Annotated in this window: 49 protein-coding genes and 2 pseudogenes (1 of these 51 cut by a window edge); 19 read left to right on the top strand and 32 right to left on the bottom strand. The window is 71.0% G+C overall.

Annotated elements, in window-relative coordinates:
* Positions 1-26 precede the first annotated feature (26 nt).
* Positions 27-824 (top strand): hypothetical protein, encoded by a 798-nt coding sequence (locus AC1DE0_RS02110; protein WP_478096613.1) that lies wholly within the window; start codon positions 27-29, stop codon positions 822-824.
* Between the two features lie 13 nt (positions 825-837).
* Here the strand turns inward: AC1DE0_RS02110 and AC1DE0_RS02105 are convergent, their stop codons facing one another.
* The 5 genes from AC1DE0_RS02105 to AC1DE0_RS02085 all read right to left on the bottom strand — a co-directional run bounded on the left by AC1DE0_RS02105 (position 838) and on the right by AC1DE0_RS02085 (position 6,524).
* Positions 838-1,653, bottom strand: coding sequence for a DinB family protein (locus AC1DE0_RS02105; RefSeq protein WP_478096611.1), 816 nt, complete (start codon positions 1,651-1,653; stop codon positions 838-840).
* 61 nt (positions 1,654-1,714) lie between these two features.
* The gene (locus AC1DE0_RS02100) at positions 1,715-3,943 is read right to left on the bottom strand and encodes an acyltransferase family protein (protein WP_478096609.1); all 2,229 of its coding nucleotides are present in this window, start codon (positions 3,941-3,943) and stop codon (positions 1,715-1,717) included.
* A gap of 151 nt (positions 3,944-4,094) precedes the next feature.
* The gene (ychF, locus tag AC1DE0_RS02095; protein WP_478096607.1) at positions 4,095-5,180 is read right to left on the bottom strand and encodes a redox-regulated ATPase YchF; all 1,086 of its coding nucleotides are present in this window, start codon (positions 5,178-5,180) and stop codon (positions 4,095-4,097) included.
* Positions 5,181-5,247: 67 nt separating this feature from the next.
* Entirely contained in the window at positions 5,248-5,655 is a 408-nt protein-coding gene (locus tag AC1DE0_RS02090; RefSeq protein WP_478096605.1) for a histidine phosphatase family protein, read from the bottom strand.
* A gap of 29 nt (positions 5,656-5,684) precedes the next feature.
* Positions 5,685-6,524 (bottom strand): thioesterase family protein, encoded by an 840-nt coding sequence (locus AC1DE0_RS02085; RefSeq protein ID WP_478096603.1) that lies wholly within the window; start codon positions 6,522-6,524, stop codon positions 5,685-5,687.
* 84 nt (positions 6,525-6,608) lie between these two features.
* Between AC1DE0_RS02085 and AC1DE0_RS02080 the strand changes: the two genes are divergently transcribed.
* Both AC1DE0_RS02080 and AC1DE0_RS02075 read left to right on the top strand, forming a co-directional pair.
* Positions 6,609-7,841 (top strand): DNA recombination protein RmuC, encoded by a 1,233-nt coding sequence (locus AC1DE0_RS02080; protein WP_478096601.1) that lies wholly within the window; start codon positions 6,609-6,611, stop codon positions 7,839-7,841.
* 90 nt (positions 7,842-7,931) lie between these two features.
* Complete coding sequence (locus tag AC1DE0_RS02075; RefSeq protein ID WP_478096599.1) at positions 7,932-9,620, top strand: substrate-binding and VWA domain-containing protein; 1,689 nt, start codon at positions 7,932-7,934, stop codon at positions 9,618-9,620.
* A 26-nt stretch (positions 9,621-9,646) separates the two neighbouring features.
* Here the strand turns inward: AC1DE0_RS02075 and AC1DE0_RS02070 are convergent, their stop codons facing one another.
* Positions 9,647-10,681, bottom strand: a complete 1,035-nt coding sequence (locus AC1DE0_RS02070; RefSeq protein WP_478097746.1) for a 4-hydroxy-3-methylbut-2-enyl diphosphate reductase — start codon at positions 10,679-10,681, stop codon at positions 9,647-9,649.
* A gap of 66 nt (positions 10,682-10,747) precedes the next feature.
* A pseudogene (locus tag AC1DE0_RS02065) lies at positions 10,748-11,410 on the bottom strand (phosphotransferase); the annotation flags it as partial.
* 154 nt (positions 11,411-11,564) lie between these two features.
* On the opposite strand from AC1DE0_RS02065, the gene xseA reads away from it, so the two are divergent.
* Both xseA and AC1DE0_RS02055 read left to right on the top strand, forming a co-directional pair.
* Positions 11,565-13,139: an exodeoxyribonuclease VII large subunit gene (xseA, locus tag AC1DE0_RS02060; protein ID WP_478097744.1), complete on the top strand. Its 1,575-nt coding sequence runs from the start codon at positions 11,565-11,567 to the stop codon at positions 13,137-13,139.
* 10 nt (positions 13,140-13,149) lie between these two features.
* Positions 13,150-13,440: an exodeoxyribonuclease VII small subunit gene (locus AC1DE0_RS02055; protein WP_478096597.1), complete on the top strand. Its 291-nt coding sequence runs from the start codon at positions 13,150-13,152 to the stop codon at positions 13,438-13,440.
* Positions 13,441-13,449: 9 nt separating this feature from the next.
* Here the strand turns inward: AC1DE0_RS02055 and AC1DE0_RS02050 are convergent, their stop codons facing one another.
* Entirely contained in the window at positions 13,450-14,196 is a 747-nt protein-coding gene (locus AC1DE0_RS02050) for a DUF4245 domain-containing protein (RefSeq protein WP_478096595.1), read from the bottom strand.
* Between the two features lie 95 nt (positions 14,197-14,291).
* On the opposite strand from AC1DE0_RS02050, the gene glpX reads away from it, so the two are divergent.
* From glpX to AC1DE0_RS02025, 5 genes and pseudogenes are all read left to right on the top strand, one after another.
* Positions 14,292-15,284, top strand: a complete 993-nt coding sequence (gene glpX / locus AC1DE0_RS02045; RefSeq protein ID WP_478096593.1) for a class II fructose-bisphosphatase — start codon at positions 14,292-14,294, stop codon at positions 15,282-15,284.
* An 8-nt stretch (positions 15,285-15,292) separates the two neighbouring features.
* A complete protein-coding gene (locus tag AC1DE0_RS02040) occupies positions 15,293-16,228 on the top strand; it encodes a carbohydrate kinase family protein (RefSeq protein ID WP_478096591.1) in 936 nt (311 codons plus the stop codon).
* A gap of 162 nt (positions 16,229-16,390) precedes the next feature.
* A complete protein-coding gene (locus tag AC1DE0_RS02035; protein WP_478096589.1) occupies positions 16,391-18,118 on the top strand; it encodes a substrate-binding and VWA domain-containing protein in 1,728 nt (575 codons plus the stop codon).
* A pseudogene (locus AC1DE0_RS02030) lies at positions 18,094-18,465 on the top strand (alpha-amylase family glycosyl hydrolase); the annotation flags it as partial. The gene AC1DE0_RS02035 and the pseudogene AC1DE0_RS02030, both read left to right, overlap by 25 nt.
* A 59-nt stretch (positions 18,466-18,524) precedes the next feature.
* Entirely contained in the window at positions 18,525-18,707 is a 183-nt protein-coding gene (locus AC1DE0_RS02025; protein WP_478097776.1) for a hypothetical protein, read from the top strand.
* 84 nt (positions 18,708-18,791) lie between these two features.
* Here the strand turns inward: AC1DE0_RS02025 and AC1DE0_RS02020 are convergent, their stop codons facing one another.
* The 3 genes from AC1DE0_RS02020 to AC1DE0_RS02010 form a co-directional block, all read right to left on the bottom strand.
* Positions 18,792-19,721, bottom strand: a complete 930-nt coding sequence (locus AC1DE0_RS02020) for a carbohydrate ABC transporter permease (protein ID WP_478096587.1) — start codon at positions 19,719-19,721, stop codon at positions 18,792-18,794.
* Entirely contained in the window at positions 19,718-20,701 is a 984-nt protein-coding gene (locus AC1DE0_RS02015; protein WP_478096584.1) for a carbohydrate ABC transporter permease, read from the bottom strand. The genes AC1DE0_RS02020 and AC1DE0_RS02015 overlap by 4 nt, the downstream gene beginning before the upstream one ends.
* A gap of 78 nt (positions 20,702-20,779) precedes the next feature.
* Entirely contained in the window at positions 20,780-22,105 is a 1,326-nt protein-coding gene (locus AC1DE0_RS02010; protein ID WP_478096582.1) for an ABC transporter substrate-binding protein, read from the bottom strand.
* A 418-nt stretch (positions 22,106-22,523) separates the two neighbouring features.
* Here AC1DE0_RS02010 and AC1DE0_RS02005 point away from each other — a divergent pair, with 418 nt between their 5' ends.
* Entirely contained in the window at positions 22,524-24,236 is a 1,713-nt protein-coding gene (locus AC1DE0_RS02005) for a fumarate hydratase (RefSeq protein WP_478096580.1), read from the top strand.
* A gap of 4 nt (positions 24,237-24,240) precedes the next feature.
* Positions 24,241-24,756, top strand: coding sequence for a beta-class carbonic anhydrase (locus AC1DE0_RS02000; protein WP_478096578.1), 516 nt, complete (start codon positions 24,241-24,243; stop codon positions 24,754-24,756).
* Between the two features lie 92 nt (positions 24,757-24,848).
* Here the strand turns inward: AC1DE0_RS02000 and AC1DE0_RS01995 are convergent, their stop codons facing one another.
* The 6 genes from AC1DE0_RS01995 to rplM form a co-directional block, all read right to left on the bottom strand.
* Positions 24,849-26,033 (bottom strand): low temperature requirement protein A, encoded by a 1,185-nt coding sequence (locus tag AC1DE0_RS01995; RefSeq protein WP_478096576.1) that lies wholly within the window; start codon positions 26,031-26,033, stop codon positions 24,849-24,851.
* Between the two features lie 36 nt (positions 26,034-26,069).
* The gene (locus AC1DE0_RS01990) at positions 26,070-28,142 is read right to left on the bottom strand and encodes a M3 family metallopeptidase (RefSeq protein WP_478096574.1); all 2,073 of its coding nucleotides are present in this window, start codon (positions 28,140-28,142) and stop codon (positions 26,070-26,072) included.
* A gap of 235 nt (positions 28,143-28,377) precedes the next feature.
* The gene (gene glmM / locus AC1DE0_RS01985) at positions 28,378-29,724 is read right to left on the bottom strand and encodes a phosphoglucosamine mutase (protein WP_478096572.1); all 1,347 of its coding nucleotides are present in this window, start codon (positions 29,722-29,724) and stop codon (positions 28,378-28,380) included.
* A gap of 175 nt (positions 29,725-29,899) precedes the next feature.
* Positions 29,900-32,338: a hypothetical protein gene (locus AC1DE0_RS01980; protein ID WP_478096570.1), complete on the bottom strand. Its 2,439-nt coding sequence runs from the start codon at positions 32,336-32,338 to the stop codon at positions 29,900-29,902.
* 272 nt (positions 32,339-32,610) lie between these two features.
* On the bottom strand, positions 32,611-33,120 hold the full coding sequence (gene rpsI, locus AC1DE0_RS01975; protein WP_442290177.1) for a 30S ribosomal protein S9: 510 nt from the start codon (positions 33,118-33,120) through the stop codon (positions 32,611-32,613).
* 33 nt (positions 33,121-33,153) lie between these two features.
* Positions 33,154-33,597: a 50S ribosomal protein L13 gene (gene rplM, locus AC1DE0_RS01970; RefSeq protein ID WP_442290176.1), complete on the bottom strand. Its 444-nt coding sequence runs from the start codon at positions 33,595-33,597 to the stop codon at positions 33,154-33,156.
* 266 nt (positions 33,598-33,863) lie between these two features.
* Here rplM and AC1DE0_RS01965 point away from each other — a divergent pair, with 266 nt between their 5' ends.
* Together AC1DE0_RS01965 and AC1DE0_RS01960 are read left to right on the top strand one after the other, a co-directional pair.
* Complete coding sequence (locus AC1DE0_RS01965; protein WP_478096566.1) at positions 33,864-34,511, top strand: winged helix-turn-helix domain-containing protein; 648 nt, start codon at positions 33,864-33,866, stop codon at positions 34,509-34,511.
* Positions 34,508-35,845, top strand: coding sequence for an MFS transporter (locus tag AC1DE0_RS01960; RefSeq protein ID WP_478096564.1), 1,338 nt, complete (start codon positions 34,508-34,510; stop codon positions 35,843-35,845). The genes AC1DE0_RS01965 and AC1DE0_RS01960 overlap by 4 nt, the downstream gene beginning before the upstream one ends.
* On the opposite strand, the gene AC1DE0_RS01955 is transcribed toward AC1DE0_RS01960, so the two are convergent.
* From AC1DE0_RS01955 to truA, 8 genes are all read right to left on the bottom strand, one after another.
* Positions 35,826-36,767, bottom strand: coding sequence for an aldo/keto reductase (locus AC1DE0_RS01955; protein WP_478097742.1), 942 nt, complete (start codon positions 36,765-36,767; stop codon positions 35,826-35,828). The genes AC1DE0_RS01960 and AC1DE0_RS01955 overlap by 20 nt on opposite strands.
* Before the next feature lie 118 nt (positions 36,768-36,885).
* The gene (pulA, locus tag AC1DE0_RS01950; protein ID WP_478096562.1) at positions 36,886-42,705 is read right to left on the bottom strand and encodes a pullulanase-type alpha-1,6-glucosidase; all 5,820 of its coding nucleotides are present in this window, start codon (positions 42,703-42,705) and stop codon (positions 36,886-36,888) included.
* Positions 42,706-42,888: 183 nt separating this feature from the next.
* Positions 42,889-43,425, bottom strand: a complete 537-nt coding sequence (locus AC1DE0_RS01945; protein WP_478096559.1) for a YbaK/EbsC family protein — start codon at positions 43,423-43,425, stop codon at positions 42,889-42,891.
* 58 nt (positions 43,426-43,483) lie between these two features.
* Entirely contained in the window at positions 43,484-44,536 is a 1,053-nt protein-coding gene (locus AC1DE0_RS01940; protein WP_478096556.1) for an NAD(P)H-dependent flavin oxidoreductase, read from the bottom strand.
* Positions 44,537-44,555: 19 nt separating this feature from the next.
* The gene (locus AC1DE0_RS01935; RefSeq protein ID WP_478096554.1) at positions 44,556-46,238 is read right to left on the bottom strand and encodes an ABC-F family ATP-binding cassette domain-containing protein; all 1,683 of its coding nucleotides are present in this window, start codon (positions 46,236-46,238) and stop codon (positions 44,556-44,558) included.
* A 76-nt stretch (positions 46,239-46,314) separates the two neighbouring features.
* Positions 46,315-46,950: a hypothetical protein gene (locus tag AC1DE0_RS01930; protein ID WP_478096552.1), complete on the bottom strand. Its 636-nt coding sequence runs from the start codon at positions 46,948-46,950 to the stop codon at positions 46,315-46,317.
* 4 nt (positions 46,951-46,954) lie between these two features.
* Complete coding sequence (locus AC1DE0_RS01925) at positions 46,955-47,614, bottom strand: hypothetical protein (RefSeq protein WP_478096550.1); 660 nt, start codon at positions 47,612-47,614, stop codon at positions 46,955-46,957.
* Between the two features lie 62 nt (positions 47,615-47,676).
* The gene (gene truA, locus AC1DE0_RS01920; protein WP_478096548.1) at positions 47,677-48,552 is read right to left on the bottom strand and encodes a tRNA pseudouridine(38-40) synthase TruA; all 876 of its coding nucleotides are present in this window, start codon (positions 48,550-48,552) and stop codon (positions 47,677-47,679) included.
* A gap of 127 nt (positions 48,553-48,679) precedes the next feature.
* Here truA and AC1DE0_RS01915 point away from each other — a divergent pair, with 127 nt between their 5' ends.
* Positions 48,680-49,216 (top strand): AMIN-like domain-containing (lipo)protein, encoded by a 537-nt coding sequence (locus AC1DE0_RS01915; RefSeq protein ID WP_478096546.1) that lies wholly within the window; start codon positions 48,680-48,682, stop codon positions 49,214-49,216.
* Positions 49,217-49,362: 146 nt separating this feature from the next.
* Here the strand turns inward: AC1DE0_RS01915 and rplQ are convergent, their stop codons facing one another.
* From rplQ to infA, 7 genes are all read right to left on the bottom strand, one after another.
* Positions 49,363-50,076 (bottom strand): 50S ribosomal protein L17, sunset domain variant, encoded by a 714-nt coding sequence (gene rplQ / locus AC1DE0_RS01910; RefSeq protein ID WP_478096544.1) that lies wholly within the window; start codon positions 50,074-50,076, stop codon positions 49,363-49,365.
* Positions 50,077-50,148: 72 nt separating this feature from the next.
* Entirely contained in the window at positions 50,149-51,180 is a 1,032-nt protein-coding gene (locus AC1DE0_RS01905) for a DNA-directed RNA polymerase subunit alpha (protein WP_442290164.1), read from the bottom strand.
* A gap of 154 nt (positions 51,181-51,334) precedes the next feature.
* The gene (gene rpsD / locus AC1DE0_RS01900; RefSeq protein ID WP_478096541.1) at positions 51,335-51,943 is read right to left on the bottom strand and encodes a 30S ribosomal protein S4; all 609 of its coding nucleotides are present in this window, start codon (positions 51,941-51,943) and stop codon (positions 51,335-51,337) included.
* Between the two features lie 32 nt (positions 51,944-51,975).
* Positions 51,976-52,371 carry a 30S ribosomal protein S11 gene (rpsK, locus tag AC1DE0_RS01895; RefSeq protein WP_478096539.1) on the bottom strand — a complete coding sequence of 132 codons (396 nt, stop codon included), beginning with the start codon at positions 52,369-52,371 and terminating at the stop codon, positions 51,976-51,978.
* Positions 52,372-52,433: 62 nt separating this feature from the next.
* Complete coding sequence (gene rpsM, locus AC1DE0_RS01890) at positions 52,434-52,808, bottom strand: 30S ribosomal protein S13 (RefSeq protein ID WP_020143209.1); 375 nt, start codon at positions 52,806-52,808, stop codon at positions 52,434-52,436.
* 224 nt (positions 52,809-53,032) lie between these two features.
* Positions 53,033-53,146, bottom strand: coding sequence for a 50S ribosomal protein L36 (rpmJ, locus tag AC1DE0_RS01885; protein ID WP_006592630.1), 114 nt, complete (start codon positions 53,144-53,146; stop codon positions 53,033-53,035).
* Positions 53,147-53,299: 153 nt separating this feature from the next.
* Positions 53,300-53,521, bottom strand: a complete 222-nt coding sequence (gene infA / locus AC1DE0_RS01880) for a translation initiation factor IF-1 (protein ID WP_013493543.1) — start codon at positions 53,519-53,521, stop codon at positions 53,300-53,302.
* A 268-nt stretch (positions 53,522-53,789) separates the two neighbouring features.
* On the opposite strand from infA, the gene AC1DE0_RS01875 reads away from it, so the two are divergent.
* From AC1DE0_RS01875 to AC1DE0_RS01860, 4 genes are all read left to right on the top strand, one after another.
* On the top strand, positions 53,790-55,115 hold the full coding sequence (locus tag AC1DE0_RS01875; RefSeq protein ID WP_478096537.1) for a sensor histidine kinase: 1,326 nt from the start codon (positions 53,790-53,792) through the stop codon (positions 55,113-55,115).
* Positions 55,116-55,123: 8 nt separating this feature from the next.
* Entirely contained in the window at positions 55,124-55,765 is a 642-nt protein-coding gene (locus AC1DE0_RS01870) for a response regulator transcription factor (protein ID WP_478097740.1), read from the top strand.
* A gap of 155 nt (positions 55,766-55,920) precedes the next feature.
* Positions 55,921-57,084 (top strand): alanine racemase, encoded by a 1,164-nt coding sequence (gene alr, locus AC1DE0_RS01865; RefSeq protein WP_478096535.1) that lies wholly within the window; start codon positions 55,921-55,923, stop codon positions 57,082-57,084.
* Positions 57,081-57,671, top strand: the 5' portion of a protein-coding gene (locus AC1DE0_RS01860) for a D-alanine--D-alanine ligase family protein (RefSeq protein WP_478096533.1). Its footprint extends 441 nt past the window's final position; the window shows 591 of its 1,032 coding nt (coding positions 1-591); its start codon is at positions 57,081-57,083; the stop codon falls past the right edge of the window. The genes alr and AC1DE0_RS01860 overlap by 4 nt, the downstream gene beginning before the upstream one ends.

The raw sequence follows: 57,671 nt of genomic DNA, 5'->3' as shown, positions 1-57,671 counted from the left end.
CCCGCATGATCTGGGCAGGAGGCGACGTGGCCAGCAGAGCGATCGTCGGGCTGGTGATGGGGGTCGTCGTGGCGCTGAGCGCCTGCACCGGGGCGTCGGGCGCAGGTGCGGACTCGACGGCCACGCGGACCGGCGCCTCGGTCTCCACCGGGGCCGTCGGGCAGACGACGGATGCCCGGCCCACTCCCCCGTCGGCGGCGGTTCCGGAGGCGCCGCACCTCGTCGACCGCGACGCGTACGCCTTCCGCACCGCGAGCGCCCTCCGCACCGGGGCGACCTACCGCCTGCGCATGCCCGGCAACCTCTTCCCGACGTTCCCTCGCTCCGCCCTCGCCGTGCAGATCACACCGTCCGGCGAGCCGTGGTGGCTCTTCCAGCAGGGGGTCGTGGTGCAGACACCGACCTTCGTGAGGGAGGACGCAGGCATCCGCGTGATGGAGCTGGACGGGCTGCCGTTCGGGCCCTGTCGGGCGCAGACCAGCGTGCCGGCGGAACCAGGGCCCTCCCCCGCTGACCTGGCACACGAGGTGCTGTCGCGGTATCCCTTCAGGGTGATCCAGCCGATCACGCCGACGGTGCGGTTCGGCGGATCCGGCGTGCACCTGACCGCGCAGCTCGACGACCCGGAAGCGAGCCTCTGCGACAACGGCGGCGTGATGACCTACCGCCCCATGGCAGCCCAGCACCAGCTCGTCGAGCTGTGGGTCGTCGTCGTGCATGGCGAACGGGTCGTCGTCGAGCGGTCCTGGTTCCCCGACACGAGCGGGAAGGTGCTGGCAGCGCAGCAGGCCACCCTGGACTCGTTGCGCCTCGTGCCGCTCTGACCCTGGCAGCAGCTCAGCGGCCGCCTTCTGCGAGGAGGTCGAGGTCGCGCACGGCATACCGGTGGTGCTCCCACTCCTCCTCGAGAATGGTGCGCAGGCACGACAGGACGGTCTCGTGGACCTTTGGGGCGTGCGGGTTGCTCCGGCTCTCCTCGAGCTCTCCCGCGGAGACCCGGGCAGGGTAGTCACGCACCATCGCCTGGCGACCGGCCCGAGCCTCGAGCACCTGCTCGAAGGGCGGCGCGTCAACGGCGAAGGCGGACTCGTCGTAGGCCTCGGTGTCGTGCTCGTCGTGGGGCAGCCCCAGGGGGTGGTAGGGCTGCTCCACCCTGAGAACCGCCCTGCCCAGCCACACGTCGGTCGCCATGACGAGGTGCCGCAGCGTCTGGGCCAGCGACCACTCGCCGCCCACCGACGCGTCGACCGTGTCGGCGGGCATGCTCATGGCGCGCTCGAGGGTGGCTGCCCACGCCTGCTCCACCGCGGCCCAGGCCTGGCGCAGACCCGAAGGACTCGACGCCGAACGCAGCTGGCGTCCGGGGAAGCGGCGGTTCAGCTCCGCGTCGACGAGGGGCACCACGTCCACGCCGTTGACCAGCAGGCGGCCGCCACCCTCCATCAGCCAGGGTGAGTCGACCTCCATGCCGGCGACGTCGCTGCCGCGCACCACCACATCGCTCAGGTCGCATCCGATGAACCGCGTGCCACGAAGGCGCCGCCCTCGAACCAGCGGCGCCCCGTCAGCCCGATCAGCCGCGTCGTCGTGGGCGGCCCCGCCACCCACCAGCGCGTCCGGCCCACCGTGGTCCTCGAGCCGCCCCTCGTCCATGCTCAGACGATGGCACAGCCCGCCGACACCGTCGACCGGCGCCGCCCACGGCGTCGGACGGTCAGAGGCCGAGCTCCTTGCCGAAGACGGGCTTGAGTCTCTGGGCGTACGTGCTCGTGATGTGGTTGCTGTCGCGGTAGACGATGGTGTTGCCGACCACGATCGGGCAGGTCTCGGCGCAGAAGTAGGGCAACAGGTCGAGGTAGCGCGCTCCCGTGGCGGCGGTCGCAGACTTCCAGCCGTCGTTGCGCGAGGCGACGGCGGCGGACATCGGCTTGACGCACGTGCTCATGGTGGCGCGCTTCGAGCCGAGGCACTTGCCGGCGTCCTGTTCGAGGATCGACACGTCGCTGAGCACGGTCACCTTGGTGGCGGGAAGGCGGGAGTGCACCTTGGAGAGCATCCGTTGCGCGCCCGCGGTGAACCGCTCGGTGTCCTGCCCGACCGTCAGCGGGCCGGTGCCTGCGTCGTTGACGAGGGGTGTGCCGAGGAAGCCGCTGATGAGGATGTGGTCGGGCTTGAGGCGGGTGATCTGGTCGAGAGCCCACTGGCCGAACTTCCGGCACTCGGGATAGGCCTTCCCCCGATACCACTCCACCTCGTCGAGCGGCACGCAGCTGGCCTTGGTGAAGGGGACGATCTTGTAGCCGCGCTCCTTGGCGAGCTGCTCGAGGGGGCGCATCCACATACCGATGTGGGAGTCGCCCCACAGCACGATCGTCCGCGAGGCCTTGGTGTCACCGCTGGGGCAGATGTCGATCGTCAGCGCCTCGCGTGATGCCGAGCAGGTGCCCATCGGGTGGGTGATGTCGCCGAAGAGGTCGGGCAGGGCCGGCACGAGCGGGGTGGCCAGAGGAGCGTTCTGGCGGGCGAGGGCCGAAGACTTGGCCACGTCGGCGATCAGTTGCTGGGGCGTCTCGGGTGCGCTGTTCGCCTGGGCGAGTGCGGCGGCGGACCCGCCGCTGCGGCTCGCGTCGTAGACCCAGACCCCGGCCACGCCGGTCAGGACCATGGCCACGGCCGCCGGCCACAGCAGCAACGAGCGGTTGACGGAGCGGCGGTGGGCGCGGGCGGTGCCACGAACGTCCGCTCGCGACGCGGCGGCGCCTTCGGGCTGTCCCGCGGTGCCGGTCGCCTTCGTCGGGTGGTGGAACGGCGTCTCGACCCACCGGTAGCTGGCCCAGGCGAGCACGACGGACGCGGCGAGCGCGAGCAGGCGCTCGAGGAGTCCGAGGTCACGCACGAGGTAGGCGCCGGGGAGGATCAGCAGCGGCCAGTGCCAGAGGTAGAGGGAGTAGGAGATGTTGCCGACGAAGCGCATCGGACGCGTGTCGAGCAGCAGGCGGGCTCCGGCACGGGGGCCGCCGATGCCGCCGCCGAGCACGAGGGCCGCGCCGACGACGGGCAGTGCGGCGTGCCACCCCGGGAACGGCGTCGCCGAGCTGAAGGTGAGCACGGCGACGGCGATGGCGAGCAGGCCGGCCCAGGAGGCGACCCCCTTCACCGCGGCCGGGAGCCGAGCGATGCTGCCGGCCGAGAGGGCCAGCAGCGCGCCCACGCTGAGCTCCCACGTGCGCGTGAACGTCGAGTAGTACGCCATCTGCGGGTTGGTTCCCGTGCGGTGCACCGACCACCAGAAGGAGAGCAGTGCGAGCAGCAGCACCAGGGCCGCCGAGCGCCGGAGGGCGACGGCGCGGGTGGCGGGCCGTGACGAGCCCGATGCCCCCCGGGCACGCGCCCCGAGGTACATGATGAGGCCGATGACCGCGGGCCACACGAGGTAGAACTGCTCCTCCACGGCAAGCGACCAGAAGTGCTGCACCGGCGAGACGAACGCGCTCGTCGAGAAGTAGTCGGTGCCGGCGAGGGCGAAGTCGATGTTGGCCGAGAAGAGTGCGGCCGCCCCGATGTCCTGGAGCACGAGGTGCAGGTTGTTCGTCGTGTAGACGAGCAAGGAGACGAGGCACACGACGAGCAGCGCCACCGTGGCGGCCGGAAGGATGCGCATGGCACGCCGGGCGTAGAACCCGGCGATCGAGACCCGGCCGCTCTTGGTGACCTCCCGGGCGAGGATCCCGGTGATGAGGAAGCCGGAGATGACGAAGAAGACGTCGACGCCGACGTAGCCGCCGGCGAAGCCGACGATCTCGGCGTGGCTGAGCATGACCGAGAGAACGGCCACGGCACGCATACCTTGGATGTCGCCGCGTCGCTGCGCTCGCGGGGCGCCCTGGGACGCCTCCGTGGACTCCTGCCGCTGACGGGGCGGCATGCGGACCTGCTGGGACACGGTGCTCCTTGTCGGTCGGCGGTGGATGTCGGCTGATGGGGCTGGTGCCGGCTCGTTGGGCCGGTCCGGAGTGTGTCGGCGGCGCTCAGATTACCGTCTTGCGGCACCCGGCCTCGGGACGTGCGCCGTGGGCGAGACGGCCCGACGGCGGCTACACGTTGAAGCGGAACTCCACCACGTCTCCGTCGGCCATGACGTAGTCCTTGCCCTCGATGCGGACCTTGCCGGCCGACTTGGCCGCACTCATCGAGCCGGCCGCGACGAGGTCGTCGAAGCCGACGACCTCGGCCTTGATGAAGCCGCGCTGGAAGTCCGTGTGGATGACGCCGGCGGCCTGCGGGGCGGTCCAGCCCTTGCCGATCGTCCAGGCGCGCGACTCCTTGGGGCCGGCCGTGAGGTAGGTCTGCAGGCCGAGCGTGTGGAAGCCCGTGCGCGCCAGCTGGTCGAGGCCGGACTCCTCGGCCCCGAAGCTCTGCAACAGCTCGAGGGCCTCGTCGGGCTCCATCTCCATGAGGTCCATCTCGAGCTTCGCGTTGAGGAAGACGGCGTCGGCGGGCGCCGCGAGCTCACGCAGCGACTCCTGGAGGGAGGCGTCGGCGAGCTGGTCCTCGTCGAGGTTGAACACGTAGATGAAGGGCTTGGTGGTCAGCAGGCCCAGCTGCTTCGCCTCGGTCAGGTCGACCCCTGCAGCGGGGCCAGCGGCATACAGCGTGTGGCCCTCCTCGAGGACCTTCTGGGCTGCCTGCGCGAGCTCGAGCGCGGCCTTCTTGTCCTTGTTGATCCGCGCCTCCTTCTCGAGGCGGGGCACGGCCTTCTCGAGCGTCTGGAGGTCGGCGAGGATGAGCTCGGTGTGGATGGTCTCGATGTCGCTGGCGGGGCTGACCTTGCCGTCGACGTGGACGACGTCGCCGTCCTCGAACGCGCGCACGACCTGGCAGATCGCGTCCGCCTCGCGGATGTTGGCGAGGAACTTGTTGCCGAGACCCTCACCCTCGCTCGCGCCGCGGACGATGCCGGCGATGTCGACGAAGCTCACGGTCGCCGGGAGGATCTTCTCCGAGCTGAAGATCTCGGCGAGCGCGCCGAGCCGCGGGTCGGGCAGCGGCACGACGCCGACGTTGGGCTCGATCGTCGCGAACGGATAGTTCGCGGCGAGCACGTTGTTCTTGGTCAGCGCGTTGAAGAGCGTCGACTTGCCGACGTTGGGGAGACCGACGATTCCGATGGTGAGTGCCACGGGGTCAAGAGTCTAACGGCGCTCGCGCCGGCTCCCGACCACGAGGACGTATGCCGTCACGCCGGGCTCACGCGAGCGTCCACTCCCAGCCGGGCTGCCACGCGAACGGCGCGGTGACGACCTGCCCGAGAGGCGTGCCGTCGAGCAGGTGCTGCAGAGCCCAGCGGTTGGCCGAGTGTGCGATCAGGAGGACCCTCTGGCCGCCGTTGAGCGTGCCGTAGTCGCACTCGCGCAGGCGCGCGTCGGTCACCAGCGGCACGCCGGTGCCGTAGTACGCGAGCTGGGCGGTCTCGACGGCCCGAGCGAGATCTGAGGACCAGACGGCCGCGAACCCCCTCGCGGGGCGGCGCTGCCCGAGCTCAGCGGCCAGGGCACGCCCCTGCGCGGAGAGACGTCCGGGCAGCCATCCGGTCGCGACGCCGGCCTCGTTGTCCTCGGTGATCGAGTGGGTCTCGTAGACGAGCTCGACGCTCACGTCACGACCCGGCCGTCACGACTCGGCCGTCACCGCGGCATCCGCACGCCGCAGAGCTGGCGTGACTGGGCCACGAGGTCGCCGGCGGAGTCCCAGATCATGGCGTCCTCCTCCATCATCCCGCCACCGAGGGTCTCGCTCGACAGCGAGACCCGCAGCCAGCCCGGTGCCGGCCGGCGGCGGACGTGGCCGGTGAACTCGAGCGTCGGCGTCCAGCCGAGGAGGCCGAGGTCGAACGCGACCGGCGGCAGCGCGTCGAGCGCCATCATGAGCATCGTCGTGTCGGGCTCGCGGCCGTCGCGCAGTCGCAGCCATCCCCGCATGACCCCGCGCATCGACGGCTTGCCGAGGGCCCAACCGGCCGTCGAGGGGTCGAGGCGCAGGTCGAGCCGCTCGAGGAACTTGGCGTTGGCGAGGAAGTCGGGGGGCGCCTGCTCGGCCGAGAGGCACTCGTCGGGGGGCGGCAGGTCGGGCGGCCCGGCCTGCCGCTGCACCTCGAGGTCGGTGAGGTTGCCGAAGGAGCCGATGGCGCGCATGCGCTCGACCGGCTGCCCGTCGTCGCCGACCTGGTGGATCGCCATCTGCCCGGTCGAGAGCGTGCGGCCGCAGCGCATCACCTCGGTGGTCACCGTGAACGGGCCGGGCTGTGAGGCGGTCATGAAGTACGCGGACAGCACCACCGGGTCGACGTGCTGGGTCGTCTCGGTCGGGTCGGCCACGAGGTGCTCACCCAGCGCGCGCAGCGCCGTCGCCATGACCAGGCCCCCGTTGACGGCGTTGCCGATCATCCACTCCTCGTGGAAGGTTCCGTGCCTGCGCTTCGGGTCGTCGCCGGCCTCGAGCCGGGTCGCGTCGTCGTACTCGCTCACGGTCAAGGTCTAACAGAAGCCCCCGACGGGGTATGCCGGGGTGTCGCCTCCGTCACTGTCGGCGCCCTCTGCGACGGTGTGGCCATGGACACCACCGCGCTGCTCGTCGGGCTCATCGTCGGAGGGCTGGTCGGCGCTCTCCTCGCCTGGCTCTCGGCGCGGTCGGCCCTGCTCGCCCGGTCCGCCGCGGCCGAGGCCGAGCGCGACGTGCTGCGCGAGCGGGTCGGCGACCTCGAGGCGGCTCGGGAGGTCGACGACGCGACCGCCGCCCTGCTCGCCCCGCTGCGCGACACCATCGGCCGGGTGGAGCGCCAGGTCGGTGCCCTCGAGCGCGACCGTTCCCTCCAGTTCGGGCAGCTGGGCGAGCGACTCACCGAGGTGAGCCGCTCCACCGAGTCGCTGCGCACCGAGACGGCCACGCTCGCCAGCGCCCTCAACGCCTCGACGGTGCGCGGCGCGTGGGGCGAGGTGCAGCTGCGCCGGGTGCTCGAGCTGTCGGGCCTCATCGCCCGCTGCGACTTCGACGAGCAGGTCACGCGCATCAGCCGGCACGGCGCCACCGTGCGGCCCGACGCCGTCATCAACCTCCCGGGGTCGCGCCACGTCGTGGTCGACTCCAAGGCGCCGATGGCGCACTTCCTCCAAGCGCACGGCGACACCGTGTCCGAGATCGAGCGGGCCGAGCTGCTGGCCGCCCACGCCACCTCCCTGCGCCGTCACGTCGAGAGCCTGGCCGCCAAGGCCTACTGGACCGCCTTCACCCGCTCCCCCGAGGTCGTCGTGTGCTTCGTGCCCGGCGAGGCCATCCTCGCGACGGCGCTGGCCGACGACCCCGGCCTCTACGAGCACGCCCTCACGCGCAAGGTCGTGCTCGCCTCTCCCGGCACCCTCTTCGCGGTGCTGCGCACGATCGGGGCCATCTGGCAGCAGGACTCCCTCGAGCAGAACGCCCGCGAGCTGCTCGCCATCGGGCAGGACCTCTACTCGCGCCTGTCCACCCTCGGCGGGCACGTGACGACGATGGGCCAGGCCCTCTCGCGCTCGGTCGAGCAATACAACAAGTTCGTCGGCACTCTCGAGTCCCGCGTGCTCGTCACGGCCCGACGCATGCACGAGCTGCACCTGACGAGCGAGCAGCCGCCCGCCCTCGAGCCCCTCGAGGTCGCGCCCCGGTCGCTCAGCGCGGCCGAGCTCACCGACGACCTCGGCCGCGACGCTCGCGACGACGCCTTCCTGGAGCGCGCGACCGCCGACCCCGCTCACCGCGACGCAAGGGGATCCGCACCCGACTCCCCCGCCGGCGAACGGTCTGCCTGAGGGCCAGAGCCGACGCGGTGTCCGATTTGTCCAGAAAATGGACACCCGTAGGGCTGCACCGGAAAATACGCGCGTGGGAACAGGCAGAGCATGACCGGGGTGGGGGGCCCGGGACCTAGAGAATCCGGCAGTTCGGGTCGACGCATCGGCCCCTACGAGCAGAGCCTGCGTGAGTCGCGCGAGAGGGTCGAGGCTGCTGCCCTTGAACGAGCCCGGCGACGCCGACGCACGCGGGTGGCCGGCGCCTTGGCGGTCGTCGTCGTCGTCGCCGGCCTGGGCGTGGGCGCCTACCGCTACCTCGGAGCGACGGACGTCCCGACCGCCCTGCCGACGACAGCCGCCCAGCCCACGTCGTGCACCAACCCCGTGAAGGTCAGGGTCTCCGCAGCGCCCGCCGTTGCTCCAGCGGTCGCGGCCGCAGCCGAGGACCTCGCCAAGCAGGCCGATGGCCCCTGCGCCGCCTACACGATCAACTCCGAGGAGCCCTACGCCGTCTCCGGCTCGCTCGTCGCCGCCGCACGCCCGGACGCCTGGGTCACCGACTCCCCCTCCTGGACGGACCGTGCGGGCACCGTCTCGGGCACGACGGTCGACGCCGGTGAGCCCTTCGCCTCGAGCGCGGTCGTCATCGCGATGAAGGACTCACGGGCGTCCGCCCTCGGCACCCGCCTGGGCTGGGCCGACCTCCTGGGCGGGCCGGTCGCGGTGCGGATCCCCGACCCGCGCCGCTCCGCCGTCGGCGAGGCCGCCGTCTCGGTGGCGACCCCGCTCGTGCTGGAGGCACGGCTGCGCACCATCGCGGCCGCCGGCGACGTCTCGCTCGCCGAGGTGGCGGCGTCGGACGGCCGCACGGGCGCCGTGGTCACCCAGGCCCAGCTCGTCGCCTGGAACACCGAGCACCCGGACACGTCGCTCGCTGCCGTGGCACCCGCCGAGGGCGCTCCCGCCGTGGACTACTCCGTCGTCTCGCTGACCACTGATGCGGCCAAGAAGCCGCTCGTGGCCGCGCTCGAGAAGCACCTCACCTCCGAAGCCACGCGAAAGCTGCTGCAGGACAGCGGTTTCCGCACATCAGGTGGCGAGCCCGCAGATCCATCGCCCCTCTACGGCACGATCTCGGTCGCGGGCAAGGCTGGCGGTGCTCCCCTCGCAAAGGCGACGGGCCTCTGGGCCGCCGCGTCGAAGCGCACGCAGGCGCTGCTGGCCGTCGACGTCTCGGGGTCGATGCTCGAGCGCGACAAGGAGGGCAAGCGGCTCGACGTCCTCCAGCGAGCCACCGTGCGGGCCGTCAGCGGCGCGAACCCCGCGACCGTCGCGTCCCTGTGGATCTACTCGCAGCACATCGGGTCCCACGGTGACGACTTCCGCCAGCTCATCGACGTCGCGCCCCTCGGGGATGCCAAGCGGGTGGCCGAGTTCGACAAGGCCGTGGCCGGTCTCGACTCGTTCGTCGGCGGCGGCAGCGGCCTGTACGACAGCATCGCCGCGACCTACGACCGCGCCAAGAGCACCTGGCGAGCCGGCTGCACCAACACCGTGGTCATCGTCGCCGACGGCCCCAACGAGGACGACTACGGACTGACGCTCGACCTGCTCAAGCAGCGTCTCGCCTCGGCCAAGGACGCCGCGCGGCCCGTTCAGGTCGTGGTGCTCGGCCTGGGCGACCGGGTCGACGCAGCGGCGATGCGCCAGGTCGTGGCGATCACGGGCGGGCAGTACGTCGCCGGCCCGTCGCTCGACCGGTTGCAGCCCGCCCTCGTCGCCGCCCTGGGCGGCTGACGGGCGCGGTCCGCGAGGCGCGCGCCTCAGTGCAGCGAGCCGGCGTCCTCGAAGGCGGCGTCGTGGCGCAGCGTGCCGGACTCCTCGCCCTTGCGGGCCTTGAGGTCGCGACGCAGCTCGTTGGGCAGCGAGAAGAGCAGGGACTCCTCGGCAGCGATGACCGCCTCGACCTCGCCGTAGCCGCGCTCGGCGAGCCAGCTCAGCACGTCGCGAACGAGCACCTCCGGCACGCTGGCCCCAGACGTCACGCCGACGGTTGTCACGCCGTCGAGCCACGCCTCCTGGATCTCGTCGGCGAAGTCGACGAGGTGGCCGTCGCGCGCGCCGTGCTCGAGCGCGACCTCGACCAGCCGGACCGAGTTCGACGAGTTGCGCGACCCCACGACGATCATGAGGTCGGTGTCCTTGGCCATCTGCTTGACGGCGAGCTGACGGTTCTGGGTGGCGTAGCAGATGTCGTCGGACGGCGGGCTCTGCAGCGCTGGGAACTTCTCCTTGAGGCGCGCGACCGTCTGCATCGTCTCGTCGACCGACAGGGTCGTCTGCGAGAGCCACACGACCTTCTCGGGGTCGCGGACCGTGACGTTGTCGACGTCGTCGGGACCGTCGACGAGCGTGATGTGCTCGGGGGCCTCACCGGCCGTGCCGACGACCTCTTCGTGGCCCTCGTGGCCGATGAGCAGGATGTCGAAGTCGGCATCGGCGAAGCGCACCGCCTCGCGGTGCACCTTCGTCACGAGCGGGCAGGTGGCGTCGATCGTCTTGAGGCTGCGTGCCTTCGCCTCCTCGTGGACGACGGGCGCGACGCCGTGCGCCGAGAAGATGACAGTCGCACCTTCCGGCACCTCGTCGGTCTCGTCGACGAAGATCGCACCGCGCTTCTCGAGCGTGTTGACGACGTGCTTGTTGTGCACGATCTGCTTGCGCACGTAGACGGGAGGGCCGTAGAGCTCCAGGGCCTTCTCGACGGTCACGACGGCCCGGTCGACACCGGCGCAGTAGCCGCGCGGCGCCGCGAGGAGAACCTTCTTGGCGGACGTCTGGTCGGCGGGCTGGCTCATGGCCCCATCGTAAGGGGCCGACCCCTGCGCACCCGATTCGCCGCCTGTGCTGCCACCTGCCCCGTATGCCGCCGCGAGCGTCACGAGCGCCGCCTCGTCGGGCACGTGGTGGAGCAGGACCGTCCCGACCTCGCGCGCTGGGTCGTGCGCACCGATGTCGTCCCAGTCGAGCAGCCACCTGGCGCCGCTCGGCTCGAGCAACGTGTTGTTCGCCTTGAGGTCGCGGTGACACAGCACGACCTCGTGGAGGGGCACGTTCGTGGCCCACTCCCCCAGGTCTGCGAACTCCGCGGCCCGTGAACGCAGCCCGGCTGAACACGCAGCCCCGGCGTCGTCGACACGTTCAGCCAGACCCGACCAGTCCACGGCTGACACGCGGTAGAACTCCTGGACCGTGTCGCCAGGCATCGGCTCGAGCGCGAGCCCGTGGATGAGAGCGCCTTGTTCGACCACCCACCGCTGCGCGGCCGGGTCGGACCGGTCGGGCACGACGCCGGCGACGAACTCGTGGACGCGCCACCCGGTCATGGCATCGTCGTTTGCGACCACCGCGCCGCCCGGGCCGACGACCGCCCGCGGCGAGGGCAGGCCCGCCACCCGACACCGCTCGGCGAAACCGACCTCGAACCGGGCTCGCGCCTCCACCACGTCGTCAGGGTCCTCACGCCAGAAGGTGCGCTTGACGGCATACGCCCCGGAGTCCGTCACGACGCGGTGGACCTCGCCCATCGCGCCGCGCGCCACCCACTGCGCCTCACGGACCCCGCCGAGCGCGAACCGGTCGGCCACCCATCGCAGGGCGTCGAGGGACTCGGGAGTCACCGCGCCGACGCTAGGTGCGCCGCCCGGGGGCCGCAACACCTTTAGGGTGGCGCGAGTGAGCATGACGAGCCCGCTGCCCGACAAGGCCGCCGACACCACGGCCGAGCAGCCGTGGCCGGTGCGGGTGCTCAGTCTCAAGATCTCCGACTACGTCGACCGGATGAGCCAGCTCTGGGTCGAGGGCCAGGTCGTGCAGTTCAACCCGCGCGGCGGCACGGCGTTCCTCACCCTCCGCGACCCCGACGTCGACATGTCGCTGTCGGTGTCGGTCCCGATGAACGCCGTCAACGCGATGCCCATCCCGCTCGCGCAGGGCGCGCGCGTCGTGCTGCAGGCCAAGCCGACCTTCTGGACCAAGCGCGGCACACTGCAGCTCGAGGCCCGGCAGATCCGACCCGTCGGCATCGGCGACCTGCTTGCGCGGGTCGAGATCCTCAAGCGCACGCTGGCCGCGGAAGGCGTCTTCGACGTCGGGCGCAAGCGACCGATCCCGTTCCTGCCGCACCGCGTCGGGCTCATCACGGGACGCAACTCGGCAGCCGAGAAGGACGTCGTCGAGAACGCCCGGCGCCGTTGGCCCGCAGTCGTTTTCGAGATCCGCGAGGTGGCCGTGCAGGGCACGTCCGCCGTCACCGAGGTGGTCGCGGCCCTGCGCGAGCTCGACGCACTTCCGATGGTCGACGTCATCGTCATCGCCCGCGGCGGCGGCGCCCTCGAGGAGCTCCTCCCCTTCTCCAACGAGGCGATGATCCGCGCCGTGGCGGAGGCCCGCACCCCCGTGATCAGCGCCATCGGCCACGACGTGGACCAGCCGCTGCTCGACTTCGTGGCCGACTGGCGTGCCTCGACCCCGACCGACGCCGGCAAGAAAGTCGTTCCCGACGCCGCCCGTGAGCGCAGCACCGTCGACGGGGCACGCGACCGGCTGCGACGCGCACTCGTGCGCCGTGTCGAGTCCGAGCGGTCGGGACTCCGCGCGCTGGTCTCTCGGCCGGTCATGGCCGACCCCGTCGCACTCGTGCGGGCGCGACGCCAGGAGGTCGCCGCTCTCCGGGTCAGGGCGACCACACGCGTCGAGGCCCGCCTGCACCGCGCCGCCGACCAGACCGAGCACCTGCGCCGGCAGGTCGTCGCGCTGTCGCCACAGTCGACCCTCGAGCGTGGGTATGCCGTCGTGCAGCACCGCGACGGACGCATCGTGATGGACCAGGACGACGTCGGCGTGGGAGAGCTGCTCCGCGTGCGGGTCGCCCGCGGCGACTTCGGGGTGAGGCCGGTCAGCGACGGCGCCGACGAGACCCCGGGCCGCGGCCCCGGTGCGACGTCGGCGGCGCGGAAGACGGGCCGCGCCACGACCCGTGCGGTGGCGACCCCCCGCAAGGCGGCGGCGACGAGGAGCGCGACCGAGGCCGCGGTGAAGCAGGGTGTGAACAAGGCTGCAGGCAAGGCTGCAGGCAAGGCTGCGGGCACGACGGCAGGCACGACGGCAGCTCGCCCGGGACGGTCGCGCGGCACCGGGGCGGAGCCGGCCGCCACGCCGCAGTCGGTTCAGCCGCTCCCCCTCGACCCGAGCGTCCCCGTCGAGGGCGACACGCACCACGACGGCCCGGGCAGCCCCGTCGCCGAGACGTCATAGGGTGACGCCCATGGCTGACGCGACCTCGACCGACGGCACGTTCCCCGACATCGCTGCGATGCGTTACGAGGACGCCCGCGAGGAGCTCATCGGCATCGTCGCCAAGCTCGAGGCCGGACAGGCTCCGCTCGAGGACTCCATGCACCTGTGGCGGCGCGGCGAGGCGCTGGCGGCACACTGCGGCACCTGGCTCGACGGCGCCCAGGCCGAGATCGAGCGGGCGACGCGACCCGCCCCGGCCGCCGATCCCGCCACGCAGGTCCACGCCGACGACGCCGTCTTCGACGACGACGACGCCTGACGATCGAGCTCAGCTCGTGGGCGGCGGCACCGGGCTGACGCCCGGAGCGGGCGACACGGGGGCCAGCGCCGCGACGAAGGCCTTGAGCTCGTCCTCGGGCGCGGTGCCGCTGGCCACGAGGGTGAGTCCCTTCGCGCCGGTGCCGCGGGCGACGTAGGCGATCTGACCGGCGTCCTGGGCGACGAAGCGCTCGAAGGCACGACCCGACACCTTTGCGGAGCCCGATGGCGCACCGTCGTTGACCGAGCGGCGGACCCAGCCGTCGGTGGCCCCGACCGCCTGCTTCAGCGCGATGTCCTTGCCGCTCGGCGTCGTCCAGACCGTGGTGAACGTCGGCACCCCCTCGGTGCCAGGGGCGTACGTCGCGACCGTGGAGACCCAACCGTCGCCCAGGCCCTTGGGCAGCTGGATCGGCCACGTGGTCTGGGCCGCGACCTGACCGGCCTTGCCGGCGGCGTCGACGGCCGGCCGCTGCACCGAGGTGATGCGCGGGACGATGGCCACGAGCGCGAGGACGAACAGCCCGATGACGAGCATCGAGCGCAGCATGTTGGGCAGGGTCCCCATCGAGTAGCGGCTCTTCGCGGGCGCCGGGGCGCTCTCGGGCGCTCCCTCCGGCGCCGCCTCAGGGGCCGCTTCCCGGGCCGCTTCCGGGGCCACTTCGGAGGTCGCCTCGGTGGCCGCGGAGTCAGGCTCGGCAGGCGTCGAAGCTGCCGCGGACGTCGGTGGTGTCGACGGCGTCGACGGGGTGCTCATGCCTCAATCGTCCCCGACCCGCGGACGCCGTCCAAACCCGGGTGGGCCCACCGCTAGGCTGGCGCCGACTCGTTCTGCGCCGACGGAGGACCTTGATGAAGCACAGCCAGCCGGATCGCAACCTCGCTCTCGAGCTGGTTCGTGTGACAGAGGCAGCCGCCATGGCCGGCGGCCGCTGGGTGGGGCGGGGTGAGAAGAACAAGGCCGACGGCGCCGCCGTCGAGGCGATGCGCGCCATGATTTCGACCGTCAGCATGCGAGGGGTCGTCGTCATCGGCGAGGGCGAGAAGGACAACGCCCCGATGCTCTTCAACGGCGAGCAGGTCGGTGACGGCACCGGTCCCGAGGTCGACGTCGCCGTCGACCCGATCGACGGCACCACGCTCACCGCCAAGGGCATGAACAACGCCGTCGCCGTCATGGCCGTCGCCAACCGGGGCGCCATGTACGACCCGTCCGCCGTGTTCTACATGGACAAGCTCGCTACCGGTCCCGAAGCCGCCGACGTCGTCGACATCCGCCTCCCCGTCTCCGAGAACATCCGGCGCGTGGCCAAGGCGAAGAACGAGACGCCCGCCGACGTCACGGTCGTCATGCTCGACCGGCCGCGCCACGAAGGCCTGGCCCAGGAGATCCGCGACACCGGCGCCCGCATCCGCTACATCGTCGACGGCGACGTCGCGGGTGCCGTCATGGCCGCCCGTCCCGGCACCGGTGTCGACCTGCTGCTCGGCATCGGCGGCACCCCCGAGGGCATCATCGCCGCGTGCGCCATCAAGTGCACGGGCGGCGTCATCCAGGGTCGCCTCTGGCCCAAGGACGACGACGAGCGGCAGAAGGCCCTCGACGCCGGCCACGACCTCGAGCGGGTGCTGTCGACCAACGACCTCGTCACCGGCGAGTGCTTCTTCGTCGCGACCGGCATCACCGACGGCGAGCTGCTGCGCGGTGTCCGCTACGGCGCGAAGTCGGCCCGCACCAACTCTCTGGTGATGCGCTCGCGCAGCGGCACGATCCGCACCATCGACAGCGAGCACCGCTTCGACCGCCCTGGTTGGTTCGGCAGCGCCGACATGATCGAGGACTGAGGGGCGACATGGGTCAGACCACCCCCCTCCGCACCCTCGTCATCGGCGAGGCGCTCATCGACGCCGTCACCACTCCGGGCGGCGACACCGAGGAGCACGTCGGTGGCAGCCCGGCCAACGTCGCGTTCGGCCTCGCCGCCCTCGACCACCCCGTCGACCTCGCGACGTGGATCGCCACCGACGAGCGCGGGCGCCGCATCGAGGAGGTATGCCGTCAGCGCGGAGTCGCGCTGACCGCCGGCTCCCAGGGTGCGCCCTTCACGTCGGTCGCGCACGCGACCCTCGACGCCACGGGCGCCGCCACCTACGTGTTCGACCTCGAGTGGCAGGTGGCCTCGGTCCCCGGCCTCACGGCATACGGCCACGTGCACACCGGCAGCATCGGCGCGGTGCTCGAGCCCGGCGGTGGCCAGGCCCGCGAGATCCTCGCCGTGGCCCGTGACCTCGGGGCCACGGTCTCCTACGACGCCAACGCCAGGCCGTCGCTGATGGGTCTGCCCGAGCAGGCCCGGCGCACCATCGAGGACTCCATCCGGCTCTCCGACCTCGTCAAGGTCAGCGACGAGGACATCGCCTGGCTCTGCCCGGGTGAGTCCGAGGAGGAGGTCCTGCGGGCCTGGAGCGAGCTCGGCCCCGCCGTGATCGTGATGACCCGCGGCGCCGAAGGTGCCGTGGTGCTGGTCAGCCGCACGGGCGAGCAGCAGGCCCTGCCGGCGCCTCGGGTCGAGGTGGTCGACACCGTCGGGGCCGGAGACTCCTTCATGGCCGGCCTCGTCTCGGGGCTCATCGACGCCGGTCTGCTCGGCGGCCCCGACGCCCGGGCCCGCCTCCAGCAGGCCCACCTCGCCGACGTCCTTCCCGCCGTCGAGCGCGCGCTGGCCTCCGGCGCGCTCACCGTGGGGCGTGCCGGCGCGCATGCCCCCACCCGCTCCGACCTGCCCTGACAGCCTCGACGAGAGACCCCGAGGACGGTTCTGGGGGACAACTCGGACATTCGACAAGATGCCTCGGGGTCAGGCACCATTCTGCGCGAGCCGCCGGGTAGTTTTGGCCGGTGGTTCACCCTGACGCCCCGGTGCCGGGGCGTCCTCATGTGAGGAAACCTCGTGTCCAACCCCACCCCTCCACAACGCCCCATGGGCCCGTACGAGAAGAGCCTGGTCGAGAGCCGGGCCAACCGTAAGGCGCTCGAGGCGAGGATCGCGGCAGCACGGCGCAACCGCATCATCGCGGCCATGCTGGGCGTCGTGCTGCTCGCCGGAGCCGGTCTCGGCGGCTTCATCTGGTGGAAGGGGCGCGAGACCACGCCGGTGGCCGCCCTCACCGCGGCCCCGGGCAAGAACTGCCCCGACCGCACGCCGGTGTCGCTCTGGGTCTCCGAGGCCGCACAGCCCGCGGTGCTCGCGCTGGCGAAGGAGTACCAGGCCGACCCCCAGTCGCCGTGCGTCGACTACGTCGTGCGCGGCAAGGCCCCCATCGAGGCCATGATCGGTCTCGGTCAGGGCCAGCCCGACCGGCCTGACGGTTGGATCCCCGACTCGCCACGCTGGGTGGAGCGCGTCAACGAGACGGCCAAGCTCAACGCCAAGCCCGCGAGCGCCTTCGCGAAGAGCCCCCTCGTCATCGCGATGGACCCGAAGCAGGCCGCCACCCTCGACGCGCAGCCCAAGTGGCTCGACCTCGTCGCGTCCGAAAGCCCGATCCGCATGAGCGACCCCCGCTCGACGACCGCCGGAATGCTGACCCTCGCGTCCGCCCTGCCGAAGCTGTCGGCCGAGCAGGGTCGAGTCGTGATCCCCAAGCTCGCCAAGGGCGCAGCCCCCTCGATCGACGACCTCTTCGGCGTCTACAACGCCACGCCAGACCAGGCCCCGGCCTTCCCGGTGTCGGAGGCCGACCTCATCGACCACAACCGGATCTTCCCCGACCACAAGATGGTCTCGGTGACTCCGAGCGAGGGCACGCCCGCCTTCGAGTTCTCGCTCGTCAACGTCGCGACCGACCCGGTGCGAGACCAGGCGGTCGAGCTGCTCCGCGCGTACCTCATGACCCCCCGCGCGGCGAGCATCTTCGCCGCGTACGGCATCCGCTCGACAGCCGTGCCGGTGACCATGCCGACCCCGAAGGGCAGCGTCGGCGAGGTGAAGATCGGCGACACGCCCGACGCGGCCGCCGTGACCGCCGCGACCAACGTGTGGCAGTCGGCCACGACCGACTTCTCGATCCTCTCGGTCTTCGACGTGTCCGGGTCGATGAAGGACAAGGTGGGCAACACGACGCGTGTCGCCATCACGCAGGAGGCGGCCGGCATCGCCCTCGCCGCCCTGCCAAAGACGACGAAGCTGGGCCTGTGGGCCTTCTCCATCGGCCTCGGTGGCGGCGGCGTCGACTACAAGGAGCTGGCCCCCATCGGCCGCCTCGACGACGACAGCCACCGGGCGCAGGCGGCCACCGCGGTCGCGTCGCTGGCCAAGAACGTCGGCGGAGGCACCGGCCTCTACGACACCATCTGGGCGGCGTACCAGAAGGTGAAGTCACAGTACGACCCCAATCGCGTCAACGCCGTCGTCATCCTCACCGACGGCCGCAACGAGGACCCGAACGGCATCTCGCTCGAGCAGCTCAAGGCCAACCTGCGTGCCGCGAGCGACCCGAACAAGCCGATCGCCATCACCACCATCGGCATCGGCCCCGACGTCGACCCCAATGCGCTGACGCAGATTTCGAAGATGACCTACTCCGACTTCTACGCGGCGCCCTCGCCGGCCGACATGACGACGGTCCTCGCCCGGGCCCTCTTCGACCACGAGTGCACGAACGGTCGCTGCGTCTGACGTCGCTCGAACCCCGGCTCCCGGCACCGCCCGTGGCCGGGGCTCGCCGTGCTCTGGACCCGGGCCTGGCGCTGCCCGGATCGGCCTACGTCTACCAGGGGGAGGAGCTCGGTCTTCGGGAGGTCGCCACGATCCCCCGCGACCGGCTCCAGGACCCGACGTGGCAGCGGACAGGCCACCTGGCCAAGGGACGTGACGGCTGCCGGGTCCCGATCCCGTGGACCCCCGACGGCCCCTCCTTCGGTTTCGGACCGGGCCCCGCGCATCCGCCCCAGCCGGAGTGGTTCTCTGGCTATGCCGTCGCCGCAGAGGCGGACGACCCCAACTCGACGCTCAACCTCTACCGGGCCGCTCTCCGGTTCGGCGAAGGCTCCTCGCCGAGCCGTCCGTCGGTGACCTCTCGTGGGTGGACGCCGATGGGCCCGGCGAGCTGCACTTCACCCGCGGCGCCTGGACCGTGGTCACCTGCTTCGTGGGCGCACTGTCGGGGCTCCCGCCCGGACAGGTGGTCCTCAGCTCGGGGCCGTTGCTCGCCGACGGCCGGCTCGGCCCGAACACCACGGCGTGGGTCGTGAGCGAGCGCACCTGAGCTGCGGGCGACGGGCCTCCCCACGCCGCTGGCCCGGAACCTCGCAGGTTCCGGGCCAGCAGTGTCGCGGTCGTCTGGCTGGGATCAGCCCTTGACCGCGCCCGAGGTCATGCCGCGGATGAAGTAGCGCTGCAGGGCCAGGAACACCAGGATCGGGACGATGATCGTGATGTAGCCGGCCGCGGGTATCAGCTCCTTGCCCTGGCCGGTCTGCCCTTGCAGTCCTTGCAGGGCCACGGTCGCCACCGTGTTGTCGCCGCGCCCGAGGAAGATGAGCGCCACGAGCAGGTCGTTCCAGACCCAGAGGAACTGGAAGATGGCGAACGATGCCAGCGCGGGCGTCGACATCGGCATGATGAGGCGCCAGAACGTCGTGAAGTGGCTGGCGCCGTCGATCTTGGCCGATTCGATGACGGCGTTGGGCAGACCCGACATGTAGCTGCGCAGGATGTAGACCGCGAGCGGCATGCCGAACCCGATGTGGGCCAGCCACACCGCGAGGAACGTGCCGTTGAGGCCCAACGACCCGTAGAGCTTCACCAGGGGCACGAACGCCACCTGGTTGGGCACGACAAGCAGGCCGACGATGATGACGAAGACGACGTCGCGACCCTTCCACTGCATGAAGGTGAAGGAGTATGCCGCGAACGCTGCGATGAGGATCGGGATGACCGTCGCAGGCAGCGCCACGATCAGGCTGTTGATGAACGCCTGGGACATCGGGATGCCGGCGGCGTCGTTCGTCAGCACGTCGCTGTAGTTCTGCAGGGTCCACGACGACCCGAACGGGTTGAAGAACGCGGTCCACCAGCCCGAGCCGAACTGCTCGTCGCGCGGGCGGAACGAGTTGATGAGCATGCCGAGAGCGGGGATCATCCACGCGATGCAGAGGATGAGCAGCCCGACGCGCACCGGCCAGGTGGCCGACCCGGCGCCGCTGCCCGGCTTGCTCTGCTTGATGATCTGCGGCTCGTCGGCGGGCGTGCCGGTGCCCGGCTGGATAGTCGTGGTCATCGTGCTGCCTCCTCGGCCTTGAAGTGGCGGACCTGGTAGATCAGGATCGGGATGACCGCGATGAGCAGGATCACGACGATCGCGGCCGCGTAGCCGTTGTTGCCCTGGGTGTACAGCTCGTCGTAGAAGCGCCGCGCGATGACGTCGGTGTTGTAGGCGCCGTTGGTCGTCACGTAGACGACGTCGAACACCTTCATGACACCGATGAGCACCGTGATGAACACGGTGATCACGGTGGGCCAGATCTGGGGAATGATGATGCTGAAGAAGATTCGGCGTTCACCGGCGCCGTCGATGCGTCCCGCCTCGACCGTGTCTTCGGGCACGCCCTTGATCGCGGCCGAGAGCAGCACCATCGAGTAGCCGACCTGGGTCCAGATCAGGATCACCATGAGCAGCAGGCTGTTGAGGTGCAGGGTGTCCGTGCCGTACCAGAACACGGGTGACTTGTTGAAGAACCCCAGGATGGCATTGAGCAGGCCGGTCTGAGGGCTGCCTTCGGGCTGGAAGTCGTAGATGGTCCGCCAGATGGTCGCAGCACCGACCATGCTGATCGCCATCGGCAGGAAGATGAAGGTCTTCGCCGACTTCTCGCCCCGTGGCCGGAGCCGGTCGGCCAGCACTGCGACGCCGAGGCCGAGCACCACCGTCAGGGCCGGCACGATGATGATCCACAGGACGTTGTTGAACAGCACCTGCAGGAACGTCTTGTCGGTCAGGACGTCCGTGTAGTTCTTGAAACCGACGTACGCCGTGGAGTCCTCGTTGGCGAAGCTGTACTGGATCGTGACGATCGCCGGGTAGATGAGGTACACCGCGATGGCGAGGATCGCCGGACCGGCGAACATCCACGGCTTGACCCGGTCTTCCCAGCGGCCCTTCAGCGACTCAGCGAGCTTGTTGAGGATCCAGAAGATGATGATGGCGCCGCCGATGCCCCCGAGGATCGCGATCACCGCGTTGAGGACCTTGATGGCCATGGCACTTCCTCTCTCGAATGGGAGAACGCGCTGTCGACCGCGGGGGGACCGGGCTGGTCCCCCCGCGGCCAGGCGGCGTCAGCTGCTGGTCTTCGGGAAGCTGTCGTCGATGTTGTTGAGGGTCGTGTCGAGGTCCTGCTGGCCCGAGAGCCACTTGACCGGCTCGGTCCAGAACGTTCCCGCACCGACCTTGGCGGGCATGGCGTCGGAACCGTCGAAGCGGGCCGCCGTCGCCTTGTAGAGCACGTCGGTGGCGACGGTCTGGAGCGTCTTGTTGGGCAGCAGCGAGACGTCAGCCGTCTTGTGCGGCGAGAACGCACCGTTCTTGGCCTGCTGGGTGCCGTTCTCCTTGCTGGCGATGAAGTTGCGCAGCTTCAGAGTGTTCGGGTCGTTGTTGAACGCGGCCGCGAGGTCGCCGGCCACGAGCACCGGGTTGTCGCCCTCGGTCTTGGCCGGGAAGGCGAGCGGCTTCGTCTCGGTGTCGACCTTGGCGATGACGGCGTCGGGGAAGCCGCCCTTGTTGGCCACGAAGGTCGCCTGCTTGAACAGGTAGCAGCCGGGGGGCTGGGTGAACAGGGCGTTGCCGCCGGTGCCGAACGCGGTCGCCACGATGGACTTGGTGCCGCCTCGCACGAAGCCGTCACCGAAGGCGATCTTCTGGAAGTACTCCCACGCCGGCTTGATCTCCGGGCTGTTGAACTTCAGCTGGCCCTTGACCCACTTGTCGTAGTTCTCGGGTCCGGCGAAGCGCAGGACGAGGTCCTCGATCCAGTCGGTGATCGGCCAACCGGTGGCCGCTCCGGACTCGGCCGCGATGCACCACGGCGTCTTGCCCTGCGACTTGATGGTCTGCGTCAGGGTCAGCAGCTCGTCGAGCGTCTTGGGGTCCTGGTAGCCCGCCGCCTTGAAGGCGGGTGCGTCTGTCCAGAGGATGCTCTTGACGCTCACCTCGTTGGGCAGGCCATAGACCTTGCTGTCGGCGCACGTGCCGGCGTCGACGAGGCCCGGGACGAGCGTCGCCTTGTCGGTGCCGACGGTCGCGTCGTCGTAGGGGACCAGTTTCTTCTGCTTGGCCAGGTCGCACATGAGTCCCGGCTGCGGGAAGAGCCCCACATCGGGCGGGTTGCCGCCCTGGACGCGGGTGCGGATCTCGGTGTCCCAGGACCCGGCCTTGGTGAACTTCACCGTGACGTTGTTCTGCTTGGCCCAGTTCTGGACGTCGACCTTGAAGCCCGGCTCGGTGTCCGGCCCGAGGCCGTACATGACCTCGACGGTGCTCTTTCCCGGACCACCCGCCGTTCCGGCGTTGGTCGAGGTCCCCGAGTTAGACGACAAACATCCTGACGCGAGTCCCGCGACGGTGATGCCGATCAGGGCAGTGAGCCCCGCTTTCCGGTTCAACATTCCTGCTCCTCCTCAGAGGGTTGGGGGCTGCGTTGGCCCCAAGCTGACCAGCCACGCTGGGTGACCGGCTTCCACAGGAGCCCGACTCGGGAGCCGGGTGTCGTGCAGACGGGGCGGCGTCGCCTCGTCGTGTGTCCGTCTCTCTCACCCAACACCAGAAGTGTGACCTCCGCCATAGTGGTGCAAAAATTTGCGGAGTTGTGACCGCGTCTGTCCAGTACTGCGGCACAGGCGCGCCCACACGCGTCCAATGTCGGTCGGGTTGTCCGTATCAGGCCACTACCCGCTCGGGCCCGTTCCTCAAACGGGTTCACGTGCTGGGCCGGCGCGCACCTGCCCGGAGCGACCGAATAGGCTCGGTGCGGCGTCAGGTTCGCGACGGCGTGACCTCGGAGCGCCGGAAGGACGAAACGAGGACATGGCGGAATTCAGCTACGAGGACCTGCTGCCGATCGGCGCCGACGAGACGCCCTACCGGCTGATCACGACCGAGGGTGTGCGCGCCGTCGAGGGCCCGGGGGGCCGCACCTTCCTCGAGGTCGACCCCGAGGCCCTGCGACTGCTCACCGAGACGGCGATGCACGACATCGCCCACTACCTGCGACCCGGGCACCTGCAGCAGCTGCGCAACATCCTCGACGACCCCGAGGCGAGCAACAACGACAAGTTCGTCGCGCTCGACCTGCTCAAGAACGCCAACATCGCCGCCGGCGGCGTGCTGCCGATGTGCCAGGACACCGGCACCGCGATCGTCATGGGCAAGCGGGGCCAGCACGTCCTCACGGCCGGCACCGACGAGCAGGCCGTCAGCGAGGGCGTCTACGACGCGTACACGCGCCTCAACCTGCGCTATTCGCAGATGGCGCCGATCACGACGTGGGAGGAGAAGAACACTGGCTCCAACCTCCCCGCCCAGGTCGAGCTCTACGCCGACACCGCGCCGGGCCACGAGGCCCAGTACAAGTTCCTCTTCATGGCCAAGGGAGGCGGCTCGGCCAACAAGAGCTACCTCTACCAGGAGACGAAGGCGATCCTCAACGAGGACGCGATGATGCGCTTCCTCGACGAGAAGCTGCGCTCCCTCGGCACTGCCGCGTGCCCGCCCTACCACCTCGCCATCGTCATCGGCGGCACGAGCGCCGAGTTCGCCCTGAAGACAGCGAAGTACGCGTCGGCGAAGTACCTCGACTCGCTGCCGAACTCGGGCTCGATGACGGCGCACGGCTTCCGTGACACCGAGCTCGAGGAGAAGGTGCTCGAGCTGACCCGCCAGTTCGGCATCGGGGCGCAGTTCGGCGGCAAGTACTTCTGCCACGACGTGCGCGTCGTCCGTCTCCCCCGCCACGGCGCGAGCCTGCCCGTGGCCATTGCCGTCTCGTGCTCCGCCGACCGCCAGTGCCTCGGCAAGATCACGCCCGAGGGTGTCTTCATCGAGCAGCTCGAGACCGACCCGGCGCGCTTCCTGCCCGATGCGGGCGCGGTCGACCTCGGCGAGCACGAGGACGACGCCATCGGCGTCAGCTCGACCAGCCGCAACGTCGTCGTCAAGGTCGACCTCAACCAGCCGATGGACGACATCCTCGCCGAGCTGAGCCGGCACCCCGTCAAGACGCGCCTCTCTCTCACCGGCCCTCTGGTCGTCGCCCGCGACATCGCGCACGCGAAGATCAAGGAGCGCCTCGACGCGGGCGAGCAGATGCCGCAGTACCTCAAGGACCACCCCGTCTACTACGCCGGGCCGGCGAAGACGCCAGAAGGTATGCCGTCCGGCTCGTTTGGGCCCACCACGGCCGGCCGGATGGACTCCTACGTCGACCAGTTCCAGGCTGCCGGAGGGTCGAAGGTGATGCTCGCCAAGGGCAACCGGAGCAAGCAGGTCACCGACGCCTGCGACACCCACGGCGGCTTCTACCTCGGCTCGATCGGCGGTCCCGCAGCGCGCCTCGCGCAGGACTGCATCAAGCACGTCGAGGTGCTCGAGTACGAAGAGCTCGGCATGGAGGCGGTGTGGAAGATCGACGTCGAGGACTTCCCCGCCTTCATTGTCGTCGACGACAAGGGCAACGACTTCTTCGCAGAGGTCAGCAAGCCGATGGCCTTCACCATTTCCAAGCGACCCGGACTGGAGTGATCACGTGACTGAGAACGCCTCTGCTGCAAGGGGTTTCGATGACCTTATTGCCGCCAACCGCGCCTACGCCGACAGCTTCGACATGGCCGGATTCGATGGCATCGCCCGAGCGGGTGTCGCCATCGTGACGTGCATGGACTCGCGCATCGACCCGCTGGGTCTCGTCGGTCTGCGCCCGGGCGACGCGAAGATCTTCCGCAACCCCGGCGGCCGCGTCGGCAGCGACGCGCTGGAGGCACTCGTCCTCGCCACCCACCTGCTCGGCGTGGAGCGCATCCTCGTCGTGCCGCACACGCGCTGCGCGATGGCCTCGAACACCGAGGGCGAGCTGCGCGAGCGGGTCGGCGCCAGTGCGGGCGAGGACGCGTCGTGGATGACCTTCCACGCGATCGCCGACCAGGAGCGGGCCCTGCGCGAGGACCTCGCCCGGGTGCGCACCCACCCACTCATCGCGAAGGGCGTCGAGACGGCCGGCTTCGTCTACGACGTCGACACGGGACTGCTGCGCCAGGTCGACTGAGCCAAACCCACGTTCCATGCCGAACGCCGCGTTCGGTGCCGAAAGCTCTGTTCCAACAGTGAGTTCGGCGCCGAACGCGGCGTTCGCGCGTGTCAGGCGGGTGTTGGCGAGACATCACGCGTCTGCCACACGTGGTGGGCGACGGCTCCGGTGAGGACGAGCCCGATACCCAGCACGACGAGCCCGACCGAGGGCAGCACAAGCGGGATGGCGAGCACGAGGGCGGCGACGACGACGGACTCGGCGAGGTGACGACGATCCTGGTCAGCGACGACCCGGATCGCACCGAGGACGACGAGGTACATCGTGATCGCGCCGGCGAGCGCGATCCCCGCCGCGCGGTGACCCACATGGGCGTGGTGCTCGGCGACGTCCACCGCCGCGGCGAGACCCGCACCCGTCGCGGCGCCGGCGGCGAAGACGAGGTAGTGCCCGTAGCCGACGACTGAGATCTCGCGGAGCCCGCGCTGGAAGAGGTCGAGATGGTCGCGTTTGAAGTAGAGCCACCACATCGAGTACACGATGAGCAGCCCGCCGCCGATGACGCCGAAGAGGTCGGCCGTCACCACGTCGTCGATCGCCCCCTGCACGGCCTGGACCGACGCGAGGATCACCTCGCCGAGCACGATGATCGTCAGCAGGGAGTAGCGCTCGGAGATGTGGTGCGGGTGGAAGGGCGTCATCCCGTGGCGCTCGGCCAGCGGCGGCACGGCGAGCTCGAGAGCCACGCCGACGAGGAAGGTGAGGGTCACCCAGGGCTGGTCGTGCACGAGCAGCCGCAGCACCCAGAACACCTGCACGAGCAGGATCCCGCGGGCGTACCACAGTGCCGTCGTGCGACGTGGCGCGTCACCGCTCGCCGCGCGCAGCCACAGCAGCACCATGGCCAGGCGCATGACGATGTAGCCAGCGACGAGCAGCACGGACTGGCCGTCACGGAACAGCTCCGGGATCCCGGCCGCGAGCATGAGCGAGCCGGTCATGATCACGAAGGTCAGCACCCGGTAGACCACGTCGTCGCAGTCGTAGGCCGAGGCGAACCACGTGTAGTTGAGCCAGGCGAGCCAGATCGCGAAGAACGCCATGAGGAAGCCGCCGACGTCGCCGAGGTGTCCCTCGGTGATGCCGTGGTGCCACTGGGCGGCTGCGCTGGCGATGGCCACGACCATGACGAGGTCGAAGAACAGCTCGAGCGGCGTCGAGACCCGATGCGACTCGTGCGGGTCGCGCGGCGTCATGGCGCGCCGCAGCGGGACGCCGTTGAGGTGACTGCTCACCCCGCCGAGTCTGCCAGCGTGGGCGCCCGCCGGGACTCAGTCGAGGCCGCGGCGCTCCAGCAGGTGCCTGATGTCGGCGTCGGCGCCACGGAACTCTCGGTAGGACTCTAGCGGGTCGGCCGCACCGCCGATGCCGACGACGTACTGGCGGTAGCGGTCACCGTTGGCGCGCGTCAGGCCGCCGTTCTCGTGGAACCACGCGACCGTGTCGGCGTCGAGCACCTCGCTCCAGATGTACGCGTAGTACTGCGCGTCATAGGAGTAGGAGAAGGTGTGCGCGAAGTAGGTGGACCGATAGCGCGGTGGCACAAGGGGGTTCGAGAGGCCGACCTTGTCGAGCGCGTCTGTCTCGAACGCCGAGACGTCCGTCACGGCCGCGGCCTCCTCGACGTCGAGTGCGTGCCAGGCCTGGTCGAGGAGCGACGCCGCGAGGTACTCCCCCGTGCCGAACCCCTCGCCCCAGGACTGGGCCGAGACGAGCCGTTCGACGAGCTCCTGCGGCAGCCGCTCGCCCGTCTCGTGGTGCACGGCGTAGTTCGAGAGCACCTCCGGCCAGAGCATCCACATCTCGTTGACCTGGCTCGGGTACTCGACGAAGTCGCGGAAGACCCGGGTGCCGGCGAAGTGCGGGTAGGTGACCCGGGCCAGCAGACCGTGCAGAGCGTGGCCGAACTCGTGGAAGAAGGTCCGCGTCTCGTCGTAGGTCAGCAGCGTGGGCTCGCCCGCGCCGGGCTTCGGGACGTTGAGGTTGTTCATCACGACGGCGTGCGGCTGCTCCAGCAGCGTGTTCTGGCTGACGAGGCTGTTCATCCAGGCCCCGCCCTTCTTCGTGTCGCGGGTGTAGAGGTCGAGCAGGTAGAGGCCGAACGGCGCCCCGTCCGCGTCGTGCACCTCGAAGACGCGGACGTCCGGGTGGTAGCCGACGAGGTCGTCGCGCTCGTGGAAGGTGACGCCGTAGAGCTTCTCGGCGGCGAAGAAGATGCCGTCCTGCAGCACGCGCTCGGCCTCGAAGTAGGGGCGCATCGCCGCGAGGTCCACGGCATACCTCGACGCGCGCACGCGCTCGGCCCAGAAGGCCCAGTCATGGGCCTCGATCGGCTGGCCGGCCTCGTCCTCGAGCAGGGCACGCTCGGCCTCGATGTTGCGCGCCGCCGCAGGCGCGAGCCGACCCAGCAGCTCCAAGACGCGCTGCGGCGTGCGTGCCGTCGAGTCGGCGAGTGCGGCGCCGGCGTGGGTCGGGTACCCGAGCAACCGGGCCCGCTCCGCCCGCAGACGCACGATCTCGAGAACGAGCGCCTTGGTGTCGTCGGCGTTGTCCCGGTTGCCACGGGCGCTCTGGGCCTCGTGGAGGCGCCGGCGCAGGTCGCGGTTCGTCAGCGAGGCGAGGTGCGGGTGCCCGGTGGGCAGCACGAGCGTGATCAACCACTTGCCGTCGTGACCGTGCTCACGGGCGGCCTCGGCCGCTGCGGAGATCTCGCCGGCCGTGAGGCCGTCGAGGTCGGCCACGTCGTCGACGAGGACGGCGAGGTCGTTGGAGTCGGAGAGCAGCCGCTTCTCGAAGCGCGTGTTGAGGGTCGCGAGCCGGCCGTTGAGGTCGCGCAGGGCCACCTTCGCGTCGTCGTCGAGGCCGGCCCCGGCGACGGTCATCTCGGTGAGGTGCCGCTCGACGAGCCGACGCGACTCGGGGTCGAGGGCGGCCATCGCGTCCGCGTCGCCGTGCACGGCCTGGATGCGGGCGTAGAGGCGCGGGTCGAGCCGGACGGCATCACCGTGCGCGGTCAGCTTCGGCGCGTACTCCTCCTCGATCGCCTGCACGGCGTCGGTGGCGAGCGAGCTGGACGTGCCGAAGAACGCGAGGCTGACGCGGCTCAGCGTGCGCCCCGACCGCTCGAGGGCCGCGAGCGTGTTGTCGAAGGTCGGCGCGTCGGGGTTCGTGGCGATGACCTCGACCTCGGCCAGGTGCTCGACCATGCCGTGGTCGAACGCCTCCGGGTAGTGCTCGTCGCGCACCACGGCGAAGGGCGGCAGCGAGAACGGCAGCGGGCTCGGGCTGAGCAGCGGGTTGGGCGCGGGGGTGGGCTCAGTGGAGGACTCGGTGGTGGCGGGCATGTCACGCACCCTACGCAGCACCAGCGGCCGCCTCCACGCCGATTTAGCCGTTGACGCCGTCAACGCCGTCGACGCCGTCGACGCCGTCAACGAGCCGAGCAGGTATGCCGGCCGGCGGCCACCGCGACATACGAACGTCGCGTGCTGGCCAGCGGTTGAGCGTGAGCTGGGCGGGCAGACGCCCGTTCGTGTGTCCGAGTGGACCGCGCGGCTCCAGCATCCGCTGTCGACGGCGTCAGAGGCTGAGCTCGGCCCTGACGACACCCACGAGGCGGTCGGCCAGGGTGCGCGCCTGGTCACCGTCTTCAGCCTCGACCATGACGCGCACGACAGGCTCGGTGCCGGACTTGCGCAGCAGCACCCGCCCGGACTCGCCCAGCTCGCCCTCGGCGGCGCGCACGGCATCGGCGACCGCGGTGTTGGCCTCGAGGGCGGACTTGTCGACGTCCTTGACGTTGACGAGCACCTGCGGGAAGTGGGTCATGATCGCCGCGAGGTCAGACAGGGTGCGCCCCGTCGCGGCGACCCGCGAGGCGAGCATGAGCCCGGTCAGCGTGCCGTCGCCCGTCGTGCCGTGGTCGAGCATGACGACGTGGCCGGACTGCTCACCGCCGAGGGAGTAGCCGCCGTCCTTCATGCCTTCGAGCACGTACCGGTCGCCCACGGCCGTCTGGAGCACCTTGATGCCGGCGCTGCCGAGGGCCTGGATCATGCCGAGGTTGGACATGACGGTCGCGACGAGCGTGTCGCCCCGCAGGACGCCCTGCTCCTTCATGGCCAGCGCGAGGATCGCCATGATCTGGTCGCCGTCGACCTCGTGTCCGGCGGCGTCGACGGCGAGGCAGCGGTCGGCGTCGCCGTCGAGCGCGATGCCGAGGTCGGCGCCGACCTCGAGCACGGACTGCTTGAGGTGGTCGATGTGGGTCGAGCCGTAGCCGTCGTTGATGTTGAGGCCGTCGGGCTCGCCGCCGATCAGCGTGACCCGGGCGCCCGCTTCACGGAACGCGCGCGGCGCGACCTCGGACGCGGCCCCGTGGGCGGCGTCGACGACGACGTGCAGGCCGTCGAGGCGGTGCGGGAGCACGGAGAGCAGGTGCGCCACGTAGCGGTCGGCGCCGTCGACGAGAGGCGTGATGCGGCCCACGGCTCCCCCGGTGGGCCGCTCCCAGTCGGCGCGGAGCCGCTTCTCGATGCGGTCCTCGAGGTCGTCGGCGAGCTTGTGCCCGCCGCGGGCGAAGAACTTGATCCCGTTGTCGGGCATCGGGTTGTGCGAGGCGGAGAGCATCGCCCCGAGATCGGCGTCCTGCTCGGCCACGAGGTAGGCGATCGCCGGGGTGGGGAGCACGCCGGCGTCCCTCACGTCGACGCCCGCGGAGGCGAGGCCTGCCGTCGTGGCTGCGGCGAGGAACTCGCCCGACGCCCGGGGGTCGCGCCCCACGACCGCCACGGGCCGGTGGCCGTTGAAGGCACCCACCTCGGCGAGCACGTGCGCTGCCGCGACCGAGAGGTCGAGCGCCAGCTCTGCGGTGATGTCCTTGTTCGCCACACCACGGACGCCGTCCGTGCCGAAGAGTCGAGCCACGCTGTGTGCCTTCCGGTCGGGGTGGCCCCCTGGCCTCCCGAGTTCATGTGCTGATCATGTGCTGATCACGTGCTCGGACGACGATACCGCCCGAGCCGGCAACCGCCTGACGAGCTGCTCCGATCTTCCCATGCGGGACGAAAGGGACAACTCGTGCGAAACGGTGCGCGGGGTCTCAGCCGCTCGGTGCCCGCAGGCGCGCGAGCCACACGCCGTCGGTGCGGCTGACGAGATCGGTCAGGGTCGCGAGCTGCGGCGAGACCGGGCCCGATCGCTCGTCGGCCACGAGCCACCGCACGCCGCGGGTGCGGTAGGCGGATGCGAGGTTCTCGGCCGTGGGGTTCTTGACGAGGGCCAGCTCGGCGTCGAGGCGCGGCTGGTCCCAGAACGGCGCCGCGACGTAGCTCTGCCCGGGCGTGTCGAGCTGGAGCACGCGAGGGGCGTAGCCGTAGCCACCGACGTCGGTGCGCAGCCCGGAGAACGCCGACACCGAGAAGTCCCGGTTGTCGGGCCGACCCGAGGCCGACACCCCGTTGTAGACCCTGTTGGTGGCGACGACGTCGCCCGGTGAGGCGTGCAGCCTCAGGTACTGCCCGGCATCGAAGAGCGCCGGCGTCAGGGCCGGACGGTGGTCGCGGTCCGTCGCTGCCGAAGGGCTCGTCGCGACACGAAGGTGCTTGAAGGGCGACAGGGCCGGAGCGAGCGCTCGCACGCCACCGGCGGCGACCGCCAGGGCGAGCAGTGCCACCCAGGTCCCACGCACGACCGGCACGGACGAGCGTCGTCGCAGCAGCCAGGCGAGGGTCACCACCAGCCCGAGTCCGACGAGCAGACCCAGGGTGGGCGTGAACCACGCCGTGATGGCCTCGGCCTCGCCGTGCGGCCGGGTGAGCGCGGTCGGACGCCGCCCCCCGGAACGCAGGAACCGGCGTACGACGAGGACGACGAGCAGTCCACCGGCGGCGACCACCCCGGCGAGCAGGACAGGGCCGCGCACGCGCGACCAGCGGTCGCGCAGGGTCCCGGGGGTGGCGTCGGCGACGTCGGCGTCGGCGACGTCGGCTCCCGCCCCGATCGCCGACTCCCGCCTGGCGGCCAGCTCGTCGCGCACCCAGCATCCGATGCCGGCACCGGACAACGCGTAGCCGATGGGCAGTGCGGCGATGGCGAAGTAGTACTGGGAGCCGCTCGGGTGCCGGAACGTCAGGGCAGCCAGCACTCCGCCGACCAGGGTGCCGATGCCGAGCCAGCCGGCCGGGTCACCCGGCCGGCGACGCACCAGCACGAGCAGGCCGAGGGCGGGGAACAGCGTCGGTGCCCACCGGCGGATGAACGACACGACCACCGCCGCGACCTCGGCCCAGGCGCTGCCCTCGGGCCGACCGAGAACGAGCGTCCTCTCGAACTGGGGCCAGAACGACGGCGTGAACCGCAGGCCGTAGGACCCCGGGTAGAGGAAGAGCACGGCCAACGCCGTGATCAGGGCGAGCAGGCCGAGGTAGAGGGCGTACCGCCGCGCCGACGCCGTGATGCGGCCCCGGCCCGTGGAGCGCCGCCGCCACTCCCCCACGAGGATCGCGAGGCCGGCCAGCCCCACGCCGCAGATGATGACCGGCAGCTGGGCCGACTTCGCCCCGGCCGCCCCCACCGCGAAGAGCGGCACCAGGACCGTCGGGGCGGCACGGTCGGACCGGGCACGCCGCAGCACGGCGAGCAGGGTCCCCACCGTGGCCAGGCCGAAGACCCAGCCCAGCGCGGCCGTAGGGCTCAGCTGCCAGTAGTTGGGCACGGCGAGGATCGGGGGCTGCACCCAGGTGTCGACCACCATCGGTCGCACCACGGCGAGCGCCGCGGCGGCGCCGATGCCACCGGACCAGTGCCCGACCACCTGGTGCCCGACGGCGGCCGCGAGCAGCAGCAGGAGCACGACCAACGTCGCGGGGAGCACGCGGGTCGCGATGTCGAGGTCGTCGACCCCCGTGCCGCTCAGCTGTGCGGCGAGGGCGTGGAAGAACCAGTGGTAGCCGAGGGGTTCGCCGTCGACCATGGGATAGCCGGGCACCAGCTCGCGTCGCAGCTCGCCGGTGAGTGCTGTCTGGTAGAGCACGTCGGCGTTCCACAGCTCGTAGGTCGCCGTGGGTCGCGGCGGCATCAGCGCCAGCCCTCCCACCCAGACCCAGCGCACCGCCACGAGCACGAGGACGGCGAGGGTCGCCCACGCCCGGGCGGGCCAGGAGCCGGATGCCCCCTCGTCGTCGTCGGCGCGGTGGCCGAGGACGCGTCTGCGGGTCGCCGGAAGGGCGAGGAGCCCGGCAACGAGGACCGGCCCGACGACGAGCGACGGCAGGCGCTGCCCCACCAGGTGGGCCAGCAGCCAGGTCACGAGGGCCAGCGCGAGCCCCGTGGGGCCCGCCCACCCGAGGTCKGTGGCGGCGACGCGGCCGCCGCGCACGGCGCGCACGGCGACCCAGCCCGGCGCCAGCACCCCGACGAGGACCAGGGCCAGCCACCACAGCACCATCCCGAGGTCGGAACCGGTCCGGGTCAGGGCAAGCAGCAGGCCTGCCCCTGACACGAGGAGCAGCCCCACCTCACCCAGCCCCCGGTAGCGCATGGCACGAGGGTGCCATGCCGGTCCGCGAGATTGCTCCAAGGGGTGCCTTTCCCGTCGCTCTTGGGGGCAATCTGACAGGTCGCGCGCCGACACGTCTCAGGAACGAGGGCTGCCACACCCGCTGATGCGCGGGCCACGGAACACGCCGACGGGCGTGGCGCCCCGGGGACGGCACAGGCCCCCGAGCGTTGCTCGGGGGCCTGTGGGCGGCTGGTGTGCAGCCACGCTGGGTGGACCGGGACGGGCGGCTGGGCTCGTCGCCGGGTCCGCCGTCAGCGCTTGGAGTACTGGGGAGCCTTGCGGGCCTTCTTGAGACCCGCCTTCTTGCGCTCGGGCACGCGGGCGTCGCGCGAGAGGAAGCCGGCCTTCTTGAGGGCGGGACGGTTCAGCTCGGAGTCGACCTCGTTGAGCGACCGGGCGACGCCGAGACGCACGGCACCGGCCTGGCCGGAGGGGCCACCGCCGTGGACGCGCACGAGCACGTCGTAGGACCCGTCGAGCTCGAGCAGCGTCAGGGGCTCCTTGACGATCTGCTGGTGCACCTTGTTGGGGAAGTAGCCGTCGAGCGTACGGCCGTTGATCTTCCACTCGCCGGTGCCGGGGACGATGCGCACGCGGGCGATGGCCTGCTTGCGTCGGCCGGTGGCGGCGCCGGGGGTCGAGACCTGCCGGGCGCGCTTGGGCTCGCCGAGCGCGGAGTCGGACGCCGAGGACTCGCTGGTGTACTCGGTCAGCTCGGGCTCTTCGGTGTCGAGGACGTCCTCGTTCACGATGTCAGTCACGTGTCTAGTCGCTTTCTACGCAGCAGCCGGGGCTTACTGCGCAACCTGGGTGATCTCGAAGGGGACGGGCTTCTGCGCCGCGTGGGGGTGCTCGGAGCCGCGGTAGACCTTGAGCTTGGAGAGCTGCTGGCGAGCCAGCGAGTTCTTCGGGAGCATGCCGCGGATGGCCTTCTCGATGGCCTTCTCGGGGCTCTTGGCGAGCAGCTCGGTGTAGGAGGTGGCACGCAGGCCGCCCGGGAAGCCGGAGTGGCGGTAGGCCTTCTTCTGCTCGAGCTTGGCGCCGGTGAGGGCGACCTTCTCGGCGTTGACGATGATGACGAAGTCACCGGTGTCGACGTGCGGCGCGAACTGCGGCTTGTGCTTGCCCCGGAGGAGCACAGCGGCCTGGCTCGCGAGGCGGCCGAGGACGACGTCGGACGCGTCGATGACGTGCCACGTGCGAGTGACCTCGCCGGGCTTCGGGGTGTAGGTGCGCAATGGAGTCTGCCTTCGCTTCTGAAATGGTGGAGCCACTGGTGTGACGCTGGGCTCGGTCCGCGTCGCCCGCCTCGCGCTGAGGATTGCGGAGCGTGGTTCGCCTGACGGCCCGGTGCACAACCTCACCAATGTTACGGGGTGGCGCCGTCGCACCCAAATCGTGCCGGCACCCACGGAATACCGCCCCTGACCTGCGGAGACGCAACCAGATGTGTGGCGTGCAGAACTATTGTGCAAACGAACTGTGCAAAGGTATTGTGCACACTATGGCTGCACACGACCGCCCGAGCCCCGCCTCCGCACCTCCGTCCCCCTCGCCCGGGGCTGCCGATCCCGACAACCTCTGGCTGACGCCCGAGAGCCTGCGGGTGCTGGCCCACCCGCTGCGGTCACGCCTCCTGGGCGCCCTGCGCCGGCAGGGCCCGTCGACCGCAACGGACCTCGCGACACTGCTCGGCACCAACTCGGGTGCCACCAGCTACCACCTGCGCAAGCTCGAGTCGGTCGGCCTCGTCCACGACACGGAGGAGGGTGAGGGCAAGCGTCGGCTGTGGCAGGCCAGCTCGGAGTACCACTCCTGGCACCCCAGCGACTTCGAGGGCGACGAGGACTCCGAGACCGCCCTCAACTGGCTGACCCGCGACTACGCCCGCCACTTCAGCGAGCAGTACGACAAATGGCTCGACGTCTCCACGACCTGGCCCACCGCCTGGCAGGACGCCTGCGGCTCGAGCGATGCCTCGGTGCTCGTCGACGCCGAGTCCCTCGAGGCCATGCGCGAGGAGATGTGGGAGCTCATCGAGCGCTACCGACGGGTCGGGCAGGGCAACCCGCAGGCCCGCCGCATCGCCGTCTACGCCTTCGCCTACCCCCTCGACCTCGACCGTCCACCCACAGCCGGAGCCCGACGATGAGCCACCAGACCGGCCGTGAGGCCACCCCGAAGCCGTATGCCGTCCTCTCCCCCGCCGCGGCCCGCCGCGTCTTCCTCGCGCTGACCTTCACGCGCTGGTTCCCCGTCGGCCTCGTCGTCGGGCTGCTCACGCTGTGGCAGCTCGAGCGTGGACTCACCATCGCCCAGGCCATGACCGTGTCGTCGGCCGCCGGCCTGACGATCTTCGCCCTCGAGCTGCCGACGAGCGGCTTCGCCGACGCGTTCGGCCGCCGGCCCGTCTTCGTCGTGTCGGCCGTCGTCAACGTCGTCGCCAGCCTCGTGCTGCTCCTCGCCCACGCGTTCTGGATGTTCCTCGCGGCCGCGGTGCTGACCGGCATCTTCCGGGCGCTCGACTCGGGGCCGCTCGAGGCGTGGTTCGTCGACACCGTGCACGCCTCCGACCCCGGCGCTGACGTCGACGGGTCGCTGGCCGCGCAGGGCACCGTGCTCGGCGGCGGCATCGCCGCCGGAGCCCTGCTGTCCGGTGCCCTCGTCTGGTGGCACCCGTTCGCCGGCGCGTCGGCGCTCGTGCTGCCCGTGGCGGTCTTCGTGGCCCTCAACGTCGTCCACCTCATCGCGGTGCTCGCACTGCTCCGCGAGCCGCGGGCCGCTGAGCACGTCGACTCCTCCGGCGTCCGCCGCGCCCTTGCCTCGGCCAAGGAGTCACCGGTCGTCGTGCGCGAAGGCCTCGGGATGCTCCGCACCAACGCAGCGCTGCGCGGCATCGTCTGCGTGGAGATCTTCTGGTCGGTGGGCATGCTCGTGTTCGAGACCTTCCAGCCGATCCGGCTCGCCGAGCTCGTCGGCGGCGAGGAGCGCGCGGGCGCCATCATGGGCCCCGTCGCCGCCGCCGGCTGGGGCGTGTTCGCCCTGGGAGCCGCCCTGTCCGGCTGGACGAGCCGGCGCGTCGGCGTGGCCCGCACCGCGATCCTCGCCCGCATCCTCAACGGGCTCGGCGCCGTCGTCATGGGCCTCGTCGCCGGCCCGGCGGCGCTCATCGCGGCCTACGGAGTGACCTACCTGCTCCACGGCTCGGCCGGTCCCGCACACTCTGCGCTGCTGCACCGCGAGGCTCGGGCCCGCAACCGGGCGACCGTCCTGTCGATCAACTCGATGGTGGCGTCCGTGGCGTTCGGAGTCTCGGCCCCGCTCTTCGGCCTCCTCGCCGAGCGCGTGTCGACGCAGGTCGCCATGGTGTGCGCGGGCGCGTTCAGCGTGCTGGGTGCCTGGTTCTACCGCAACGCCCGACGTGCCGAGAAGGCGCGCGCCAGCGCGGCGATGTCGACGCCGGAGGTCACACCGGCGGCGACGTGATCTCGTCGAGCTCGACGAGATCCTCGGCTGTCGGCTCCCAGAGCCCCGCGCGCACGTTCTCGACGACCTGTTCGGGACGCGTCGCGCCGGCGATGACGGAGGCGACGGCCGGTTGGGCTGCCAGCCCGCCGATGGCGACGTCGATGGGGCGCAGGTCGCGCTGGACGGCATACGCCTCGATGCGCTCGATGGTGTCCCAGTCGGCGGCCGCGAGCCGGTCGGGCAGCCCCGCGAGCCGCGTGCCGGTCGGCGCCGACTCGCCGCGACGGTACTTGCCGGTCAGCAGTCCCGATGCGAGCGGGAAGAACGGCAGCAGGCCGACGCCGACGTGCTCGCAGGCCGGCACGAGCTCGTCCTCGACGTCGCGCTCGAGCAGGGAGTACTCGTTCTGCGCGGAGACGAAGCGGGCCGAGCCCTCGGCGCGTGCAGTCCAGTCCGCGTCGACGACCTGCCAGCCGGTGAAGTTGCTGCTGCCGATGTAGCGGACCTTGCCCTCCCTGACGAGCTCGTCGAGAGCGGCGAGCGTCTCGTCGATCGGCGTCTGCGGGTCGGGCCGGTGCAGCTGGTAGAGGTCGATCCAGTCGGTGCCGAGCCTGCGCAAGCTCGCCTCGACGGCCTTGCGGACGTAGCGCCGGGAACCGCGCACGCCCCAGTCGGGGCCGTTGCTGCCCTGCATGTCCATGCCGAACTTCGTTGCCACCACGACGTTCTCGCGCTCAGACCCCAGAGCCAGTCCGAGCATCTCCTCGCTGGCGCCCTGACCGTAGATGTCGGCCGTGTCGAACAGCGTGATGCCGCTGTCGATCGCCTGCCGCACGACCGCGTTGGTGCCGTCCTGGTCGACCCGGCGACCGAAGTTGTTGCAGCCGATACCGACGGTGGAGACGGTCAGCCCGCTGTCGCCGAGCTGCCGGTAGGTCATGTCAGGAGTCGTCACCCGCCCAACCTATGCCCCGCCGCTCGCGCTCGGGAGCGCGCCGGCACGCGCGAGCGCCGGTCCCCCGCGGGTGCGGGGACCGGCGCTCGCATCGTCGGACCGGTCACTTCGGCTGCACGAAGACGGCCACCGTGCGCGCGGGCACGGAGAACGTGCCGTTGCCGGCGTCGTAGGCCGCCTGCTTGACGAGGCTGTCGGCCCCGCCGGCCTGTACCGGGCTGAGGGCCACCGGCCCGGTGAGACCGGGCACCTTCTGCGTCACGGCGTTCGGCGTGGCGTTGAACACGACGACGAGGCCGCGCAGGGCCGGGTCGGCGTCGGTGCCCAAGGCGTCGTCGACCCGCATGACGATGACGCCCTGCTTCGCGTCGGCGGTGCCCGACACCGGGAAGCTCACCTTGGCGTTGATCGCAGCAGCGTTGCCGAGGCGGAACAGCTTGGTGCTGAAGCGAAGTCGCAGCAGGTCCTGGGCCATCGCGTCGGCCGCACGCACATCTGCTGCGCCCGGCTTGAGCGCGCTGTTGGCGAGCAACGGCTTCATGAACGGCCACTTCGCGGAGTTCTGCTCCTGCGGGGGAAGGCCGTGCCCGAAGCCGTTGTCGGCCCCCGTCCAGTCGAGCCGGTTGAACCAGTCACCGCTGTCGTACGAGTCGCGGTTGAGCGACTTGCTGCGGAGCAGGTCGGCACCGGCATGCCAGAACGACGGGGTCTGCGCGAGGGCGGTCGTCGCGAGCGACAGGGTGTTCATCCGCACCCGGTCGCGCATCGACGTCGCGACGGGCAGCTTGTAGGTGAGCGAGTCGAAGAGCGTCTCGTTGTCGTGGGCGTCGACGTAGCTGACGACCTCGTCCGGCTGGTCGGCGTAGCCGGCCGGCGAGCCGTTGTAGTCGACCTGCGTGCCGTTCACCGCCTGGCCGCTCTTCTGGCTGCGGAAGGTGAACGTCTTGAGGTTGCCCGCGAGCCCGAGCTGGACGAGGTCGGTGTCGTGGGCGAGCCGACCGGCGGCGTCCGCGTTGACCGGCTTGCCGTCCTTGTCGGCGGCGCCGTTGTCGTCGGTGGCCTCGCCCGAGCCGAAGCCCTGCTTGCGGGGGTCCTCGTCGAACGGACCGCCGCCGCGGACCGCGTCACGGAGCCGGTCGGAGAACGTTCCGATGCCGGTGCCGCCGAGCTGGCCCTGCGTCGCCTGGACGAACAGCGCGTTGTCGGCGACCTCGCCGAAGTTCCAGCCCTCGCCGTAGAGATAGATCGCCTTGCCGTCCACGCCGTCCTTGAACGGGGTGAGGGCATCGAGGGCGGCACGCACGGCGAGCATGTTCGCCTTGCTGTGGTGGCCCATCAGGTCGAAGCGGAACCCGTCGACCTTGTAGTTCCGCGCCCACGAGACGACCGAGTCGACCATGAGCTTCTCGGCCATCGCGTGCTCCGTGGCGACGTTCTGGCAGCACGTGGACGTCTCGACCGCGCCGCTCGCGTTGAGGCGCTGGTAGTAGCCGGGCACGACCTTGTCGAGCACCGACTTGTCGGCCTGGCCCGAGGCGTTCGTGTGGTTGAACACCTGGTCGAGCACGACGCGCAGGCCGTCCTGGTGCAGTGCCCCGACCATGGTGCGGAACTCGGCGACACGCGCGCCACCGTCAGCGGTCTTGGCGCTCGAGGCGTACGAACCGTCGGGCACGCTGTAGTGGAACGGGTCGTAGCCCCAGTTGAAGGCGTCCTTGGCAGCGACCGCACTGGTGCACTTCTGCTGCTCCTCGCTGTCGGGGGCGAAGGAGGCGAGGTCGCACTTCGGCGTCTCCTGCTTGGCGCGATCCTCCTCGATCGAGGCGATGTCGAAGGTCGGGAGCAGGTGGACCGTGTTGAGCCCCGCCTTCGCGAGCGCCTTGAGGTGCGCGCGTCCGTCGCCGTCGGCGGCGAACGCGAGGTAGCTGCCGCGTATGCCGGCCGGGACCTTCGCGTCGGACGCGGAGTAGTCGCGCACGTGCAGCTCGTAGATGGTCGAGTCGACCGCCTGCTTCAAGGTGGGCGCGCTGGTGGTGCGCCACGCAGTCGGCATGAAGGCCGGGTCGCGCAGGTCGACCGCGACCGACCGGGTCGAGTTCGGTGTCAGCGCAACGGAGCTGGGGTCGGTGACGAGGTTGGTCTCGACCTTGCCCGTCGTCGGCGCGTAGACCTTCACCTCGTAGAGGTAGCGGGCGTTGCGGGCCGTGCCGGCGAGCGAAGCCGACCACGAGCCGTCCGTTACGCGAGACATCGCGGTGCGTCTGGCCGTGCCCGCGGGCTGGTCGGCACTGCCGGCAGGCCAGGTCAGCAGGCTGACGGACTGGGCGGTGGGCGCCCAGAGCGTGAAGCCGACGCGGCCGGAGCCCGTGAAGCTGGGCCCGTAGGTGCGGCCGCGTGCCGATGCGGCGTACAGGGCGTCGACCGCGATGGCGGTCTGCGCGCCCGTGGCGTCGAGCAGTCGCCCGGTCGTGTCGTACATCCCGACCGCGACCTGGCCCTGGAGGATCTCTGGCAGGTGCCGCGACGTGGCCTTGTCCATCCGCAGGGCCACGGCACCCTTGAGCTCGGGGTGGGCTGCGACGAGCGACGTGGGCAGGCCCGCCGGGTCGCGCGTCAGGGTCGCGACAGACCCGCCCGTGACGGCCTCGGCGTCGACGGCGAGCCCGCCGTCGGCCGACCAGTGCAGTCGCCAGCGCAACGTCGCCGGGTCGGTGCCGGCAGGCAGGGCCGAGGCCGGCCACGCCACCAGGTCGGGACCGACGACGAACGCCTTGGACTTCGTGAGGTCCGGGGCGGCGCCCGCCTTGGACGTCTTGACGGTGACCTCGTGCGTCGAGGCCTTGTAGGTGATCGTCGTGACGACACCGGCGCTGGGCACCGTGAAGGCGACGTTGTTCGCCGGGTAGGACTCGTTCCACGTCCGGTCGACGGCAACCTTGAACTCGTAGCTGCCTGCCGGGATGCGGTCGGTGCTGAAGGTGTAGGTGCCGTCACCGTCGGGGTCCTGCAGCCAGGAACGCATGCAGTCGGGGGCCCAGTCGCCGGGGCAGCCGAGCTCGCTCTGGAAGCTGCCCGGGGCGGTGAGGATCGGCCCCTGGGCCGAGCTCGTCACCCAGTGGGTGCGGTGGTCGTAGAAGAAGTCGACCGAGCCCCCGGGTGCCTTGTAGCCGATGTTGCCGCCACCGGGAGCGCCGCCGAGCCCGTAGTTCTCGTCCCAGGCCTTGTCGATCGCGGCCTTGTACTCGTAGTCGCCGGCCGGGATGGTGGCCGAGCCCTTCCAGATGTCGTCCTTGGGGTCGAGCGTCAGCTGCGCCTGGTCACAGGCCGGCTGCCAGTCACCGGGGCAACCCATCTCGGAGTTGTGGCTGCCGGGGATGCTGACGGCGTTCGGCTGCGTGACGGGACCGACGCCGCCGGTGTCGCCGCCGCCCGTCGACTGCGGGTCGCCCACGACGCCGTACGTAGAGGTCGCCGAGACCTTGCCGTTCAGGTCCTTGGCCACCATCCGGTACTCGACGAGGGTGCCCTTCGCGAGGCCGGAGACCTCGTGGAAGACGCGGTAGGGGGCGTTGTCGTCGGTGCCGATGGGCGTCCACTGCGTCGCGCCGACCGGGCGCTGCAGGAAGGTCACCTCGGCGAACGTGGTGCCGTCGAGGGCGGCGCCGATCTCGGCGCGGCCACCCACGACACCGCCGGCACTGGGCGACGTGGGGATGATCGTCGGCGCGCTCGGCGAGGAGGCCATCGCGTCGTTTGCACGGTAGACCGCGACCGACAGCGGCGGCACGGTCACGGTGACGCGGCCGGACGGGTCAGCGCGCAGGTCGCTCCTGGCACCGAGCAGGGGCACGAACTTGCTTCCGGCAGAGTAGGTCTCGAACGTCGCGGTCTTGGCCGTCGTGGCGTTGTTGGTCGCGACGACGTACTCGCGCTTGGCCGCCTTGTCGATGCGGCTGAACGCGTAGATGCCGGCGGCGTCGGAGGCGTAGCGGTGCACCTGGGCGCCGTCGGCGAGCGCCGGGTGGGCCTGGCGCAGCGCCGCGAGCTGCTGGATGTGGCGGTAGAGCGGGACGTTCGTCGAGTAGTGCGGCCCGGTGCCCTGCGGCTGCGAGCTGCCGACGATGACGTCGTCCTTGTAGATGTCGGTGCTGGTGCCGAACATGTCCTGGCGGGCGCGCTTGTCGTCGAAACCGCTCGTCGGCCCGGTGAAGCCCTGCTCGTCGCCGTAGTAGACGACCGGGTTGCCCCGTGACAGGAACATCAGCGAGTTGGCGAGCTCGGTGCGGGCGAGCAGCGCGTCGCCGGTGTAGCCGGCCGAGAGCAGCATCGCGCCGGACCGGCCCATGTCGTGGTTGCCGAGGAAGGTCGGCAGCTCATAGGCGTTGGAGTCGGTGTCGGTGTAGTAGTCGTCGCCCGCGAAGAGGTCGCGCACGCCGGTCGTCGCCTTGCCCTGCGCGAAGCCGAGGGCCGCGCCCTGGAAGCCGAAGTCGAGGGTCGCCGGGAGCTTGCCCGTGGTCGTGAACTGGCTCGTGTAGGCGGGGTTCCCGTCGAAGACCTCGCCGAACATGTTGAAGTCGGGGTTGCCGATCTCCGTGGCGTGCTTGAGGATCGCCGGCGAGAAGGCCTGCCAGAACTCCATGTTGACGTGCTTGACGGTGTCGATGCGGAAGCCGTCGATGCCGAAGTCGACCCAGGACTTGTAGATGTCGGTCATGCCCGAGACGACGTCGGCACGCTCGGTGAAGAGGTCGTCGAGACCGACGAAGTCGCCGTACGTCGAGGACTCTCCGGCGAACGTCGAGTCACCGCGGTTGTGGTACATCGTCGGGTCGTTGAGCCACGCGGGGATTTTGGCGTTCTTGTCGGCCTCGGTGCGGAAGACCGGCTTGTAGGGGAAGGACGATGCGGCCGACAGCGCCGGGAAGCAGTCCGGATAGGCCTTCGCCGTGCCCGCGCACATCGGCTTGCCCGCGACCGCGGCGTCGTCGAACGCCGCACCGCTCGCGTCCTTGTAGGGCGAGGCCTCCTTGGAGACGTAGCCGTGCTGCCCCCCGTCGTAGTCGACGACGTCGGCGGTGTGGTTGGTGATGATGTCGAAGTAGACCTTCATCCCCTTGGCGTGGGCAGCCGCGATGAGCGCCTTCATGTCGGCGTTCGTGCCGAGGTGCGGGTCGACCTTCGTGAAGTCGGTGACCCAGTAGCCGTGGTAGCCGGCGCTCGCGTCGGAGCCCGAGCCCTGGACGGGACGGTTCTTGAACGACGGGGTCAGCCAGATCGCCGTGGTGCCGAGTCCCTTGATGTAGTCGAGCCGCTGGGAGATGCCCTTGAGGTCTCCGCCGTGGAAGAAGCCGGCATCGCTCGGGTCGAAGCCGGTCTCGAGGCGCGACCCGGTGAGCCCGCCCCGGTCGGTGGAGGAGTCGCCGTTGGCGAAGCGGTCGGCCATGACGAAGTAGAAGCGCTCGCGCGTCGCGAGCTCACGCAGCGAGGAGGCGGCGAGCTTCGCGTCAGCCGCGGTCGCGGTGCCCGGCAGGTCGGTGGGGGCGATGCCCACGGAGTGCGTCGTGTCGTCGTAGGTGAAGCGCAGCTTCGCCGCGTGCTGCAGCACGAGCGGCAGGTTGGCGCTGCCCTGCCCGTAGCTCTCGGCCCAGTCGTGGTCGATCGCGACCTTGAGCTCGTAGGAGCCCGCGGGGACGGTGAAGTCGGCGGCATACGTCGTGGTGCCGGGCTGCCGCACGAGGTCGGTCGCCGTGCAGGCGGGCGCCCAGTCGGCGTCACACCCGAGCTCGCTCTGCAGCGAGCCGACGAGCGTCGCGGTGCGCGGCGTCTCGGCCCGGGCGACGGGAGCCCCCGTCAGCGGGACGGCGAGTCCGGCGACGACGAGGGCCGAGATGCTGGCGACGGACAGGGCCGGGCGACGGCGCATGCGCACTCCTTTGTGGGCGGGGTCGCGCACGCCCGCGTCTGGACGCTCGACCACCGTCGGAGAACCTAGCGCCCATTTCGGACACCACGCCAGCCCAGAACTGCAATTTTTTGCATTTGTGCTCAGGATGTTGCGAGATCTTGCCCCGACACGTCACCGATGGGGCGATCGCGTGGCGGGCCCTCAGGACTCGCGGATGGCGAGCTCGACGACCTCGGCGGTCGGCAGCGTCGCGAGCGCCGCCCCGTCGAGGAGCAGCTTGGCCCCTCGCACGCCGGCCCCGACGACCACCGGGCCGGCCTCGGCAACCGCCCTGTCGACGAGCACGGGCCAGTCGGCCGGCAGCCCGACCGGGGTGATCCCGCCCTGCTGCATGCCGGTGAGCTCCTGCGTCTTGGCCTGGTCGGCGAACGAGATCTTGCGCGCGCCCAGGTGCCGACGCACGACCCGGTTGATGTCGGCGCGGTCGGTCGCGAGCACCATGACCGCAGCGAGGGTGGTCGTCTCGCCGCGCCTCGCCTCGACGACGACGCAGTTGGCGGACGCCTCGGGCGCGACGTCATAGGCCTCGCAGAAGGCGGCCGTGTCGGCGAGGGTCGCGTCGATCGCCGCCACCCGCACCTCGGGCACCTGCCCCAGCGCGGCGGCCACCGACGGCGCGAGCAGGTCGGGTCGCCCGGTGGCGGGCTCCCAGGTCAGGTTTCCCTCGGCACTCGGCATGACGTCACCGTATGCCGTCACCCGCCGGTCAGCACACGGGCGAGGCCTGCCCGGCTTGTCAGGCGCGGGCGAGCTCGGCGACGACGGTCGCCGCCGGCACCGCACGCGTCGAGCGCCATCCGGTGCCGGCCCAGAGCGCGAGCAGGTCTGGGCGTTCGGCCTTCGCTGACGCCCGTCGCAACGGGACGGTGAGGTGGTGCACCTCGGGGTAGGCCGCTGGGGCCTCCCCGTCGTGCCTGCGCAGGAAGTCGGTCTCGAGGCCGCGGGCCCAGCGTCCCGAGTAGGCCCTGGTCACCGCGGTGCCGGTGTAGGCCGCATCGCCCAGGGCACGCCGATAGGCCAGGCCCGTGCCGGCCTCGGGCGTGAGCAGCAGGGCCGTGCCGACCTGCACGGCATCAGCCCCGGCCGCGCGCACCCGCTCCGCCTGCTCGGGGGTGGAGATGCCCCCGGCTGCGACGAGCGGGGCCTCGGTCTCGGCGCGCACGGCGGCAACCAGCTCGACGAGGTCGAGGTCCGAGGGCCGCTTGGATGGGTCGAGCGTGCCGCGGTGGCCGCCACCGTCAGGGCCCTGCAGGCAGAGCGCGTCGACCCCCGCCTCCAGCGCGGCTCGGGCCTCGTCGAGGTCGGTCACGGTGGCCACGGTCTCTGTGCCGGAGCGGCGCAGCGCCCCGAGCACCGCCGAGTCGGGCAGCCCGAACGTGAACGACACGACGGGCACCCGCTCGCGCACGACGAGGTCGACCTTGCGCTCCCAGTCGTCGTCGTCGCCGGGGCGTGCCTCTCCCGGCTCGGCACCGACCGTCTCTGCGTCGGCGACGAGACGCTCGCGGTAGGCGGCCACGGCAGCGGCACGGTCGGAGCCGTTCAGCCCTCCCGGCGTGACGGCATACGCGTTGGCCTGGTCGGGCACGAAGAGGTTGACGCCGAACGGGCGCGACGTCGCGTCCCACACCTCGGCGATGGCCGCCGCGAGCGCCGGCGCGGTGAGGTAGCCGCCCGCGAGGAAGCCGAGGCCACCGGCGTCCCCCACGGCCGCGACGAGCTCGGGCGTGGTGGGCCCGCCCGCCATCGGGGCGCCGACGACACCGGTGTCGAGCTCACGCAGCAGCATGGCCTCGACGCTACTCCCGTCAGCGTGGCCGGACGACCCGGCCTTCGTCCCACACCGGCTCGGTCGACTCGTAGACGCGGCCGTCGGAGCCGAACACCAGGAAGCGGTCGAAGCCGCGGGCGAACCACCGGTCGTGGGTCACGGCGACGACCGTCCCCTCGAACCGGTCGAGACCCTCCTCGAGCGCCTCGGCGGACTGCAGGTCTAGGTTGTCGGTCGGCTCGTCGAGCAGCAGCATCGTCGCGCCGGACAGCTCGAGCAGCAGGATCTGGAAGCGCGCCTGCTGGCCGCCGGAGAGCGAGTCGAAGCGCTGCTCTCCCGACCGGGCGAGCTCGTAGCGGTCGAGCGCGCGCGCCGCCTCCTCGCGGGGCTTGCCCGCCCGGTGCTCGTCGCCTCGGTGCAGGATCTCGAGCAGGGTGCGACCGAGCAGCGTCGGGTGCTGGTGGGTCTGGGCGAACCAGCCCGGGCGCACCCGCGACCCGAGCCGCACGACACCGCTGTGCGCGACGGGGTCGGGCTGCACGTCACCCACCGGCTGGTGCTCGCGCTCGGGGTCGGTGCCGCCGCTGGCGAGCAGGCGGAGGAAGTGCGACTTGCCGGAGCCGTTGCTGCCGAGGATCGCGACCCGCTCGCCGTACCAGACCTCCAGGTCGAAGGGCTTCATCAGCCCGGTCAGCTCGAGATCGGTCGCGACGATGGCGCGCTTGGCCGTGCGTCCGCCCGTGAGCCGCATCTTGACCGACTGCGTCATCGGCGTCTCCTCGGGCGGGCCGGCCTGCTCGAACTTCGCGAGCCTGGTCTGCGCCGCCTGGTAGCGCGACGCCATCCCGTCGTTGTACTTCGCCTTGACCTTCAGGGTCTGCACGAGGGTCTTGAGCTTGACGTGCTCCTCGTCCCAACGGCGGCGCAGCTCCTCGAGGCGGGCGTTGCGGTCGGCCCGCGCGGCGGCATACGTCGAGAAGCGCCCCGGGTGCACCCACAGGGTCGCGCCCGCAGCGCCCGGCTCGAGGGTCGCGATGCGGGTGGCCACGCGGTCGAGCAGCTCACGGTCGTGGCTGATGAACAGCACCGTCTTCGGGCTCGCGACGAGTGCCTCCTCGAGCCACCGCTTCGTGGGGACATCGAGGTAGTTGTCGGGCTCGTCGAGCAGCAGCACCTCCTCCGGGCCGCGGAGCAGCGCCTCGAGGACGAGCCGCTTCTGCTCACCGCCCGAGAGCGTGTTGACCTTGCGCCACTGCGCCTTCTCGTAGGGCACGCCGAGGGCTGCCACGGTGCACTGGTCCCAGAGGGTCTCCTGCTCGTAGCCGCGTGCCTCGCCCCACTCGACGAGCGCGTGGGCGTACGCCATCTGGTCGGCCTCGGAGTCGCGCTCCATCATGGCCAGCTCGGTGCGGTCGATCTCCTCGGCCGCCTCGCGGATGCGGTCGGGCGCGACGGAGACGAGCAGGTCGCGCACGGTCGTGTCGTCGCGGACCTTGCCGATGAACTGGCGCATGACGCCGAGGCCGCCGGAGCGCGTGACGGCTCCTTCGTGCGCGGCGAGGTCGCCGGCGACGATGCGCGTGAGGGTCGTCTTGCCGGTGCCGTTGGGGCCGATCAGCGCGATCTTGGCGCCCTCACCCACCCGCACCGAGACGTCGTTGAGCAGCGGCCTGCCGTCAGGCAGGCTGAAAGAGACGGAGTTGACGTCGACGTGGCCCACGGGGGTCAAGCCTGACGTATGCCGGCAGGCCGCGTCACGCGGATAACGCGGGGCCTGGCGGTCACCCGCACGGCCCTCAGCCCCACGACCACGAGTCGAGCACGGCGCGGTAGACGTCGAGGGACTCGGGGTGGCTCGGGTCGTAGGTGAGGCGGATCGCGAAGGCCTGCTCGGCGTAGGCCGCGACGTAGTAGACGTGGCGCACCTGGTCGGACTGGTCGACGACGATGCCCATCGCGCCGTAGCCGCCGATCTGCCGCTCGGGTGCGGCCATGGGCCTGAAGCCCTTGTCCTCGAAGCCGCTGCGGAGCCGGTCGACGACCTCCGAGAGGGAGCTCGACCCGATCCGGATCGGTCGTTCGACGGCGATGAACGCCGGCACGTCGGTGTCGTCGGGTCGGATCAGCGTGTCGGGCGGCGGGTCGAGGGCGGGCTCCCCCGCAGACCAGCCGACCGGTTGCTGGTAGCTGTAGTCGTTGCCGCGCACCCGCTCCTCGCTCAGCGCGGGACGGCTCGCCTGGGCCGGCAGCTGCTGGATGCGATGGCCGGCACTGTCGGTCGTCGGCGCGACCGACGTGGGCAGGTGGACGACCCCGGTGTCGGTGGGGGTGGCCGGCGCCGGCGGGGCGTCGTGGGAGCACCCGGCCAGGGCCGAGGCCATGACCAGGCCGAGCGCCGGGAGCAGGGTCGCCGACGTCCTCAGTCGCAGCATCGGGCTACGTCCACGCCCAGGTCGACAGCAGCTCGTCGAACTCGGCGAGGGCGTGATCGGCCTCTCCCTGCGAAGAGCTGAGCGTGAGCAGGTAGACCTTGCCGTCACGTTGGATCCCGTAGGACCGGGCCAGCACCTTGATGCCGTCGCGCTCGAACGTCGTCGTGAAGCCGACGGCGGGTGTCCCCGCCACCGCCCTGGTGGGCGCCGTGGTGATGGCGCGACCCGCCGCGCTCATCTGCTCGCGGCCCTTGGCCATCTCTTCGTCGAGCGCCGACCGGTCACCCGCCGAGGACAGCACGACGAGGTTGTTGGCGAAGGAGCCGACCTTCTTCGACGACAGCAGCACGAGGTCGATGTTGGCGACCCCGTCGGCCTTGTCGGTGGCCTCGGTCCAGCCCTCGGGCGGAACCACGGTGAACGCACCCGACTTGCCCTTGACCTCATCGCCCGTCGCAGTCGCCGTCGACGTGCCCGACGAGGAGCCCGTGGAGCTCGCGGACGGCGCCGGTGAGGTGGACTGTGAGGTGGACTGTGAGGATGACGCCTGGCCGGCACTCGAGGGGGTCGTCTGGGCGTCGGCCGGGCCCTTCGAGCATCCGGTGAGCACCAGCGCGCACGTCAGGAGGCCGACCGAGACGATGCGGGTCGGGCGGGCAGTCATGACGAGGATCCAACCACAGGCCCTCCCCGGGTGCCGGGTCGAGTCTCGGGACCGAGACGACGTCAGGCCGGCTCACGCCTCGCGCGCGTGGCCGACGAGCGGGCGGCGAGGTCGTCGTCCGCGGGGTAGACGACCTCCTCGAGGCTGAGCCCGAGGGCGGGCAAGACGTGGATGCCGAGGGCGCTGTCGCGACCTTCCTGCAGGGCCCTCGGCCAGTCGCGCTCGCGTCGCCCCTCCCCCACGGGCACGACCGCGCCGACGAGCGAGCGCACCATCGAGTGGCAGAACGCGTCCGCGCGCACGGTGGCGGCCAGCACCCCGTCGTCGAGACGCACCCACGAGAAGTCGAGCAGAGTGCGCACTGTGGTCGCGCCCTCACGCTGCTTGCAGAACGCCGCGAAGTCGCGCAGGCCGACGAGCGACCGGGCGGCTTCGTCCATCGCACCCACGTCGAGCGGCTTGCGCCACCAGACCGTGTCGTGCCGTCGCAGCGGGTCGCGCAGGGCGCTCGGGTCGGCGATCCGGTAGACGTAGCGCCGCTCGAGCGCCGCGAACCGCGCGTCGAAACCCTCAGGTGCCGGCGCCGCCCGTCGCACGACGATGTCGTGGGGCAGGACGCCGCCGAGACGGCTCACGAGCGAGGGGCCCGGCTCCCGGTCGGACCGGCCGGGCAGGTCCGCCCAAGCGTGCGGGTCGAGATCTGCGTGCACGACCTGTCCGCGGGCGTGCACGCCGGCGTCGGTGCGGCCGGCCACGGTCACGCGTACGGGCTCGGGGCTGCGCAGCACGGTGGCGAGCGCGGCGGCCAGCTCCCCCTGGACGGTGCGGAGGCCTGGCTGGGCGGCCCAGCCGGAGAAGTGGGTGCCGTCGTAGGCCAGGTCGATCCGCACCCTCAGCAGTGCAGGGTCCGGCTCGCGCGACCCGTTCTCCTCGCTCATCGCGACAGAGCCTAACCGGGTGGCGCCACGGCGTACCAGGAGGCCGTCAACCACCTCTGACCTTCACACGTCTTGTGTGTGGAGCACCGGACAGCGGGTCCGGGGCTCGCGGAAGGGGGAACCTGAAATGAACACCATCTCTCGCCGGGTCGCGGGCGCCGCTCTCGCAGCCGCCCTCGTCGCCCCGGCGGCTGTCGCCGCCACCACGTCGGCCTCCGCCGCGCCGTTCTGCGGCATCACCTGGGGCTCGGCCACCAAGGCGACGAGCCCGAGCCTGCTCTGGACGGGCCGGGTCACCTCGGCCAGGGCAGGGCAGCACGCGTGCTTCGACCGGGTCGTCTTCGACCTCAACCCGGGCCGCGGGACGCTGGGCTACCGCGTGCGCTACGTCAGCGCGGTGACGGGCCCCGGCAGCGGGCTCCCGGTGCCCGTCAGCGGCGGCGCGAAGATCCAGATCACCGTCGACGCACCCTCGACGCTGGGCACGAGCGCGACCACGTTCTCCGGCTGGCGCACCTTCCGGCAGCTGAAGAACATCGGCAGCTTCGAGGGCTACACCGACTACGGCCTCGGCGTCCGGGCACGCCTGCCGATGCGCGCGTTCGTCATCGCCGATGCCGACGGCGGCCGCCGCCTCGTCGTCGACGTCGCCCACGCCTGGTGATCCCGAGACCAACTCGCACTCGCGGTCGTAAGAACGCTGCGTCCCACGTACGCCGCTCACATCGAGAAAGCAGTTCGGCCGCCCATAAATCGAGAAAGCAGTCCGTCCGATCGGACGAACTGCTTTCTCGATGGGTGGTGCTTGGCTCAGGAGCCGCCGCCGGCCTTCACGAAGCCGGCCTTCTCGGCGTCCTCGGCCGACTGGAACCAGAACTCCGCGACCGTCTGGTCGTACCACTGGCCGTCGGGCTCGTGGTACTTGCCGGAGTCGGCGTTGCCCTTGACGGTGTAGCCCTCGGGGGCCGAGCCGTCCTCGTTCGCGGCGACCGCGCCCTCGGGCAGCTCGACGCCGGCCTCGGTCGCCTCGGTCGCGTCGGTCGCGTCGACCTTCTCGGCGTCCTCGGCGGCCTTGGTGTCGGCAGCAGCCTGCTTCGACTCGCTCTGCTTGGCAGCGCGCTTCGTGGCGGCCTCGGCCTCCTTGACCGTCGCCTTCTTGGCCGACAGCGGCTCGCGGACGAGCTCGATGACGACCATGGGGGCGTTGTCACCCTTGCGGGGGCCGATCTTCGTGATGCGGGTGTAGCCACCCTCGCGAGCCGCCATGTCGGGGGCGATCTCGGCGAAGAGACGGTGGACGACACCCTTGTCGCGCACGACCGTGAGGACGCGACGACGGGCGTGCAGGTCGCCGCGCTTGGCGAACGTGATGAGACGCTCGGCGAGCGGGCGCAGACGCTTGGCCTTGGCCTCGGTCGTCGTGATCTTGTCGTGCTCGAAGAGCGACGTCGCGAGGTTGGCCAGGATCAGCCGCTCGTGGGCGGGGCCGCCACCGACGCGGGGACCCTTGGTGGGGGTGGGCATTTCGTTTCTCCTAGAAGTCCGACCAGGCCGTTCTCGAGCAGGGCGTCGAGGGCTCGGTCAAGAAGCGGTTGGTCAGAGACGCTCGTCCTCGACGAACGACTGGTCGTCGTCGTCGCTGTAGTCATCGTCGCCGTAGCCGTCGACCAGGGCCGACGGGTCGAACCCGGGCGGGCTGTCCTTGAGGGCCAGACCCATGCCGACGAGCTTGGCCTTGACCTCGTCGATCGACTTCGCACCGAAGTTGCGGATGTCGAGCAGGTCGGCCTCGCTGCGACCCACGAGCTCACCCACGGTGTGGATGCCCTCGCGCTTGAGGCAGTTGTAGGAACGAACCGTCAGGTCGAGGTCCTCGATCGGCAGGGCGAGGTCCGCGGCGAGCGCGGCGTCGGTCGGCGACGGGCCCATGTCGATGCCCTCGGCCTCGACGTTGAGCTCGCGGGCCAGGCCGAAGAGCTCGACCAGCGTCTTGCCGGCCGAGGCCATGGCGTCACGCGGGGTCATCGAGTTCTTCGTCTCGACGTCGACGATGAGCTTGTCGAAGTCGGTGCGCTGCTCGACTCGGGTCGCCTCGACCTTGTAGGTCACGGTGAGCACCGGGCTGTAGATCGAGTCGACCGGGATGCGGCCGATCTCCTGGTCACCGGACTTGTTCTGCTGCGCCGAGACGTAGCCACGGCCACGCTCCACGGTCAGCTCCATCTCGAGCTTGCCCTTGTCGTTGAGCGTCGCGATGTGCAGGTCGGGGTTGTGCACCTCGACACCCGCCGGCGGCGTGATGTCGGCGGCGGTGACCGCACCCGGGCCCTGCTTGCGCAGGTACATGACGACCGGCTCGTCGTGCTCCGAGGAGACGACGAGGCCCTTGATGTTGAGGATCATCTCGGTGACGTCCTCCTTCACGCCCGGCACGGTCGTGAACTCGTGGAGCACGCCGTCGATGCGGATGGAGGTGACCGCCGCTCCCGGGATGCTCGAGAGCAGGGTGCGACGGAGGGAGTTGCCGAGCGTGTAGCCGAAGCCGGGCTCGAGCGGCTCGATGGTGAAGCGGCTGCGGTCCTCGACCACGACCTCTTCGGAGAGCACGGGACGCTGTGCGATGAGCACTGTTCAGTTCCTTCCCACGGGCGACCGCCATATGACGCCTCGTGAAACTGCCCGGTCGTGATCCGGGCGGGCCGGCGCGGCTCTGTCTGCGAGCCGGCCCCAGCGACGAGGGGCGTATGCCGTGGGGGCGATGCCCCACGGCATACGTCCTCGGTCAGTTCTTCGAGTAGAGCTCGACGATCAGCTGCTCGGTGAGCTGCGAGTCGATCTGCGCGCGCACCGGGAGCTGGTGGATGAGGATCTGCAGCGAGCCGTCGACGACCTGCATCCAGGCCGGGATGGGACGCTCGCCGAACGTCTGGCGAGCCAGCTCGAACGGGAAGCTCTCGACGGACTGCTTGCGGACCGTGATGATGTCGTACTGCTCGACGCGGTAGCTCGGGACGTCGACGCGCACGCCGTTGACCTCGAAGTGACCGTGCGTGACGAGCTGACGGGCGTGGCGACGCGTGCGGGCCAGGCCCGCGCGGTAGACCACGTTGTCGAGACGCGACTCGAGGATCTGGAGGAGGTTCTCACCGGTCTTGCCGGGGCGCTTCGCCGCTTCCTTGTAGTAGCGGACGAACTGCTTCTCCATGACGCCGTACTGGAAGCGGGCGCGCTGCTTCTCCTGCAGCTGCGTCAGGTACTCCTTCTCCTGGATCCGGCGACGGCCGTGCTGGCCGGGCGGGAACGGGCGGAGCTCGAAGTTCTTGTCGCCGCCGACGAGGTCCATCTTGAGGCGGCGGGACTTCTTGGTGATCGGGCCGGTGTAACGAGCCATGACTTATCTATTCTTCCTGGTCTCTGGCCGGATCAGACGCGACGGCGCTTGGGCGGGCGGACACCGTTGTGCGGCGTGGGCGTGACGTCGCTGATCGCGCCGACCTCCAGGCCGGTGGCGGTGAGCGAACGGATCGCCGTCTCGCGGCCCGAGCCCGGGCCCTTCACGAAGACGTCGACCTTGCGCATGCCGTGCTCCATGGCGCGGCGGCCAGCAGCCTCGGCCGCCATCTGGGCCGCGAAGGGGGTGGACTTGCGCGAGCCCTTGAAGCCGACCTGGCCGGCGGAGGCCCAGGCGATCACGGCGCCGGTGGGGTCGGTGATCGAGATGATCGTGTTGTTGAACGTGCTCTTGATGTGAGCGTGCCCGTGGGCGACGTTCTTCTTCTCCTTGCGACGAACCTTCGTCGCGCGAGCCTTGGGAGGCATGTTTCTCCTACGTCAGAACTGAATGTCGGTGGACCAAACGGGGCGATCAACGCGCCGATCGATCACTTGGCCTTCTTCTTGCCGGCCACGGTGCGCTTCGGGCCCTTGCGGGTGCGCGCGTTGGTCTTGGTGCGCTGACCGCGCACGGGAAGACCACGACGGTGACGGAGACCTTCGTAGGAGCCGATCTCGACCTTGCGGCGGATGTCGGCCTGCACCTCACGGCGAAGGTCACCCTCGAGGCGGTAGTTGCCCTCGAGGAAGTCACGAAGCGCAACGAGCTCGGTCTCACCGAGGTCCTTGACGCGGGTGTTGGGGTCGACGCCGGTGGCAACCAGCGCCTCCTTGGAACGGGTGCGACCGACACCGAAGATGTAGGTCAGTGCGACCTCGACGCGCTTCTCGCGCGGAAGGTCGACTCCAACAAGACGAGCCATGTTGGGTTGTCTCCTGATTTCTGTTACGCGGAGGTCTGGAGCAAGGCACCGATCCGGGGTCTCGGCCCGCCACACAGAAGGACGGGCCACCGGTCCCCGGCCTCCGTGCCGGGGGTGACGTCCTGCGCCGACACGACGGTCGGTCATCAGGGGCCGGGTGCTGCTTTCATTCACTTGTCTTGCGTGCTGTCGAAGTTCTGTCGACGGCGAGGTGGTGCTTCTGCTCAGCCCTGGCGCTGCTTGTGGCGCAGGTTCTCGCAGATCACCATGACCCGACCGTTGCGGCGGATCACCTTGCACTTGTCGCAGATCTTCTTGACGCTCGGCTGAACCTTCATCTGCCTGCTGTCTTCAGATCGCGCGCCCGTCTCCGCGGGCCCCGGGAGGCTCGTGTCGACAGGTGCTTGGTTGTGTAATCGGAGTTGGTGCCTCGCACTCGTCCCGGCCCCGGCGTGCTCGCTCGCGCGCGCTGCCTCGGCCGACCCTGGTGCTCAGCGGTAGCGGAAGACGATCCGACCGCGGGTCAGGTCATAGGGCGAGAGCTCGACCACCACACGGTCCTCAGGGAGGATCCTGATGTAGTGCTGTCGCATCTTGCCCGAGATGTGTGCGAGCACCTTGTGACCGTTCGAGAGCTCCACCCGGAACATCGCGTTCGGGAGAGCCTCGACGATCGTGCCCTCGATCTCGATGACACCGTCCTTCTTGGCCATATCCTCCGTCTATCTGTTGGTGGCCGACCCGGACTGGACCGGCCTTGAGACGTGCCTGTTGCCGTGCTCCGCGTGGTTCGTCGGGGCACAGGCGAGACTCAGGCGTCGAGGCACACGACACCCAACGCACAAGAATACGCCACGGCGGCGATTACCCGAAATCGTGCTCCCGGGCTGCGACCGACCCGGCCGCACCCGCCGCAGCGCCTGCGCAGACGTCCTCCCACGGGAGGATTCCGTGTGCCGGCACCTTGGGTAGCGTGCTCGCGTGACCGCCCGGCCCGCACCCCATGCTCCCGCCGCGCCGGCTGCTCCCGCCGCGGCGGCACGTCCGCTCGTCGACCGCGTCGGCGCGATCATCGCGCTGCTCTACTTCGTCACGTCGATCACCATCGCGGCCGCACTGGGGCGCAGCGCCTGGTGGGTCGACCTCCGGGACCAGCCGGAGGTCCTCGGCTACCTCGGGATCGGGCTGGGGGCGCTGGGCCTGCTCCTTCTCCCCCGCTTCCCGCGGGCGACGTACGCGGCCTGCGGGGTGCTGGCGTACCTGCTGTATGCCGTCGGGGCCATGCTCGGACTGCCGACGGTGCTCATGGCACTGATCGCGCTCTTCGGCGTCACCTTGTGGACCGACAGGCGCGGGGGGCTGTGGGCCCTCGCAGCGGCGCTGGGCTCGATCGGCCTGGCCACCGCTCTGCTCCTGCTGCGCTACGGCTACCTCCTGCCGCCGATCGGGACGTTGCTGTCCGACCGGCTCGCCGTCTACCTCTTCAACAGCGCCGCCGTCGTCGTGCTCACGTGGGCCGTCGCCGACCAGGTCCGCGCCGCCCGGGAGAGGGCCGCCCTCCAGCACGAGTCCGCGTCGCACGCCGCCGACGCGGCCGCCCACGAGCAGGCCGAGCGCGCTGCCGTGAGCCGCGCCGACGGGCTGGCCGACCGGCAGCGGATCGCGCGTGAGATGCACGACGTCGTGGCGCACGGGCTCTCCGTCATGATCGTGCAGGCCGACGGTGCGCGCTTCGCGGCCGCGTCCGACCCCGACGCCGCGACGACGGCGCTCGCCACGATCGCCGCGACGGGCCGGGCCTCGCTGGCGGAGATGCGGCGGCTGCTGGGGGTGCTCCGCGACGACACGACGGGGGTGCCGGAGGCGCCGCAGCCGGGACTCGCCGACATCGAGACGCTCGTCGCGGGCCTCACCGCCGGAGGCAGGGTCGTGCACCTGCGCCAGGAGGGCGAGCTGCTCCCCCGCGACGCGATCGAGGGTGACGCCGCGACGGGGCTCACGGCGTACCGCATCGTCCAAGAGGCGCTGACGAACGTCATGAAGCACGCGGGTGACGACGCGACGGCATGGGTCAGCGTGACCGTCGCACCCAACCGAGTGGTGGTCGACGTCGTCGACGACGGGGTCGGCACGAGCAACGGAGACGGCAGCGGTGCGGGCCACGGGCTGCGCGGCATGGCCGAGCGGGTCGAGGTGATCGGCGGCTCGCTCGTCACGGGGCCCGACCCCCGCGGCGGCTACCGGGTCACGGCGACCCTGCCCCGGCTCGCAGCCGGCGCGACCCGACCGATCGAGGTGGCCCGGTGATCCGCGTGATGATCGTCGACGACCAGGCGCTCGTGCGCGCCGGCTTTGCCATGCTCGTGCGATCGCAGCCCGACCTCACCGTCGTCGCCGAGTGCGCCGACGGGCAGCACTGCGTCGACACCCTGGCCACGGTCCCGGCCGACGTCGTGCTCATGGACGTGCGCATGCCCCGGATGGACGGCATCGAGGCCACCCGGATCATCGCCGAGCGCGACTGCGCGACAAAGGTGCTCGTCCTCACGACCTTCGACCTTGACGAGTACGCGTTCACCGCGCTCCGGGCGGGGGCGTCGGGCTTCCTGCTCAAGGACGCTCCGCCGGAGGACCTCCTCGCGGCGATCCGCACGGTCCACGCCGGTGACGCCGTCATCGCTCCGTCGACGACCCGCCGGCTCGTCGAGACCTACGTGCGTGGCGCCCCGGTCGCGGGCGCCCTGCTCGACCGCACGTCCACGCTGACCGACCGGGAGCGCGAGGTCTGGGTCGCGATCGCGGGCGGCCTGACCAACTCCGAGATCGCGGAAGCCCTCTTCGTCTCCGAGACGACGGTCAAGACGCACGTCGGGCACATCCTCGCCAAGACCGGCGTCCGTGACCGGGTCGCCCTCGTCGTGCTCGCCTACCAGACCGGGGCCATCGCCCTGCCCTGACCGCTCCCGTCTCCACCCGGCCGCTGGTCTCCTCCTCCCACGGGACGACGCGCATCTCGGACCGCGGAGCGATGCGCATCCCGGGGGCGAACTCCTAGCGTCGAGGCATGTTGGAGACAAGCGAGATCGCCACTGCCCCAAGGGACTTCACCAGGATGTCAGCGACCCTCCCTGTCGGTGGCCCCGCGGAGGTGTCGGGTGAGCTCGCCGAAGCGGTCGTCGACCACGGCGCGCTGGCCGCGAACGTGCGCACCCTGCGCGCTGCCGCGGGCGCCGCCCTGATGGCCGTCGTCAAGGCCGACGCCTTCGGACACGGAGCCGTGCCGGTGGCGCGCACGTGCCTGGCGGCCGGTGCGACGTGGCTCGGCGTGACGCAAGTGTCGGAGGCCCTCGAGCTGCGGCGGGCAGGCCTCGATGCCCCGGTGCTCGCGTGGCTCTTCGACCCGGCTCGCGCCGCGGCTGCGGTGGCTGCCCGCATCGACCTGTCGGTGAGCAGCCCGGGTGACCTCGCCGCCGTCGCCCGCGCCGGCGGAGTGCCCCGCATCCACCTCAAGCTCGACACGGGCCTGCACCGCAGCGGCTGCCCCGGTGAGGACTGGGCGCGCCTCGTGGGCGCCGCCGCCTCCCTCGAGTCAGCCGGCCGGGTTCGTGTCGTCGGCGTGTGGTCGCACCTGTCCCACGGGGGCGAGCCGGACGCCGTGGCCACCCGCCGCCAGCTGCTCATGTTCCGCGTCGGCCTCGACCTCTCGCGGGCAGCCGGACTGCGGCCCGAGGTCGTCCATCTGGCGAACACCGCTGCCGTGCAGGCCAACCCACGCCACGCGGCATACGACCTCGTCCGCGTCGGCGCCGGCCTCTACGGCATCGGCGAGGGGCTCCGGCCCGCCCTCACCCTTCGCACGCGCGTCCTCCAGGTGCGACGCGTCGCAGCCGGCCGGGGCGTCGGCTACGACCACGTCGGGCGGACCTCCCGCGACACCCACCTCGCCCTGGTCCCCCTCGGCTACGCCGACGGGATCCCCCGCGCCGCGACCGGGCACGCGAGCATCTGGCTCGCCGGGCGCCGCGCGCCCCTCATCGGGCGCGTCTCCATGGACCAGCTCGTGGCCGACCTCGGGCCCGAGCCGGTGGCCGTCGGCACGGAGGTCGTCGTGCTCGGGCCCGGCGACCGCGGCGAGCCCACGGCGCGGGAGTGGGCCGCCTGGTCCGGCACGAACGAGCACGAGATCTACACCGGGATCGGCGCGCGTGTGGCACGCCGGCACGTCGGCGCCACCTCGGCGTGCGACCACCCCGGTCCAGGAAGGGAGCAGGCATGAGAGTGGCCGTCATCCACGGAGGAACGAGCAGCGAGCACGACGTCTCGGTCGCCAGCGGCGAAGGCATCATGGACGGGCTGCGCCGCGCGGGGCACGAGGTCGTGCCCGTGCTCGTCGACCGCGCCGGCGAGTGGCACACGCCGGCAGGCGTAGGCCGGCTCGTCGCCGTCGACACGCTGCTCGGCTGCGACGTCGCCGTCCCCGCCCTGCACGGGAGGTTCGGCGAGGACGGCACGGTGCAGGGGTTCCTTGAGGTGCTCGGCGTGCCCTACGTCGGGTCCCCCGTCGCCGCCAGCGCCGTGTGCCTCGACAAGCAGCTGACCAAGCTCGTCGTCGGAAACGCCGGCCTACCGGTCGCTCCGGGCCTGTTCGTGGGCGCCGACCGCGCAGTCGCGGCGACCCGCTCGGCGGTGGAACTCGACCGCCTTGCCGCTCACTTCGTCGCCGCGGGCCTGGCAGGGCCGGTCTACGTCAAGCCGGTCCACGGCGGATCCAGCATCGGTGTCACCCGGCTCGCCGCTCTCGCACCCAGCGAGCTCCGCTCCGCTCTCGTGACCGCCCTCGAGGCCGGCGGGGACTCCATCCTG

This window comes from Terrabacter sp. 05T424 (genome assembly GCF_056396225.1).
Note: the sequence above shows the minus strand (reverse complement) of the source record. Positions and strands in the feature narration are given on the sequence as shown.

Coding starts and splice junctions, on each gene's coding strand:
- AC1DE0_RS02050 (WP_478096595.1), bottom strand. CDS start 14,196: ATGAGCACCCCGTCGACGCCGTCGACACCACCGACGTCCGCGGCAGCT.
- glpX (WP_478096593.1), top strand. CDS start 14,292: ATGAAGCACAGCCAGCCGGATCGCAACCTCGCTCTCGAGCTGGTTCGT.
- AC1DE0_RS02070 (WP_478097746.1), bottom strand. CDS start 10,681: ATGAGCCAGCCCGCCGACCAGACGTCCGCCAAGAAGGTTCTCCTCGCG.
- AC1DE0_RS02105 (WP_478096611.1), bottom strand. CDS start 1,653: ATGGACGAGGGGCGGCTCGAGGACCACGGTGGGCCGGACGCGCTGGTG.
- AC1DE0_RS01960 (WP_478096564.1), top strand. CDS start 34,508: ATGAGCCACCAGACCGGCCGTGAGGCCACCCCGAAGCCGTATGCCGTC.
- AC1DE0_RS02020 (WP_478096587.1), bottom strand. CDS start 19,721: ATGACCACGACTATCCAGCCGGGCACCGGCACGCCCGCCGACGAGCCG.
- alr (WP_478096535.1), top strand. CDS start 55,921: ATGTCAGCGACCCTCCCTGTCGGTGGCCCCGCGGAGGTGTCGGGTGAG.
- AC1DE0_RS01925 (WP_478096550.1), bottom strand. CDS start 47,614: ATGACTGCCCGCCCGACCCGCATCGTCTCGGTCGGCCTCCTGACGTGC.
- AC1DE0_RS01930 (WP_478096552.1), bottom strand. CDS start 46,950: ATGCTGCGACTGAGGACGTCGGCGACCCTGCTCCCGGCGCTCGGCCTG.
- AC1DE0_RS02010 (WP_478096582.1), bottom strand. CDS start 22,105: ATGTTGAACCGGAAAGCGGGGCTCACTGCCCTGATCGGCATCACCGTC.
- truA (WP_478096548.1), bottom strand. CDS start 48,552: ATGAGCGAGGAGAACGGGTCGCGCGAGCCGGACCCTGCACTGCTGAGG.
- AC1DE0_RS02005 (WP_478096580.1), top strand. CDS start 22,524: ATGGCGGAATTCAGCTACGAGGACCTGCTGCCGATCGGCGCCGACGAG.
- rpsD (WP_478096541.1), bottom strand. CDS start 51,943: ATGGCTCGTTACACCGGCCCGATCACCAAGAAGTCCCGCCGCCTCAAG.
- AC1DE0_RS02040 (WP_478096591.1), top strand. CDS start 15,293: ATGGGTCAGACCACCCCCCTCCGCACCCTCGTCATCGGCGAGGCGCTC.
- AC1DE0_RS01965 (WP_478096566.1), top strand. CDS start 33,864: ATGGCTGCACACGACCGCCCGAGCCCCGCCTCCGCACCTCCGTCCCCC.
- AC1DE0_RS01870 (WP_478097740.1), top strand. CDS start 55,124: ATGATCGTCGACGACCAGGCGCTCGTGCGCGCCGGCTTTGCCATGCTC.
- infA (WP_013493543.1), bottom strand. CDS start 53,521: ATGGCCAAGAAGGACGGTGTCATCGAGATCGAGGGCACGATCGTCGAG.
- rpsK (WP_478096539.1), bottom strand. CDS start 52,371: ATGCCTCCCAAGGCTCGCGCGACGAAGGTTCGTCGCAAGGAGAAGAAG.
- AC1DE0_RS01940 (WP_478096556.1), bottom strand. CDS start 44,536: ATGCTGCTGCGTGAGCTCGACACCGGTGTCGTCGGCGCCCCGATGGCG.
- AC1DE0_RS01945 (WP_478096559.1), bottom strand. CDS start 43,425: ATGCCGAGTGCCGAGGGAAACCTGACCTGGGAGCCCGCCACCGGGCGA.
- rpsM (WP_020143209.1), bottom strand. CDS start 52,808: ATGGCTCGTCTTGTTGGAGTCGACCTTCCGCGCGAGAAGCGCGTCGAG.
- AC1DE0_RS02055 (WP_478096597.1), top strand. CDS start 13,150: ATGGCTGACGCGACCTCGACCGACGGCACGTTCCCCGACATCGCTGCG.
- pulA (WP_478096562.1), bottom strand. CDS start 42,705: ATGCGCCGTCGCCCGGCCCTGTCCGTCGCCAGCATCTCGGCCCTCGTC.
- rpmJ (WP_006592630.1), bottom strand. CDS start 53,146: ATGAAGGTTCAGCCGAGCGTCAAGAAGATCTGCGACAAGTGCAAGGTG.
- AC1DE0_RS01915 (WP_478096546.1), top strand. CDS start 48,680: ATGAACACCATCTCTCGCCGGGTCGCGGGCGCCGCTCTCGCAGCCGCC.
- AC1DE0_RS02075 (WP_478096599.1), top strand. CDS start 7,932: ATGACCGGGGTGGGGGGCCCGGGACCTAGAGAATCCGGCAGTTCGGGT.
- AC1DE0_RS02080 (WP_478096601.1), top strand. CDS start 6,609: ATGGACACCACCGCGCTGCTCGTCGGGCTCATCGTCGGAGGGCTGGTC.
- xseA (WP_478097744.1), top strand. CDS start 11,565: ATGACGAGCCCGCTGCCCGACAAGGCCGCCGACACCACGGCCGAGCAG.
- rplQ (WP_478096544.1), bottom strand. CDS start 50,076: ATGCCCACCCCCACCAAGGGTCCCCGCGTCGGTGGCGGCCCCGCCCAC.
- AC1DE0_RS01955 (WP_478097742.1), bottom strand. CDS start 36,767: ATGACCTACCGGCAGCTCGGCGACAGCGGGCTGACCGTCTCCACCGTC.
- AC1DE0_RS02015 (WP_478096584.1), bottom strand. CDS start 20,701: ATGGCCATCAAGGTCCTCAACGCGGTGATCGCGATCCTCGGGGGCATC.
- AC1DE0_RS01990 (WP_478096574.1), bottom strand. CDS start 28,142: ATGCCCGCCACCACCGAGTCCTCCACTGAGCCCACCCCCGCGCCCAAC.